The following is a 56619-nucleotide window of genomic DNA, read 5'->3' as shown; positions in this document are numbered from 1 at the left end:
CCTTGGTCGATGGCGTAATCGCCACTCCGGGCTTTAGCTTCTCGGACTTGCCCATCTCCAGGAGATAGGGCTGGCAGATATAGAGGGTCTTCCTGGCCATGGCGATGCTCCGCAACAGAACAAGATGTTCCCTTAATGTTCTACTGCGTCCAAACCGTCAAGAGGGCAGCGGCGGCGGCACAAAAAATGCCGTTAGAAGAGGGCTTCAAACCCCTGTTCTAACGGCTCCGAGAGAGTCCAAAATCAAGTGTCTGTCAGTCCAAAATTAGCCGCCGCGCTACAGGGCGATGGCCTTCTTCAGGCTTTCCTGGGTGGCCTCTTCCTCGACCCCGGCGCCGACCAGGACCACGCCGCGCGCGGCCTGCGAGGAGCCCGTGCCGATATAGACCTCGGGATTCTGGCTGACGATGTATTCGAGGCTGATCGGGCCCAGCGGCGCCTGAAGGACATCCGCGCCGATATTGTGGCCGCCGACGAAGTCGATGAACTCGCCCAGATTCCCCCGGCCGGGCGAACCGCAGCAATCCTCGCTGCCGGCGAACATTTCCATCAGCACCTTCGGGCGCTGCAGGTCGGGATGGGCCGCCAGACGGTCGGAAATCCGCTTCATGCGGTTTTCATAGAATTCGATGAAGGCCTGGCTTTCCGCCTCGCGGCCCAGGGCCTGGGCCATGATCTTCAGGCTGGGGATGGTGTTTTCCAGCGGCTTGTTGCGGAAGTCGACGAAGATCACCGGAATGCCGGCGGCTTCCAACTGGCGGATGGTTTCGGTGGAATCGGAAGAGGGGCCGTGGCCGCCGCTCAGGATGGCGATGTCGGGACGGACCGACAGGGCCTTCTCCACCGAGAAGGTTTCCTCGCTGGTCACGCCCACCTGCGGGACCTTGTCCAGGTTCGGGTATTTCTCGCGGTAAAGCTGATAGGAGGCGGGGTCCAGCCGTTGCAGGTCGCCCAGCCAGCCGACGATCTTGTTGCCGATATCCGGTTCGATGGGTGACAGGGCGATCAACTGCCGGCCTTCGCCCAGCAGGATGCGTTCAGCCGGTTTTTCCAAGGTGACGGTGCGGCCGACGATGTCGGTGATGGTGATGTCGGCGGCGGCGGGGAGGGGGTTGAGGCAGACGGCCGAAAGGGCAAAGGCTGCGAGAAAGGACTTTCTGAACGACATGGGTGCTCCACCGGGAAATTGGCTGGAAGGCCTCTCGGGACGGATAGTAAGATTAATTATCGTTAGCATGATGCGATGCGAGGGAGAACCCCTTAATCTCTCTTTTTCTGCAAATTGCCGCTTTGTGCGCAGGGGGAATTGCGGCCGGGCAGGGTATTCATCTTCTGGTGCGCAGGCCGGAAAGCCTGTATAGCTTGTAGCGTCGTGCATCGGTGAATATAGCGCTGGAGGGGACGATGTGGGGGAAGGCCCGGTCTTTGCTGCTGGCATTCCTGTGTTCGGTCGGGCTGTCGGCCCCGGCGGCGGCGCAACAGGCGCCGGTCGTGGCGGCGGCCTCGGACCTGCAATTCGCGCTGACGGAATTGTCCGAGGCTTTCCAGCGCGAAACCGGGCAGGCGGTGCGGCTCTCCTTCGGCTCGTCTGGAAACTTCCAGCGCCAGATCGCCCAGGGCGCGCCGTTCGAGATGTTCCTCTCGGCCGATGAAAGCTATGTGCTGGAACTGGCGCGCCAGGGCCTGACGCGGGACGAGGGCGTGCTTTACGCCATCGGCCGCCTAGTCCTGCTGCTGCCCCCGAATTCGCCTTTGGCGGCGGATGGCAGCCTGGAGGATCTGGCGGCGGCGCTGGAGGACGGGCGGCTGAAGCGCTTCGCCATCGCCAATCCTGATCATGCCCCCTACGGCAAGGCGGCCCGCGAGGCCTTGCAGGCCAAGGGTCTGTGGGAACGGATGGAACCCCTGCTGGTGCTGGGCGAGAATGTCTCCCAGGCCGGGCAATACGCCCTGTCCGGCTCGACCCAGGGCGGTATGGCGGCCTATTCCCTGGCCCTGGGGCCGCAACTGGCGGGCCGCAGCCAATACGCCCTGATTCCGGAAGAGCTTCATGAACCCCTGCGCCAGCGCATGGTGCTGACCAACAAGGCCGGGCCGGTGGCCGAAGCCTTCTACGCCTATGTCCAGTCGCCGACGGGGCGCGAGGTGCTGGACCGCTACGGCTTCACCTTGCCCGAGGCGGATTAGACGCCGATGGATTGGGTCGCCCTTCGCCTGTCGCTGGAACTGGCGGCCTGGACGGTCGCGATCCTGCTGCCCATCGGCATTTTCCTGGGCCGCTTCCTGGCCTGGAGGCAGTTCCGGGGCAAGGGCGTGGTCGAGGCCCTGCTGGCCCTGCCGCTGGTCCTGCCGCCCACGGTGATCGGCTATTACCTGCTGGTGGGCTTCGGCCAGCAATCCGCCTTGGGCCAGTTCTACCAGTCCCTGTTCGGCCATGGCCTGGTCTTCACCTTCCAGGGGCTGGTGCTGGCCTCGGTGCTGGTCAACCTGCCTTTCGCCGTCCAGCCCATGCAGCGGGCCTTCGAGGCCATTCCGCCGGAGGTGCGTGAAGCCGCCGCCTGCTGCGGCATGGCGCCCTGGCGGGTGCTGACGCGGATCGAACTGCCGCTGGCCTGGCCGGGCATCCTGACCGCCATGGTGCTGAGTTTCGCGCATACGCTGGGGGAATTCGGCGTCGTGCTGATGGTCGGCGGCAGCATCCCCGGAGAGACCAAGACGGTCGCCATTGCCATCTATGACCGGGTGCAGGCCTTCGACGACGAGGCGGCGGGGCGCATGTCGGCGCTGCTGCTGCTGATTTCCCTGGTGACCATCGGTATCAGCTACGTCCTGGGCAACCGGGCGGCGGCGAGGCGGCGTCATGGGTGAGCCCGGACCCGGCCTGTCCGTCCGCCTGCGCCAGCTTGGCCCGATCCCGCTGGACGTGGCGCTGGACTGCCCGGCGGGGCAGGTGCTGGCCCTGGTCGGGCCGTCGGGCAGCGGCAAGTCGACCACGCTCCGTTCCGTCGCCGGTCTCTATCGCCCGCAGGAAGGACGCATCGCGGTGGGCGGCGAGGTCTGGCTGGATAGCCGGGCCGGTCTGTGTCTGGCGCCGCGCCGCCGGGCCATCGGCATGGTCTTTCAGAATTACGCCCTGTTTCCGCATATGACCGCCCTGGCCAACATCATGGCGGCGATGGAGCATCGCCCGGCGGCGGAACGGGCCCAGCGCGCCCGCGAATTGCTGGCGGCGGTGCATCTGGAGGGGCTGGAGCAGCGCCGTCCCTGGCAATTGTCGGGCGGCCAGCAGCAGCGCGTGGCGGTGGCCCGTGCTTTGGCCCGCGATCCCAAGGTGCTGCTGCTCGACGAGCCGTTCTCGGCGGTGGACCGCGCCACGCGCGAGCGGCTGTATGTGGAACTGGCGGAACTTCGCCGCTCGCTGGGAATGCCGATCCTGCTGGTGACCCACGACCTGGACGAGGCCTCCGTCCTGGCCGACTATCTCTGCATTCTGCATCGTGGGCGGACCTTGCAATGCGCCTCGCCCCTGGAGGTCAAGACCCGCCCGGCCAGTCCCGAGGTCGCCCGCCTAACGGACATGCGGAACCTGTTCGAGGGCCGCCTGCTGGGCCACGAACCGGAGCGGGGACGGAGCATCCTGGACTGGTGCGGCCACAGGCTGGAAATCCCCTTGCGGACCGATATCGCGCCGGACACCCGGCTGCCCTGGTGCGTGCCGGTTTCGCATATCCTGCTGCATCGGCGGGACCGGCCGTCGCGGGGAGAGAAGGAGAATCCCGTGACGGGCCTCCTGTCGGACGTTCTGGTACTGGGCGAAGCGGTGCGCCTGACCGTTTCCGTGCCGGGGGAATCCCTGCCTCTGGTCTTCTCCGTGCCGCTGCATGTGGCGCAGCGCAACGGCCTTGCGCCGGGGGTGGACGTGACCGTTTCTCTGCTCTCCGAAGGTATCCATTTGATGCCGCCTTCTTCCTGAAGGAGGGGCTGCGGCTCCTCTTTTTTCCGCTGCTGATTCCCCGTGAAAAGAACCGCCGACTGTGCCACATTGCGGTCCTGGCTCATGGCTGACCGCGGAAGAGGCCCTTGCCCGACATTGCGATGATTACCCTGGTGATCGCTGGCTTGCTGGCGGTGGTCGCCTTCATCCAGCCTGTGGCCGCGGGTATGCGATTGCCGCCGAGCGTGCTGCTGGCCGCGGTCGGCGTGGCCATCGGTTTCGTGGCGGGTTTCCTCTATCACACGCCTCTCACCGACGCCTTCAACAGCCTTGTCGCGCCCTTCGTCGATCTGCCCTTGCGCTCGGCGACCTTCATCTACGTCTTCCTGCCGCTTCTGCTCTTCCAGGCCTCGCTGACCATCGATGTGCGGCGGATGATGGAAGATGCCGCCCCGATCCTGCTGCTGGCCGTCGTGGCCGTGATCGTCGCGACCGGGGTGATCGGCTTCGGACTGTGGTGGATGTTCGGCGTTTCGCTGATCGCCTGTCTGCTGCTGGGTTCCATCGTCGCCACCACCGATCCGGGCGCCGTGGTCGCCATTTTCCGCGATATCGGCGCCCCGGCCCGCCTGACCCGGCTGGTCGAGGGCGAAAGCCTGCTCAACGATGCCGCCGCCATCGCCCTGTTCACGCTGCTGCTGGGCATTCTGGTCTCGGGCGGCAGCCTGGATCCGATCGAGGGGGCGGTCAGCTTCTCGGTCAGCTTCCTGGGCGGCATCGCCCTGGGGGCGGTGGGGGGCAAGATTCTGCTGCTGGCCCTGCCGCGCCTGGGCGGCAGCAAGGCGGCCGAGGCGACGCTGACCCTGGCCGTGCCCTATCTGGTCTTCATCCTGGGGGATCAGGTCCTGGGGGTGTCGGGCGTGGTGGCGGTGGTGGTCGTCGGCCTGACCGTCAGCGCCTTCGGACGTTCCTGCGTCAGCCCGGACAATTGGAACCACCTGCACAATGTGTGGGAGCAGGTCGCCTTCTGGGCCGGGTCTCTGGTCTTCCTGCTGGCCTCGATCCTGGTGCCGCGTCTGCTGGGCGCGGTGAGCTGGCTCGATGTCTCGATGGTGCTGGCGGTGGTGGTCCTGGCCCTGCTGGCGCGGGCAGCGGTCATCTTCCTGCTGCTGCCCTTCCTCAGTCTGGCGCGTCTGTCGGAAAAGGTCAGTCATGCCTATAAGGGGGCCATCCTGTGGGGCGGGCTGCGGGGCGCGGTGACCCTGGCGCTGGCGCTGGCAGTGACCGAAAGCACCGTCCTGTCCCCCGACATCAAGCGTTTCGTCGCGGTGACGGCCACCGGCTTCGTGCTGTTCACCCTGTTCGTCAACGGCACCACCTTGCGCCTTGTGATCCGCAAGCTGGGGCTGGATCGCCTGTCGCCGGTGGACCAGGGCCTGCGGAACCAGGTCTTCGCCCTGGCGCTGGCCGATGTGCGTGACGGTGTGCAGGAGGTTGGGCGGCGCTTCGAGATCGAACCGACCACCGTTCGGGCGGTGCTCAAGCGCTATGACGAGCGCGTGTCCAAGGTCGCGGCCCAGGGATCGATCGAGGAAAATCTGTCCGAACGCGAGCGGCTGAATGTGGGCCTGCTGGCTCTTGCCAACCGCGAGAAGGAACTGATCCTGGACGGCCATGGCTATATCTCCCCGGCCGTGGGTACGCGCCTGCTGCGCCATGCCGAGCGGCTGGTGGAAGGAGCACGCGCCAACGGGCGTGTCGGCTATAACCGTGCCGCCCGCGTCGAACTGGAATTCCGCCGTCCCTTCAAGGTCGCCCACTTCCTGCACCGGCGGCTGCGCATCGACCGTCCCCTGACCCGTCAGGTGGCGGACCGTTTCGAAATCCTGCTGACGCTGCGTCTCGTCCTGTCCGAGCTGAAGCGCTACAACGAACAGCGCCTGCGCAGCCTGCTCGGCCAGCGCATGTCCGAGATCATCGGCGAAATCCTGGACGCCCGCGCCACCGCCACCGCCAAGGCGCTGGATGCTCTGCAACTGCAATATCCCGATTATGCCGAGGCGCTGGAGCGGCGTTTCCTGCGTCAGGTCGGGCTGCGCATGGAGATGACTCATTACGAGAGCCTGCGCCGCGAGGGGCTGCTGGGGCAGGAGTTGCATGAAAGCCTACGCCAGGGCGTGCAGCTTGCATCCCAGATACAGAGCGAACGGCCGCGTCTGGACCTACGCCTGAACACCGAGGAGATGCTGGATCAGGTGGTGCTGTTCCAGGGCCTGTCGTCCGAGCAGCGCAAGCGCCTGTCCAGGCTGCTGCGCCCCTTGTTCGTGGTGCCGGGCGAGGTGATCGTGCGCCATGGCGAGCGGGGCGACGGCGTATATTTCATCTCTTCGGGCGCGGTCGAGGTAGCCTTGCCCGAACACAAGGTGCGCCTGGGGCGCGGCGATTTCTTCGGCGAGATGGCGCTGATGGAAAGCCGACGCCGGGTGGCCGACGTGACGGCGCTGACCTATTGCCAGCTGCTCAAGCTGGACCAGGCCGATTTCGACCACTTTCTCCAGTCGGAACCGGCCATCCGGGAACAGATCATGCGCACCTTCGCCCATCGTGCGGCGCAAAATGTGTCGATGCCGGCCTGAGTTCTAATCCCTCCGCATAGGCCTTCTCTCATCCCCCTGCGCCTGCGAACAAGGCCGGGGGCACTCTTGTTGGAATGAAGCATTGTCCTTCCCTTGGGAGGTTCATTCATTCCGCGAAGTGGTCTATTGGGAGGTTTGGCATGAGCAGGAATCCATGGCTGGCCGTGCTGGTCACCGGCATGGCCGCAGGGCTGGCCGTCCCTGCAGCTGCCCAAGAGGGCGATCCGGCAGCAGGCGAGACGGTTTTCAGGCGCTGCATGGCCTGTCATACCCTGGAGGAAGGCCAGCATAGGGTCGGCCCCAGCCTGGCAGGCGTCTTCGGGCGTGAGGCCGGTGCCGTCGAAGGCTTCAATTATTCTCCGGCCATGCGGGATGCCGATATCGTCTGGGACGAAGAGACCATCGACGCATATCTTGCCGATCCCCGGGGCTATATTCCCGGCAACAGGATGGCCTTCGCGGCCATGAAGAATGAACAGCAGCGGCGGGATGTGATCGCCTATCTGCGCCAGGAAGCCGGGGGAGAGGGCGCGGAGGCACCGGCGGAACAGGAGACGGCCCCCGAAGTGGGCGAGTCGCCCGCCGGCGAGGGAGCCGCCGCCGAGCCCGGCCAGGAAGTGGCCCAGGCCCCGGCCGATGATCAGGAGGCTGCTGCTTCCGACCAGCCCGACATGATCGTTCCCATGCGCACTGGCGATGGTACGCCCTTGGGCAATGTCGCGCTGATCGACACCCCCTCGGGCCTGCTGCTACAGGTGCGGCTGATCGATTTGCAGCCGGGGGAATACGGCTTCCACATCCACGAGACCGGACGCTGCGACCCGCCCGATTTCCAGACTGCCGGGGCGCATTTCAATCCGACCGGCGCCGAGCACGGCTTCAAGCGCGAGCAGTATCACTTGGGCGACCTGCCCAACCTGATCGTCGCCGAAGGCGGCCACGCCTATGCCGACCTGTTTGCCTATGGCGTGAGTCTGGCGGGTGGTGAATACCCGCTGCGGGACGGGGACGGCGCCGCGCTGATGATCCATGCCGGGCCTGACGATTACTTCACCGATCCCTCGGGCCATTCGGGCGACCGTATCGCCTGCGGTGTCATAGAGCCAGGAACGCAATAGGACACGGAGACACGAAGGAGGCTTTGTCATGAAGACGCGTTACTTCGCTCTCGCCATCGGCGTCGTCTATCTCATCGTCGGCATCCTGGGTTTCGTTCCTGGCCTGACCACGGCGCCCATCGGGCATCCTCCGCTGGCCATCAACGCAGGCTACGGCCTGCTCTTCGGCCTGTTTCCCGTCAACGTGATCCACAACCTGATCCATCTGGCACTGGGTGTCTGGGGCATCCTGGCCTGGCGGAGCTGGAGCAACGCCCGCGCCTTCTCGCGCAGCCTGGCCGTGATCTTCGGCCTGTTCGTCATCATGGGGCTGATTCCCGGCCTGCGCACCGTTTTCGGCCTGGCGCCCTTGTTCGGCCATGACATCTGGCTGCATGCTGTCACCGCCATTGCCGCGGCCTATTTCGGCTGGGCCACCTCGGCCCGCGACCGTTCGGCGATCACGCCGCCGCGCTGAAACGGAAAAAGCGGGCCGGAGAGGTCCGGCCCGCTTTGTTCGAGGTCGAAGGAAATATCCTGTCAGAATTGCAGCTGATATTTGATGCCGCCCAGGAATTCCGGGGCGGCATCTTCGTCATGGCCCGGCTGGAACTGGGTCATCAGGTTCAGCGTCAGTTCTTCCTTGGGGCCTGCGCGCAGATGCCAGCTGATTTCCGCATCGGTCTGGGTGCCGCTGGGGCGCAGGCCGACGACATGGCTTTCTCGAAGGATATTGCCCTCGATGTCCCGGCCCACCGGCAGATGGGCGACGGCCGAGCCTGAGACGACCTTCAGCGGCTGGGACAGGGCGAATGCCAGGCGGTCGCGGGCGTCGATGAGGCCGGACTTGGCAAGACCGATCCCCATCGCTTGGCTGCGGATGCCCGAGAAGTTGCGCAGCAGGCCGTTTCCGGCCTGGGAGGCATCGGTCCAGCCGGTGGTCCAGTTGCCGAAGACTTCCACATCATCCCCCAGCGGCACCGAGGCGGTAACACCGGCGAATTGGGTGTCGGCGCGGCCGCCCATGGAGAAGGCGCCATCGCCGGCGGAATCGAGGATGCTGCCGTGCTCGACCAATCCGCCCATCTGGACGGAGATGGTTGTGCCCGAATCGAAGCGTTTGGAAATCTCGCCCATATGGGCCATGCGTCCCAGTTCGCCGCTGCTCAAGCCGTAGCGCAGGGCCACGCCGTTCCCGGCCGCCCGTTCCATGGACAGGGCCTGACCGTCGCTGCTGAGGGAGAGATAGGGCGAGGCGAAGGAATCGTGGCTGAGCAGGACTCCCGCCTGATGCTGGCCCATGGCGGCCAGTCCCATATGGGCATTCAGGCCGTAGCCGTGGCTGGCGGTAAATCCCATGCCGCCGGCCTCGCCGGCGACCATGGCGCGTTCGAATGCCGGTCCCTGCGTTCGTTTTCCAGGTTCGGTCAAGGCGGCATCCGGCAGCGGGTCGTCGCGGAAGGACAGACGCATCCCGCCCGAGGAGCCCAGGCTCATCCCGGGATGCATCACCGTCTCACCGGACAGCCAGCCGGACAGGTCCGTCTGCGGCGCGCGGCGTGCCGTGGCCCTGTTCAGGGCGAAGGCAAAGGGGCGGTCGTAGCCGTCGAGGAAGACGGCCTGCAATTGCCTTCCCGCCATGGCATCGCCGAAAGCCGCGCCCAGGCGGATGCCGCTCCGTTCCAGGAGTTCCCCGCCATCGGCGACGTTGTCGCCGGTCGGCACCGACAGGGTTCCCTGGGGCGACAGCGCGGCATTCAGGTCCAGCAAGCCCCGGCCATAGACGGGGTCGATGCCCGGGGTGCCCAGATCGGCGGCAGTGGTCAGCAGCAGGTCGACGACCTGGCGGGAAGACAGCCAGGGAGAGGCGGAATGCAGCGCCGCCGCCGCACCGGCCACATAGGGCGCGGCAAAGGAGGTGCCGCTGCCGTTGGACCAGCCGCCATCCTTGTTGGTGGTGCGCACCGATACGCCCGGTGCCACCAGGTAATATTCCATGGCTTCGCCAGCATGGTTGCTGAAGCTGGCCATGTTCAGGTTGGAATCCACCGCGCCGACGGCGATTCCCAGCCCCCGGGCCGCCGGATCGGTGACGAAGCTGGCGGGGGTGTCGATCTCGCTGTTGGCGGAATTCCCCGCCGCGAAGACCAGGATGCGGTCGGCGGCGGCGGCCTGCGACAGGGCCGTCTTCAGGTTGGTGCTGATATTGCCGCTGCCGCCCATGCTGTAGTTCAGGACCTGCGCGCCATTGGCGACGGCATGGCTGGTCGCCCGGGCGACGTCGGAATGGAGGAAGGAACAGCGCGTGTCGCAACTGCCCGGCGCATCCACCCGCAGGGCCATGATCTGGCTTTCAAAGGCTAGGCCATGCATGCCTTCGCTGTTCTTGCGGGCGCCGACGATGCCCGCCACCATGGTGCCGTGCCCGCCTGCGTCGTCAAGCGCGGGCGAGGGAGTGCGGTCGTTGCGCATGTCCCTGCTGGCGGCATGAATGGCACCGGCGAAATCCACGTGACCGGTGGCAATGCCGCTGTCGATCACCGCGACGGTGGTGTCGGCGCCGGTCGCCCCATAGCTGTAGGCGCCGGAGGCGCCGACGGTCGCCAGTCCCCAGTTGCGGCGGTATTCCGCTGTCTCGAAGCTGCTCGGTGGGGCACCGGCCTTGACCTGCCCCTGCGCCGGCGGAGACGGGGGCGTGGGATTGCTGACGACAGGGCCGCCGCCCGATCCGCCTCCTCCACCGCCGCCGCAACCGGCCAAGCCGACTCCCCCTAGCGCCAGGAGCAGACCCCATCTGCTCACGCCCTTTCTGTCCATGCCCGCTTGCCTAAGAAAAGGTTAACCAATAAAGGTATTTTAGACCTTTTTAGTTAACTTCTGCTTACGAAAGGGGCGTGTCCAAGCCATCGATCCGGCGGATCGGGCAATGCGCGAGGGCGGGACGGGGACCTGTCCTATCGGCTGCCATTCTAGCCTGCAATATATAACTAGCGGCTAAGACGGCCTTTAAAGAGCCTTTTTTTCTTTCCTTGATAGGGGGCAACTAAGACAATCATTCCCTGCGGGGAAGGAAATGTTTTGGGGAAAACGGCCGGGAGATTTCCTGGCCGTGTTATCGGCGCGCGGCAGGGGAAATCAATATTGCACAGCCGGGATTACCGTAAGAAAGGCGAGGGGACGGCCACTCCGACCTATTGGAGAAGCTTTGCCGGTTTCGGCGTCCGCACCCGCCTGATGCTGGCCTTGGCCGCGGCCGGCCTGTTCACGGTTTCGGCTTCCGGTGTTGCGGTCTATTCCTTCTCGAGTGCCCGTGTGGCGCTGGATGAGGTGGCGGCGCGCCATCTTCCGGCGGTGACCACCGCGCATTACCTGGCGCAGCAGAGCCGGGCGCTGACATCTTCCGGCCCGGCGCTCTTGGCGGCGCAGGACGACCATGAACGCGCCCAGGCCGCGCTCGACGTGGCAGGGCAGATATTCATGGTCGAGGAACTGCTCCGTTCCCTGCGCCGCTTCGGGACCGATGACGGCGTGGTCGATGCCCTGGAGATGCAGACCCGGGAATTGAAGGAAACATGGGGCGGCCTCGAGAACCGTGTCATGGCCTCCTTCGTCTTGAACAACGAGGTGGAAGCGAGCCTGCTGCGGGCGCAGCGGGCTCACGAGACCTGGCACAAGGCCTTCTCCCGCTGGCGCAGCCAGAATGCCATCGATCCCAGTTGGTCGGCTTTCGCCTGGACAGCCTTGGACCTGGGAGGGGAGGTCAGGCAGGGTGTGGCCTTGCTGCAAGGGGCGGGCGAGGCCGAGGATAAGGCCGAGCTGGCCAGGGCACGGGAGGATTTCGCGCTCAGGATGGGCCAGGCCCGCCTGATGCTGGCCCGCTTGCCCGATGACGGCACCCTGGCCGCTGCCTTGGAGGGTGTGGCGGAGCAAGGGACAAGGGAGGGCAATCTTTTCGACCTGCGTCACGAGCAATTGACCGAACTGGCCCAGGCCCAGACCCTGCTGGCGGTCTACAACCGCTATGCGAGCCGCCTAGTGCTCGAGGCCAACCGTCTCGTCGATGCGCGGCACAATGTGGTGGCCGAGGCCCGCCTCTCCCTGCATGAACGTCTTGCCGGTTCGACCAGCCTGCTTTCGGCCATCGTACTGGCCTGCATGGCCGGGCTGATTGCCATCGCCTTCCTGGTGGGGCGCAGCATCGCCGGACGGCTGGAGGCCTTGCAGACCAGCATGGAGGCACATGCGGCGGGCAAGAAGGCGGCGATCCCTTCGGGCGGGCGGGACGAGATCGCCCGCATGGCCGAGGCGCTGCGGGTCTTCATCGGCATCATCGCCGAGCGAGAGGAACAGTTGCGTGCCGCCCGTGACGAACTGGAGGCGCGGGTACAGGAAAGGACGCGCGAACTGGTGGCGCAGATGCAGCAGCGCGAAGTCTCGGAATTGCGTCTGCGCAGCATCATGGACAATGCCGCAGACGGCATCATCACCATGGATGCCCAAGGCACCATCCTGACCTTCAATCCCCGGGCCGAAAGCATTTTCGGTTGGAAGGCCGAGGAAGTGGTGGGCAGTTCGGTGGCGCGGCTGATGCCCGATCCCCATTCCAGCAATCACGGCAATTACATCGGCCATTACCTGACGACCGGCGAAAGGAAGATCCTGGGCCAGGAACGCGAGGTCGAGGGCGTGACCCGCGACGGCCGCTTGCTGCCGCTGGACCTCGCCGTCAGCGAGGTGCGGATCGGCGGCGTGCATACCTTCATCGCCCTGGTGCGCGACATCACGGCGCGCAAGGCCGTCGAGCGCCAGCTGCAGGACGCGAAGGAACATGCGGAACTGGCCAACCGGGCCAAGAGCGAGTTCCTGGCCATGGTCAGCCATGAATTGCGCACGCCGCTTAATGCCATCATCGGCTTTTCCGAGATCATGCGGGCGGAATTATTCGGGCCCTTGGGCTCGGTCCAATATACGGGCTATGCCCGCGACATCAACGAATCGGGCCAGCATCTGCTGAGCGTGATCAACGACATCCTGGATATCTCGCGGGTCGAAAGCGGCAAGTTCGAGCTTTACGAGGAAGAGGCCGAACTGTCGGAACTGGCCGAGGCGGCAGCCCGCCTGATCCGCGTCCGCTGCGAGGAAAAGGGCATCGCACTATTCCAGGACCTGCCGCCCGCGCCCGTCCTTTTGCGCTGCGACCCGCGCCGTATCAAGCAAGTTTTGTTGAATTTGCTGTCCAATGCGGTCAAGTTCACTGATGAAGGTGGGCATGTGATCCTGCGTCTCCGCAGCGAGACCCGGGCTGTCTGCCTGGAAGTGGAGGATAACGGCATCGGCATGGCCGAGGCCGATATCGCCATCGCTCTTTCCGCCTTCGGTCAGGTGGATAGCCGGCTCAGCCGCCGGTACGAAGGCACCGGCCTTGGTCTTCCCTTGGTCAAGCATCTGGTCGAGCGCCATGGCGGCGCCTTGTCGATCCGTTCCACCCTTGGCCATGGCACCACCGTGACCGTCAGCCTGCCGCTGGAAAGGCTGCTGCCGAGCCCGCGGGAAATGAGAGCCGTTTCCACGTAACGGACATCTCTCTTAAAGCACCTCTTTCCCATTTCTCTCGACAAGAGGAGGAAACCGCCCGTCATGGATACGGAACACCTCAAGACGAGGCTTGAAGAGCAATTGCAGGCATTGGACAGCCTGGCCGAATCCACTGCCGGGTCCGCCGATCCGGCGGAGCTGGAACAGGCGCAGGTAGACCGCCTGTCGCGCGTGGAAGCCATGCAGGACCAGGCCATGGCCGCCGAAACGATTCGCCGCCGTCAGGTCGAGCGCCAGCGCATCCTGGCGGCGCTGGCGCGGATCAAGGAAGGCGAATACGGCTATTGCGTCGCCTGCGGCGAGGACATCCAGCCCAAGCGCCTGGAACTGGATCCCGCCGTTCCCACCTGTATCGCCTGCGCCCAAAAGGCAGGCTGAGCTATCCCATCAGCGCCGCCGCACCATCCCAGATCAGTTTCAGCCCGGTCAGGAACAGGAAGCCGTAGGCGACCTGATAGAAGAGCGGCCCCGAAACCCTGTGGTGCAGCTTCCAGCCCAGCCAGACGCCCAGCGGCGCCAGGGGGGCGAGGATCAGGGCCGTCCACAGGACCTGCGGGCTGAACTGGCCCAGGGCGGTATAAGGGATCAGCTTGATGTAGTTGACGGCGATGAAGAAGATCACCGTGGTGGCCTGATAGACGGATTTGTCCAGGCGCTGGGGCAGCAGATAGACGGCTACCGGCGGGCCGCCCGCATGGGCGACGAAGCTGGTGAAACCGGCGATGCTGCCCCAGAAGCCGCCGCGCGCGAGGCTGGGCGGGCGGGGCGGAGCGTTCCCGTCGTCGCGCCTGAACCACCAGTTCAGGGCGAAGCCCACGGCGACCAGCCCGATGACCATCCGGATCATATCGGCATCCATCCAGCGGAAGGTCGCCGCCCCCAGGGCGATGCCCAGCATGGCCGCACCGATCAGGATGCGCATATTGGTTCTGTGCCACTTGCCCCGCCAAGCATAGACGCCGAACAGGTCCATGACGCAGAGGATGGGCAGCATGATGGCTGCGGCCATGTTGGGCGAGATCGCCAGCGACATCAGCGGCACGCCGACCATGCCGATCCCGCCGCCGAAGCCGCCCTTGGAAATGCCCACGATCAGCACGGCGGGCACGGCGACCAGCCAGAAGAAGGGGTCATGCATGTCGGGCGGCCTTCTTTCGCGTCAAAGGGGGAACAAGGGCGGTGCCGGGGCTGTTGATGAAGCGCACAAGATGGAAAATCACAGCGACATTCCCCAGGACCCATCCGCCGCGGCCGCCGAGGCCGGGCTGCATTACGTTCCGGATATCGGACCGGGCATCCGTCGCCGCCGCCGGGGCAAGGGCTTCGCCTATCTGCAACCGAATGGCCGTCCGGTCAAGGACGGCAAGGATTTGCAGCGCATTCGCGCCCTTGCCATTCCTCCCGCCTGGACGGATGTGTGGATCTGCCCCGATCCCAAGGGCCATCTGCAGGCCACCGGACGGGACAAGCGGGGACGCAAGCAATACCGCTACCATCCCCAGTGGCGCAGCATCCGCGACGAGACCAAGTTCAGCCGCATGGTGGCCTTCGGCGAGGCCTTGCCCGCGATCCGGGCGCGGATCGAAGCCGACATGGCCAAGGCCGGACTGCCGCGCGAGAAGGTGCTGGCCGCCGTGCTGCGCCTGCTGGAAACCGGCCATCTGCGGGTCGGCAATCCCGAATATGCCAAGGCCAATGACAGCTACGGCGCGACCACGCTGAAGGACGACCATGCCGAGATCAGCGGCGCGACCCTCAAGCTGGAATTCCGCGCCAAAAGCGGCAAGGTCCAGAAGATCACCTTGCGCGACCGCCGCCTGGCGCGGATCGTCAAGCGCTGCCAGGACCTGCCGGGCCAGGAATTGTTCCAGTATGTCGGCGAGGACGGAGAGCGCCACTCCATCGGCTCGGACCAGGTCAACGACTACCTGCGCGAGATTGCCGGAGAGGGCTTCACCGCCAAGGATTTCCGCACCTGGACGGCGACCGTGATGGCGGCTTGCGCGCTGGGGGCGCTGGATCAGGTGGAGACCAAGAAGGAGGCCAAGGCCCATTTGAAACGGGCCATCGAGGCCGCTGCCGACGAACTGGGTAACACCCCCACCGTCTGCCGCAAATCCTACATCCACCCCGCCGTGATTATGCATTACGAGGAAAGCCACTGCCTGAGCCTGCCCGAGGCCGAGCCGGTCGAGGGCCTGAGCCAGGAGGAGGCCCGGGTGCTGGCCTTCCTGCGCGGACTGGTCAGCGCAGATGGCGGGTGAAGGGGGTGGAGGTGATGCCGTGGGCCAGGATCGAGGCGAAGATGACCAGGCTGGCGACCTCCCAGACCTCGCCCAGGCCGGTGCGCTTGTCTACGATCATGGCGTAGAAGGTCGCCGCCACGCCGATGGGGCCGAACCAGCCGGTGAAAAGGACCTGCCCCTTCGTCTTCAACACGGGCATGCCGCGTTTGGTGAGCATCACCCAGGGCAGGCGGCGCAGTAGCAGGATCAGGATGCAGAGGGCGATGCCGTGCCAGCCCAAGGCCGCCCAGGCGCCCAGCGGCGCGGCGAGCCCGAACAGCACGAAGATGGGAAATTCGAAGGTCCGCTTGGCCGTTTCCTGGAACTTTTCTTCCTCCAACTCCTCGCTTGGGTCCAGGGTGCGGTTGAAGGCCAGACCGGCGATGAAGACGGCCAGGATGTCGTTGGCCCCCAACAGCGAAGCCAGCGCGGTGACCGTGAAGGCCAGGGAAATAGCCACGGTCAGCATGTCCGACTGACCGGTCAGCTTGTGCCTGCGAGCCCAGTCCAGGGCGCGGGCCGTGCCCCAGCCCATCGCCAGCCCCAGCACGACGGTCAGGCCCAGCCCGGCCACCCAGGCTTCCATCGCCCAACGCCCCCAGCCGCCCTCGCCGGGATGGGTGAACAGCAGGACCGGCAACAGCACGAAGGGCAGGGCCAGGCCGTCATTGGCAGCCGATTCCGCCGTGATCAGGTGGCGCAGGTCCTCAGGCACATGCTCGCGGGCAAGGTCGCCGGTAATGATGGAATTGGACAGCACCGGGTCCGTGGGCGTCACCACCGCGCCCACCATCAGCGCGACCAGCAGCGGCAGGTCCAATAGCCAGCCGGACAGCCCGCTGGATACCAGCCACATGGCCGGCATGACGATCAGCAGCATGACGGCGATACTGCGCCGCAAGGGTGGCGACAGCGGGCCGTGGGGCAGGCGCAGGGCGGCATTGGTCACCGCCACCGCCAGGGTCAGCCGGGCGGTATGTTCCAGCAGGACATGCTCGTCCATCAATCGGCCGAGATGGATCAGCCCCGTCACCGGCCCCAGGACCAGCCCCACCGCGACCGCCAGCATGGGCTCGGACAGCCACAGGCGGTCGCGGATCAACCCGGCGGTCATGCCCACTGCCAGCACTGTCCCCGCCAAGGCCAGCAGCAAGGCGCTCATACCTTACGTCCGGCCGGTTGCCGCCAGGAACTCCGTCCTGTCCCACCAGCAGGAGGGCTCGGCGGATTCGCAGAGATAGATTTCATGGCCTGGCTGGCCGGTGATGCGGAAGCCGGCGGCCCGCAGCATGCCTTCGATGGCGGCGGGATTGGGAATCCACCAATTGGTGATGTCCTTGGAGAAGCTGTGCTCGATGAAGGCCATGCGCGGCCAGCCCGGCTCGCGCAGCCGGTCCCGGCTTTGGAAATCCACGTCTTCCTGCACATTCGGGGCAACCTGGTCTTCCGGCAGGGTCAGGGTCTGGAAGACCATCAGGCGCGGTGCCAGGGTGCGCAGGATATCCAGCACCAGCAGCGGATAGCGCAAATGGTAGAAGACCCCCATGAACAGCACGAGGTCGTAACTTTCCCCTTCGCTGCCCAACTGATAGACCTGCCGGTTCTCGAAGCGCACCCGGTCTTCCACGTCGAATTGCTTGGCGGCCCAGCGGGCCTGGCGCAGGTAATGATCGTTGACGTCTATGCCCGTGACCTCGGCGCCGCGTGCGGCAAGCTGGAAGCTGTAGAAGCCCGCATTGCAGCCGATATCCAGGGCCCGCCAACCGCTCAGGTCGGCGGGGATGTGGTCGGCGATCTGCGCCCATTTGAAAGCCGGGAAGTCGCCGAAATGATGGTCGGGGGCCGTTTGCCTGCCATCGGGCAGATGCAGGTTATGGAACCATGGTCCCAGTTCCTGGATATCGTCCACGTCTTTCACGGCGTCTCCTGTGGCTCGGTGAGCTTGCTTATACGCTGGCCGTTTCTTCCGTGGCCTTGCGCCGTGCCAGGGCTTCGGCCACATGGGCTTCCAGTTCCAGGGCACGATGGGCGGCGGTATGGTTGGCCATGACCCGCTCGCGGGCCGCCTTGCCGATGCGGGCGAGCTGTTCGGGCGGGGTATCACGCAGGGCGCGCAGCACGTCTTCCGCCGTTTCCGCGATCAGGATTTCACGTTCGGGCTCGAAGAAGCGGTCCAGACCGTCCCACCAGTCGCTGATGATCGGCGTGGCGCAGGCGGCGGCTTCGAACAGGCGGACGCTGGGCGAGAAGCCGGCGGCGACCATGTCCTCGCGGGTGATGTTGATGGTGGCACGCTGCGAGCAATAGAAATCGCGATGGGCATAGGGCGGCAGATGCTCGATGCGCTCGACCCCAGCCCAGTCCACTTGCGGCGGATATTGCGGCCCGGCGACGACGATGCGGCCTTCGGGCCAGTCGCGGGACGGCTTGATCAGGAATTCCTCGACCTTGGGCTGCCGGTCCTTGCTCCAGGTACCCATATAGCCCAGGTCCCAGCGCGGGGCGACGGGTTCGGGATAGTAGAGGCGCGGGTCGACCGAGCAATAGAGCGGCCGGGCCATGGGCGAGCCGAAATCCTGTTCCAGCTTGTCCAGCGTCGGTCCGCCGGTGAAGGACAGATACAGGCCGTAGGCGGGGATCAGGTCGCGCGACAGATATTCCTGGTCGCCGCGCGCCAGCTTCGCCAGGGTGACCGGGGTGTCGATGTCGTAGAAGGCGGTCAGCCCTTGCGCGGTCTGGGTGACCCAGCGCCCCACCGCCACGCCTTCGGGCACGTAGGAACCGACGATGACCAGGTCGGAGTCGCGTACCGCGCCGGTGAAGCGCTCCAGCAGGTCGTCGAAATCCTTATAGAGCTTGGTGCGGCCCCAAGGCGGCTCGGGCATGTCGCGGTTGGCGGCATACCACGGCACGTCGCGTTCCAGGAACAGCACGTCATGGCCGCGCTTGGTCAGTTCGCGCACCAGGGCGCGATAGGTGGTGGCATGGCCGTTGCCCCAGGACGAGGTGATGGACAGGCCAAGGATGGTGATGGTCATGCTCATGGGGCGGCCTCCAGCAGGCGGGCGCGCTCGCCGGTCAGCAATTCGGCGACCTGGACGGCGCGGTGTTCATAGGTGTGATGGGCGAGAACGCGGCGACGTGCGGCCTCGCCGATGGTGCGGGCGCGGCGGCGGTCGAGGGCGCGCAGATGCTCGGCCACTTCGGTGCCATCGCGGGCGACCAGGACTTCCTTGCCGGGGTCGAGGAACATCTCGATCCCTTCCCAGGCATCGGTCATCAGGCAGGCCCCGGCGCCTGCGGCCTCGAAGACGCGGGTGGGCGGCGAGAAACCGGTCAGCGCCATGCTGTCGCGGGTGATGTTCAGCACTGCCAGGGCCGAGACGTTCACCGCGTTGTGCTGGTGGGTGTAGACATGGCCCAGGGCGCGCACATTGGCGGGCATGGGCTTGTCGTGCCAGCCGTTGCCGCCCAGCAGGAAACGGCGCTCCGGCAGCAGGGCGGCGGGCTTCAGGAAGAATTCCTCGACGCGCGCTTCGCGGTCGGGCAGGCGGTTGCCCAGGAAGGCGAGGTCGCAGCCGAAGGCCGGGTCGATGGGAACGGGATGATGACTGGCCGGGTCGAGGGCGTTGTAGATCGGAACGCATCGCTTCGCGCCCAGGGCTTCATAGGCCTGGATGACGGGTTCGCCGCCGCCATAGGTCAGCACCATGTCATAGCCGGGGATCAGGCGGCGCAGCGGATCGGCGGGATTGGCGGCCATGGAGGCCAGGGTGGCGGGCGCGTCCACATCCCAGAAGATGGCGAGGCCGCCGGGGCGGCGCAGGGCCAGGACGGCGTCTTCCAGTTCGGCATCGAAGACGCCGACGCCGCTGGCCTTGACCACCACATCAGCACCCCTGGCCTGATCCAGGGCATCCTGCATGCCTTCGGGCGTGGCGGGCCAGACGACGACCTTGGCCCAATCCGGCGGGTCGATGTCGCGGTGGGCCTGACGGTCATAGGCGTCGGGCTCGTAGAATTCGATCCTGAAACCGTGGCGGGACAGGGCGCTCAAGAGCCCCCGGTAATAGGTCGCGGCTCCGTTCCAATAGGCTGAAACGAGGCTGGAGCCGAAAAAGGCAAGACGCATGGCAGGTTTACTCCCCGGCGGCGACGGCGCGTGTCTGCCCGGCGCCGAGGGCGCGGCAGATGGCGAGAAGCTGTTCGACGCGATGGCCGCAGCTATGGCGATCGCGGATGGTTTCCAGGCCGTGGCGGACCAGATGATCGGCCAGGGCGCGGTCGTTGAGGACGTCGCGCAGATGGCGCTGCATCTGCAGGCCGGTCTTGGCGACCAGGTAATCCTCGCCCGGCGTGAACAGGTTTTCCGCATCCTCCCAGGGGGCCGAGATCAGCGGAATGCCGCAGGCCAGGGCCTCGAAGACGCGGATGGTGGGAATGCCGGGCAGGGTGGTGGCGTAATAGCGGCGCGGCACATGGACGGTGACGCGGTAATGGGCGAAGGTGGCGGGGACGCGGTGATTGGGCAGCCAGCCGGCATAATCGATCCCGGCCTCCGCCAGGGCCTTCAGCCCTTCCTCGGGATAGCGTACGCCATGGACGCGCGCCTTCAGGCCGAGATGGCTGACCGGGCGCAGCAGGAATTCCCCCAGTTCGGCGCTGCGTTCGCCATCGCCCCAATTGCCGATCCACACCAGATCGCCTGCCTTGTGGGTGGCGGCATGGGGGCGGAACAGGGTGGTGTCGGCGGCTTCATGCCAGGTCCAGGCGCGCTGGGTCCAGCCTTCGTGCAGATAGATGTCGCGGATCACATTGCCGAAGGCCAGCACGCCGTCGAAGCCCGACAGGTCGTAGCGGGCCATCGTCTCGCGCTCGCTGACGGCCCGGTGGTGGGTGTCGTGGAACAGCAGGCGGAAGCGGGCGCCGCCCTTGCGCATGGAAGACAGCCGGGCGACCAGGGCCGGGTCGTTCCATTCATGGACGATCACCACGTCGGCGCCGTCGGTGGCCTGGTCCAGGTCCAGGGTCTCCAGGTCGTATTCCAGGGAGGTCAGGTCGGGCAGGGCGCTGGCGATTTCGCGCAGCACGCCCATCCCCTGGTCGGCCAGCAGGTTGGCGCGGCTCCAGCCGCCCTTGGGTTCCAGTACCCGGACCTCGTGGCCGCGGGTCTTCATTTCCCGCACGACACCGCGCAGGAAATGGGCGTTGCCGTGATTCCAGTCGGATAGAAGCGAGTGATAGAACAGGACGAAGCGCATGATGCTCCTATTCGCACGGGAGGATTGATCGAGCGGGGCCATGCCCGGGGCTCGGGGATCAGGCATGCAGGGCGCCGACCGACATGCCCAGACCGGCATAGAGGGCGGCATAGGAATCGGCCATCCGAGCGGCGGAATAACGGGTGGCCCGCAGGCGGGCGGCCTGGCCCAGATCCTCGCGCCGGACAGGATCGGCGGTCAGCTCGGACAAGGCGGCCTGCAAGCCCTCATGGTCGTCGGGATCGACGAAGACGGCGCAGCCCTCCCACAGCTCGCGCAGGGTTGGAATGTTGCCCAGGACCAGGGCGCAGCCCGACAGGGCCGCTTCCAGCGCCGCGAGGCCGAAGGGCTCGTAGCGGGCTGGCAGGGCGAAGATGGCGGCCCGTGCCATGGCTTCGCACAGGCCTTCGCAATCCAGGACCCCCAAGCCGCGCGCGGCGCCGAATCCTTCCGACCGGCCGTCGGGGGCGGTGGTGTCTCCGGCGATCAGCACCGGCCAGGGCAGGCGGGCGGCCACCGCGTCGAGGGCCGAGACATTCTTGGCCTCGTCCCAGATGCGCCCGGCGCTGAAGATGATCGGGTCCTTCGGGCCGGGGATGAAGGCCGTGGGCTCGCGGCCGTTATGGATGACCCGCCCGCCCTTGGGCAGGCCGTGGACGGCCTCGATCTCGTCGAGGAAGGCCTGGGTCGGGGCGACGACGCGGGTGGCGGCGGCCAAACCGGCGCTCAGGCGGTCGGCATAGGCCTGCCAGTCGGCGGGGGCGTCGCAGCCCTTGACGGCGCGCCACCAGGACAGGACGCAGGAATGGGCGACCAGCACCACCGGGGCCTGGAAGGGCTCGGCGGCATGGGCCCAGCCGTTGATCTGTACCACGTCGGGACGGTAGCGGCGCTCCAGCGCCAGCAGCCAGTCGCCCGAGGCGCGCAGGCTGTCCCGCCCCACTTCGGGCATCCATTCCAGCGGAAAGGGCGCGCATTCCAGCACCAGGCCGGGCACGGCGGCGGCCTGGGCGCGCTGGGCGGAGCTGGGCGAGGGCCCCATCACCGCCAGCACCGTCCGCACACCGCGCGGATGCAGGGAGCGGGCCAGTTGCAGGCAGTAATGCCAGACGCCGCCCACCGCATCGGCGGTCATCAGCAGCGTGGAATGCCGGGCCGGCATGGTCATTGCGCACCCCGCGCCAATTCGAGCTCGGTCAAGGGCAAGGGCCGGGCTTCCTGGATGTCGCTGAAGTCGACATAGCGTTCCAGATACCAGTCCAGCGCCCGCTCCCAGGCCTGATCGTCGGGCAGCCCCCAGCGCAGGCGGTAGTCGGGCGAGCCGGGATAGGGGAAGAGCGGGACCGGGTCGTTGGCCCAGACCCCGGCCGCGCGCATGGCGTCGCGCCAGCGGATCACCTCTTCCTCCTCGTCGTCGGGGGTCTCGATCAGATTGGCCTGGACGAAGGGGACGTGGCGCTTGGCCAGGACCAGGCGCTCGGTCAGCTCGTCGGTGCTCATGCGGCAGTTCTTGTCGAGCGCGGAGCGGCCCTCTGGCGTGATGCTTTCCACCCCGGCCTCGATGGAGACGCAGCCTGCGCGGCCCAGAAGCTCGATCATCTCGGGCTTCCACAGATCGATGCGGGTCTGGATGCCGAAATGCAGGCCGCGCCCGACCAGCGCTTCCAGCAGCTTGCGGTCGGGCAGGAAGATCTCGTCGATGAAATACAGATAGGTCACGCCCTGGGCCTTCAGCCCGTCGATCTCCTCCAGCAGGAGGGCGAGGTCGCGGCGGCGGTATCTGTCGCGGTAATTCTCCTTGGCGCAGAAGGTGCAGCGATAGGGGCAGCCGCGCGAGGCCTCGACCTCGGCCCCCGGTCCCTGCGGGGTGGTGTCGAAGCGGTGATGATGGTGGCTGTGGCGCCGAACCCATTCCTCAGGCCAGGAGAGGGCGGGCAGGTCGGTGAAGGCGGCGGCATGGGGGCCGCCCTTGACCACCGGCTCGCCGTTCTTCCAATAGCAGACGGAGGTCAGATTATCCGGCGCCTCCTCGGCCAGGCGGGCGAGGATTTCCTCGCATTCGCCCATCACCACCACATCGACGCCCAGCTTGCGCAGGGCGGCGCGCGGCGTGGTCGAGCCATGGGGGCCGACGGCGACCGTCATGCTGCCGGTGACGCCGCGCAAGGCCTCCAGCAGCATCTGGGGCACGCGGAGTTCCGGCGGGGCGCAGCGCCAGAACAGATAGGTGGGCGCGGTGGTGACGACGGTGACGTCGGGGCCGAAAGCCTGGACGCGGGCGCGAATCTGTTCCTGGTCCAGGCCCTCGATATGACCGTCGATGATCACCGCTTCGTGGCCGCCGCGTTCCAGCAGGGCCTTGCTGTAGCCCAGCTCCAGCGGCAGATGGGGTTCGCGGCAGCCGAAATAGATGCTGCCGTCGAAGGTCCAGTTGGGGTTCACCAGGGCGAAGCGCACATCTCCTCCTTATTGAGCGACGGCGTGGGCATGGACGGCTTGCCTTTCGGCCAGCCATTGGTTCAGGCGCGCCACGCCGGTGGCGGCATCGACCTTCGGGGTCCAGCCGGTCAGGCTGGAGAAGCGGCGGGTGTCGGAGACGTAGTAGAGCTGATCGCCCGGCCGCCAGTCGCCGAAACTCAGTTCGGGGCGACGGCCGTTCATCCGCCCGATCATGGCGATCAGTTCCAGCAGCGACAGGGCATTGGCCGGGCCGCCGCCGATGTTGAAGGCCTGGCCCGCCAGCTTGGGCATCTTGGCCTGGGCGGTCAGGAAGGCCTCGACCACGTCCTCGACGAACAGCACGTCGCGCACCTGCTTGCCGTCGCCGAAGATGGTGATCGGCTTGCCGTCGCGGGCCGAGATCAGGAAATGGGCGACCCAGCCCTGGTCCTCGGTGCCGAACTGGCGCGGGCCGTAGAGGCAGCTCATGCGGAAGACGCAGGCTTGCAGGCCGTAGATGCGGGCATAATCCAGCACATATTGGTCGGCCCCGCCCTTCGAGCAGCCATAGGGGCTGTAGAGGTCGAGGGGCTGGCTTTCGTCCACGCCATGAGCGAGCGCCGGGTCCACCGGCTCGTAGCGGGTTTTTCTTTCTTTCAGTTGCAAGTCGCCCAGCTTGCCGTAGACCTTGTTGGTCGAGGCGAAGACCAGCGGCGGCGGCGCGGGCTGGGCGCGGATGGCCTCCAGCAGGTTCAGCGTGCCGCGCAGGTTGATCTCGAAATCGGTCACCGGATCGGTGACGCTGGTGGTCACCGCGACCTGGGCGGCGAAGTGATAGACCTGGGCGCAGCAGGACACGGCATCGCGCAAGGCATGGGCGTCGCGGGTGTCGCCCAGCATGGCGGTGATGCGCTCGCCATGGCGATGGCGCAGCCAGGCTAGGTTCTCTTCCACTCCGGCGCGGCTGAGATTGTCGAAGATCAGCACCTTGCGCCCCTCGGCGGCGATGCGGTCGGCAAGATTGCTGCCGACGAAGCCCGCACCGCCGGTGATCAGCACCGGGCGCTTGTCGGGGCTGGCGGCGATGGCCGGTGCGCTGAGGCCGATGACGTCGCGCGCCCGCTCGATGCCGCCTTCTTCGAGCAGGCGGCAGAGCAGCTTGGGCGAGCCGTCGGAGCGCACCAGGCCGAGATGGTAGTGACGCTCGTCGAAATGAAAGCCCTCCTGGCTGGCGATGGAGGGGTCCAGGTCCTGCCAGCCATACCAGTAGACGCGCTCGGCCGGGGCCTCGGCGGCGGTCAGGAAATGTTCGACCTGCTTGGCTTCGTCGCAGCGCCAAGTGGAATAGCCGACCTCGGTGATCCAGATTTCCGGATCATGGCCGTGCCCGTTCAACACCTCCCGGGCCTGGGCGATCACGTTCGGCCAGCCGGGCCAGACCGCCTGCCAAGTACCGGGGAAACCGTGCAGGGCGACGGCGTCGATATATTCCAGCACGCCATGGCTGCACATGGTGTCCAGCCAGTTGGGATCGGGCGGGCACATGCCGGCCAGCACGGTCTTCTTGCCGCGCTGCTGGACCCAATAGGCGGCGCCACCGACCATCTCGGCGAAGAGATGCCAGCCGGGGTCCATCATCCAGTCCCAATCGTTCAGGTTGTTGGGCTCGTTCCACAGCTGGATGTATTCGAAATGCTGGCCGTGGCGGGTGATGAGGGTGTCGATGAAATCGGCGTAATCCTTCAGCACGCGCGGCGGCGAGGGCGATTTCGGTTCGATCCCCAGCGATGGCGGCGTGTAGGTGACGCAGGGCAGCAGGTCGAATTCGCGCGATAGCTTGGGCAGCAGCCAGTCGTACCAGAGCTGTCCGTTCTCGGCGTGATATTCCGCCCAGGAGATGGCGGTGCGCAGGCGTTGCACGCCCATGCGCTTCATCTGTTCGATGACCCGTTCTGTGCGCTCGAACTCGCCGGGACGCAGCCATTCGACGATGCCCATGCCGGCGGGCAGGCCCGAGGAAGAGGAAGGGGAGGAGGGAGAAAGGGGGGAGAACTTCTGGATGCGATCGGTCATCAGGCCACCAATCCTCGGCTCGTCAGTTCCCGCGTCGCGGCGTCCACCCGGTCGATGGCAGGCTGCTCGGACAGCCATTCCACCAGTTCGGCAAGGCCGTCCTCGATGGCGATTTCCGCCTCGAAGCCCAGCACTTCGCGGGCCAGGGTCATGTCGGCGAAGCAATGGCGGATGTCGCCGACGCGGTAGCGGCTGTTGACCTGGGGCTGGATGTCGTTCTTGCCCATGGAACGGGCGAGCAAGGCGGCCACCTCGGTGACGCTGCGGCTCTGTCCGCTGCCGACATTGAAGACCCGGCCGATGGCTTCGGGTTTGTCCAGGACCATGCGGCAGGCGCGGGCCACATCCGAAACATGAACGAAATCACGGCGCTGGTGGCCGTCTTCGAAGATCATGGGCGGATTGCCGTTCAGCAGCCGGGCGGCAAAGATCGCCAGCACGCCGGTATAGGGATTGGACAGCGCTTGACGGGTGCCATAGGCGTTGAAGAAACGCAGGGCGGTGGTGCCGATGCCGTAGGCCTGGCCGACCATCAGGCACATGCGTTCCTGCACGTATTTCGACAGGGCATAGACCGAGGCCAGCGCGGGGCGCTTGCTCTCGGGCGTGGGAACGGGCATCAGCATCCGGCCCTGGGCGTCGAGCAATTCCCATTCGCCGCGCTTGACGGCGTCGACGTCGCGCTCGGCCGTCTCGACCATGCGGCCGTCGGCGTCGCGATACAGGCCTTCGCCGTAGATGCTCATGGAGGAAGCGACGACCAGACGCTCCACCGGGCGTTCGATCAAGGCCTGAAGCAGGGTCGCCGTGCCGAGGTCGTTGACGGAGACATAATCGTTGACCCGGTACATGCTTTGGCCGACCCCGACCATGGCGGCGAAATGATAGACGGCGTCTACTCCCTCCAGCGCCTTGCGCACCACTTCGGGATCGCGGACATCCCCATGGACGAGTTCGGCATCGGGCGACAGGTATTCGGGCCGCGCCCCATCTGTGCCATGGACTTGGGCGGACAGGCTGTCGAGAATGCGGACACGGTTCCCGGCGCCGAGCAACTGGTCGCAAAGATGGGAACCGATGAAGCCGGCTCCGCCGGTTATGAGGATCTGCCGGGGCATGAGAGGCTCCTGGTAGTTCTGCTGCTTCAACAGCGGGCTTCCCCTTTAGGTTCGAGCACCGATTGGAGATTTCCATTGTGCAGAGGGGGAGTTGCGGCGCAGGAGGAGGGGGGCACGCGAGTGCGCGCTAATCCTTTCGATTTCGCCCCTTCTCAAAGGGGCGAAAGCGGCGCGTCTTCCGGGCGGGATTGAGATGAAGGGAGCGGGGGGCTATGGTGGCGCCCCTTTTGTCCGGGTGGATTGTGAAAAGATGCGTCTGTCTCGTTTGGCCCTGCCGCTTCTCCTGGCGGCCCTGATTCCCGCCTGTCAGCCCAGCAAGGCCGATCTGATCAGCAAGTCGGACGCCGTGACGACCAAGGCGCAATTGCGCCAGAGCCTGGGCGAGCCCGACGGCATCGACAAGTTCGGGCCCCTGGAACGCTGGATCTACGACGCCCGCGACGGCCGCCTGGTCTTCGTCATCGCCGGTGACACCATCACCCTGCAACACACCGAATGATTCCGCCGCGCGCGAAGGGGCTTTCCCCTGCCGCGCCATAACGCTAGAGTGCCCCTAGTCTTCCTACGGGAATAGGCGCCGACGGCATGAGTGGGGGGGCCGAGGCCCTGGAACTGGCCCTGGCTGGTGAACGCCGTAGCCAGGAATTCTATGCCGGTCTGATCGGCCATCCGGAGCCGGAAATCACCGTCATGGCGCGCGCATTCGCCGCCGAGGAAGCCGCGCAGATGGCCGGGCTGGAGATGTGGCGGGAAGGCTACGCCGCCTGGCCCGTTCCAGGCGGCCGCTCCCTCCGCTTTGTTCTGTCGTCCGGGCGGCGGGAATGTCAAAATGCCTCATGGATCCGCAGTCCGGGGCGGAAGGGGGAAGGGGATGGTCGCGCTGAAGGACAAGCTGGAGGGAATGGCGGAATGGACGAATCTGTTCTGGGGCCGGCATCAATCCGTCGGCACCATCGCCCGCCGCGACCTGCTGACCTGTTCCCCGTCGCTTCCTCTGGCCGAAGCCGCCGCCCGGATGGTCGAGGCTGCCTGTTCCTCCATTATCGTGATGGAGGACGGGCAGCCTTTGGGCATCTGGACCGAACGCGACGCACTCAGAGCCGACTTCGATAACGGCAAGGGCTTCGAGCGGCCCATCAGCGAGGTGATGAGCCGCCCCCTGGACTCCGTCGATGCCGGGCGCACCGTCGAGGAGGTGGCCGAGCTTTTCCGCAAGTCCGGTCGGCGCCATCTGCTGGTGACGGCGCCGGACGGGGCCATCCTGGGCATGGTCACGCGCAATGATGTCGCCATGCGCCTGGGCGTGGAGGCCTATTTCGCCCTGCGCGAAGTCGGCGACGTGGCGACGATGGTGCCGCTGAAGGTCGAGGCCGGGACCAATGTCGGAAAGCTGGCCGAAGCCCTGGCCGAGGCCAAATGCGAGGCCGCCATCATCATCAGGGAGGGCGAGCCGGTCGGCATCGTCACCGAGCGGGACATGGTCCGTCTGGTGGCCCAGCGCCGCAACGACGCATTGGCGGGCGAAGTCGTCAGCCGCCCCCTGCTGTGTATCGCCGCGTCCGCTCCCCTGGTACAGGCGCGCGAGATGATGGAGGCCCGCGGCCTGCGTCATCTGGCGGTGACGGACGAGGCCGGGGCGCTGACCCATGTCCTTTCGCTGGCCGATATCCTGACCGATGTGGAACAGGGCTATGTGCGCCTGCTGGAACATGCCCTGCAGGAGCGCACCCGCAGCCTCGGAGAGGCCGAGGACCGCCTGACCATCCTGCACCGGGCGATCGACCAGGGCGCGGCCATGGTGCTGATCACGGATCGGCAGGGCTGCCTGAAATTCGTCAATGCCGCCTTCGAACAGGTCACCGGCTGGCGCCGGGACGAGGTGCTGGGCCGGAATCCCCGTCTGCTGAAATCCGGTGCCACGCCCGAGGAGACCTATGCCTCCCTGTGGCGCGAACTGGCCGCCGACGGCGTCTGGCGCGGCGAGTTGTGCAACCGGCGCAAGGATGGCTCCCTGTTCTGGGTGCGGGCCACCATCTCTCCGGTCAGGGACGAGTCCGGCGAGGTCACCGAATATGTGGCGGTGGAAGAGGACATCACCGAAACCAAGCGCATCGGCGACGCCTTGCGCCAGAGCGAAAGCCTGTTCCGCGACGTCATTGATTCGACGCTGGAAGGCTATTGCGCCCTCGACCCGAAAACCGGGGAAATCCTGGACTGCAATGGTGCCATATGCCGGATGATCGGGCGGGAGCGTGAGGACATCCTGGGCAAGCGCGCCCATGACTTCATCCTGCCCGAATGCCTGCCCCATTTTCAGGAACAGCTGGAGAAGGTCCCCAGGACCAATCACCGCTCCTATGAGTTGCTGCTGCTTCACACCGACGGCCATACGGTGCCTGTCTCCGTCAACGCCACCACGCGCTGGAGCGAGACGGGAGAGGTGTTGTTCTCCTTCGCCTTCGTCACTGATATCACCGAGCGTCGGCAGGCCGAGGCGGCGGCCAGCGAGCGCGCCGCCCTGTACCGCCAGATGTTCGAGACCAACAAGGCGGTCAAGCTGCTGGTCGATCCCGCGGACGGGCTGATCGTCGACGCCAATGACGCGGCCCTGGATTTCTATGGCTATACGCGCGAGCAGTTCGGGCAGATGAAGATCAGCGACATCACCGTCCTGAGCCCCGAGCAGGTCTACAGTGAGATGGACAAGGCGCGGCGCGAGGAGAGGCAGAAATTCCAGTTCATCCATCGTCTGGCCGACGGAGGCTTGCGCGATGTGGAAGTCTTCTCCGGACCCATCCATGTGGCCGGGCGGACCTATCTCTATTCCATCATCTTCGACGTGACGGAGCGTCACCGCCTGGCGCGGGAGCTGGAAGGCAAGAACAAGGCGCTGGAACGGTCCAACGACGACCTAGAGCAATTCGCCTATGCCATTTCGCATGACCTGAAGGAGCCGCTGCGCACGGTCAACATGTATCTCCAGCTCATCGAGCGCCGCTACAAGGGGAAGCTGGACGGGGACGGGGAGATCTTCATCGGCTTCGCCACCGACGGCGCCAAGCGCATGACCCGGATGATCGAGGACCTGCTGCAATATTCCCGCGTCAACACCCGGGGGCGCGAATTGGTGCCGGTGGATTCGGGCGAGGCCCTGGGCGCGGCGCTGGAAAATCTGGCGGTGTCCATCGACGATTGCCAGGCCCAGGTGGTGGTGGCCGGGGACATGCCGCCGGTCATGGCCGATGCCGCGCAATTGGTGCGGCTGTTCCAGAATCTTCTGGGCAATGCGGTGAAGTACCGCCATGCCGACCGTACGCCCCTCATCGAGGTCAGCGTCCGGCGCGAGGAGGACGGCAATCAATGGATTTTCGCCGTGGCCGATAACGGCATCGGCATCGACCCGGCGCAGAACGACCGCATCTTCCAGGTCTTTCAACGCCTGCACCCGCCGGGCCAATATCCCGGCAGCGGCATCGGGCTGGCCGTGGCCAAGCGCATCGTCGAACGCCATGGCGGCCGGATCTGGGTGAACTCGGCCCCCGGGGAAGGGGCCACCTTCTTCTTCACCCTGCCTGGGGCGTAAGTCCGGGCCCTTTAGCCGGAGGTCTTGGCCGAAGCGCTTTGATGGTCCTTGCGCAGGCGATTGACGCAGCTCTCGGCGGCGGCCTTGTCGTTGTCGAGGGCGTTGCGGTATTCCAGCGCGTAGAAATCGCCCCGCGCCACGTCGAAGAACAGGTGGACATCCAGGCTGCAGGCGCGGCTTTGATAGCGCCAGACCTTCCCCGGCGCGGCCTCGATCTCCTCGCTGGGCATGCCGAGGATCTGCGACAGCTCGGCGGCGCTCTTCCCGACCAGGATGGGTTTCTCGATGCCGGGTTCGGCCACGGCCGCCGCGGACGGCTTGGGCTTGGGCGGCGGGGGCGCCTTGGGCAGCGCGGCCGGCTGCACCGCCTGCTGCACGGGTGCAGGCGCAGGCGCAGGGGCCGCGACTTGCGGCGGGGCCGGGGCCAGGGCTGTCTCCAGGAAGGCGCATCCGGTCAGGGAAAGAAGGACCAGGGACACCAGCGGAAGACGGCGAAGCGAGACAGGGGCAGGCATCATTCGCGAGACTCTAAAGCGCGGAAATCGGCGCGCAGGGGGCTCCATACTCCCGAATGAGCCGCCGGACGCAAGACCGATTCCTATCATGACGGTGTTAAGATTGTGTCAAAAGGTGAAATCCGCGATGGGGTGGTGACAAGTTTTGGTCATCTCTTTCGAGTTATTGCCTTTGGGTGGGGGATTGCCAAGAGTCCTATCTTCAAATCGCCCCTCCCTGATGTGACATACCCCTCGAGGTGTGACATGCAACCCCTGATCCCAATTTCTTTTGCGGCTTTCGTCCTCATGGCCGCGCCGGGCTTGGCCGGAGCCGAATGGAGCGGCGCCCCGCCGATGCCGGAAAAGCCGCTGAATGGGACGGTCGTGGAGCGGACGGATGCGCGTCTGGCCTCGGCGAGATCTTCCGTCCGGTCCCTGCCGGAGCCGTCCCTGCGCCAGGTGCCCTTCGGTCTGGCCGATGGGGTGTGCGATCGGGGGGCAGTGGTTACCCTGGCTGCCCTGCCTGCACCGGGTCTAGCCGGGGGCGCCATCGGCCGTGCCATGGATGCCGCGGATCAGGCCTGCATCGCCCAGGTGTTGGATCAGGCGCCGGATCGGCACCAGATAGGCTGGCGGAACGGGAATGCCCTCTACGCCGTGCGGCCGGTGGACAGCTTCCGCTCGGATGAAGGACGGGAATGTCGGGAGTACCAAACTCGTGCCATAATCTCGGGCGCAGCTTATGTGCTCAATGGAATAGCCTGCCGTAGCCCGGATGGTCTGTGGCGAATGATGGATTAAGCCTTTGTTTGCGACTTCTTACGAAAATGTCACCATGGAATCCGGACTGTCTACTAAGGATGGCGTGGCGATGATGGCGACTGACGTCGTGCTCGTGGATGATGACGACCTGTTCCGCGAGTCACTGGCGCGCAACCTGGCGGATGAAGGGTTCAACGTGGTCGATTTCGGCGACGGCCCTTCCGCCCTGGATTATCTTCTCGGCGGGGGACAGGCGTCGCTTGTGATCCTCGATTGGAAGATGCCCGCGATGAACGGCATCGAAGTGCTGCGCCGCATGCGTGACGCCAAGCGCGACGTGCCGGTGATCTTCCTGACCGCGCTGACGGACCAGATCTATGAAGAAGCGGCGCTGGCGACCGGGGCCGTGGACTTCGTCGAGAAATCGCGCAGCTTCTCCATCGTCAAGCGCCGGATCGAACTGATCATGAGCGGCCTGAAGACCGGCGGCGCGGGCGAGGACGGCAAGGCGGGCGGCGATGACAATTGCCTGGAACTCGGCTCCCTGACCTTGCGGCTGGATACCCATCGGGCGTATTGGAAGGGGCAGGAACTGGAACTGACCCTGACCGAGTTCAAGATCGTCCATCATCTCGCGGCCCGCCAGGGAGCGGATGTGTCCTATCGCGAGATCTATGACGTGGTCCATGGCTCGGGCTTCATCGCCGGTTCCGGGGAAGAGGGCTACCGCGCCAATGTCCGAACCTTTATCAAGCGTATCCGGCAGAAGTTCCGCAACGTGGACGACGGCTTCGAGCAGATCGGCAACTATGCCGGATTCGGCTATCGCTGGAATGCCTGACCAGGAGCGGGAGGTGCCGCATCGGGATGATGGCGGCACCTTCGCACGCATCAGACGGGCCGCCAATTCCCTGACGGCCAAGCTGCTTCTTCTCGTGGCGATCTTCGTGGCCGTGCCGGTCATCCTGCACGGCCAGTTCCGCCAGGCCGAGATGGAGCGCCGCACCGTCCTGCTCCAGACCCTGCAGGAGCAGGGGCATCTGATCGCTCAGAGCCTGCGCCGCGTGATCGACCAGCCCGGCTCGCCGCCCATCACCGAGGCCCGCCGCGTCATCGAGGACATGCATTCCGACCGCTTGCGGGTGAAGCTGCTGTTCCGCCCCCTCGACGCGCCGGAGGCTTCCTTCTTCCTGGTCGCCACGCTGCCCTCCCTGGCCAATGAGGGGCTGGAGCGCGAGCGAGCGGAATTGTTCGGCACCGGTATCCTGGACCGTTTGCGCGGCACCTGCGCGGGCGAGGGCGCGGTGGCCCTGCGCTACAACAATCTGGCCGGGGAAGAGGAGATCCTCAGCTCCATCACGCCGGTCCAGGTGGAATCGGGCTGCTGGGCCGTCATCACCTCCCATTCCATGGCCGATGTCATCGGCTCGTATATCGGCAAGCCCTATTACGAGCGGCCGGAAGTGCAGCTCGCCTTCGCCATCTACATCATCATGGCGGTGCTGGTCCTGGCGATCTTCGGCGATGTCCTACGTGGGCTCAGCCGTTTCCGCCGCCTGGCCAGCCGCATCGATGCCGGTGGCCGGAACGAAGTCTCCTTCGCCGCGCAGAACCGCTTGCCGGAATTGGCCGGCGTGGCCGAGGCCTTCGACCGCATGGTCGAGAATCTGCGCGCGTCCGCCCGTAGTATCCGTTACGCGGCGGAAGAGAATGCCCATGCCTTCAAGACGCCGATCGCCACCATTTCCCAGGCCATCGAGCCGATCCGCCGCGCCCTGCCCAAGGATGCGGCCAATGCCCAGCGCTCGCTGGAAGTGATCGAGAAATCCATGCTGCGGCTGGATTCCCTGGTGGGGGCGGTGCGGATCATGGATCAGGCCGTGGCCGAACTGGTCTCGCCCCCGCGCGAGAAGGTCGATTTGTCGGCCCTGACCAACACCATGATCGAGTCCTATGGCGAATCCCTGGCCGGCAGCGATGTCAGGATCTCGGGCAGCATCGATGCCAATGCGGTGGTGCGGGGCGGCGAGGAGATGCTGGAGACGGTGCTGGAGAACATTCTCGACAATGCCGTCAGCTTCAGCCCGCCGGGCAGCACCATCGACGTCACCCTGCGCCGGGCCAGCGGCGTGGCCGTGCTGTCGGTGGAGGACGAGGGGCCGGGGGTCGAGCCGGGTATGCTCAACAAGATCTTCCAGCGCTATTTCTCCTACCGTCCGGCCGAGCAGGAACGCAACGAACCCCAGGACGCCACCCATTTCGGCATCGGCCTATGGGTGGTGAAGCGCAACCTGGAAGCCATCGGCGGCTCCATCCGTGCCGAGAACCGCGTCAATGGCGGCCTGCGGATGGTGATCACCCTGCCGCTGGCGAAATAGAGAGGCCCTGAGGAGCCGCGAAGCGGCGTCTCGAAGGGGGCAAAAACAATAAGGGCCGCTTCCGGGAAGCGGCCCTTATCTGTCTGACGCTGAAGGGAAGGCCTTAGGCGGCCTGAACGCCCTTTTCGGCCAGCAGGCTCTTCAGTTCACCCGAAGCGGCCATTTCGCGCACGATGTCGCAGCCGCCGATGAACTCGCCCTTGACGTAGAGCTGGGGGATGGTCGGCCAGTTGGTGAACTGCTTGATGCCATCACGCAGGCTGGGATCCATCAGCACGTCGATGCCCTTGAACTTCACCCCGGCATCGGTCAGCACCTGCACGACGGCGGCGGAGAAGCCGCATTGGGGGAACATGGGGCTGCCCTTCATGTACAGGACCACGTCGTTTTCGGAAATGTCCTGCTGGATGCGTTCAAAAACCGGATTGCTCATCTCAATTGTCCCTTGATCCTGGTAGGTCGGCGTGGCCCGATCCCATTTTTATGGCAAATACCATATAAAATGAGTCGGGTGTTTGTCAAACCGGCTGGCCCCCTTCGCCACGCGAGTTGGTCCGGTCATGCGCCCAGCCGGAATCGGCGCACCAGGGCCGGCACGTCCACGGAATATATCAGCAATCCGGCCCAGATGCACAGGAAGGTGATCAGGTGGGTTTCGGTGAAATGCTCGCCGAAGACGAAGACCGCGATCAGCATCTGAACCGTGGGATTGATGTACATCATCAGGCCGACGGTCGAAAGCCTCAGCCGCCGCGCCCCGAAGGCGAACAGCAACAGCGGCACCCCGGTGACCGGCCCGGCCAGCATCAGCATCAGGATGGTGGAGAGATCGCCTTCCAGGAAGGCACCGCCGCCGATCCATGCCAGATAGGCCAGGGCCAGGGGGGCCAAAATCACCGTTTCCAGGAACAATCCACTCAGGCTTTCCACCGGCGCCGTCTTGCGCATCAGGCCATAGAAGGCGAAGGTGACCGCCAGGGTCAGGGCGACCCAGGGCAGGCGGCCGTGCATCGCCATCATATAGGTCACCCCGACCATCACGACCGCCAGGGCGACCATCTGCCGCGGATTCATCTTCTCGCCCAGGAACAGGCGCGCCAGCACCACGACGGCTAAAGGATAGAGGAAATAGCCCATGCTGGCTTCGAGGGCATGGCCGCTGATGATCGACCAGATGAACAGGACCCAGTTGATGCCGATCAGGGCCGAGGACAGGACCAGCAACCCCAGCAGGCGGCGGCTGCCGCTCATGGCCTTCAAGGCGGCGGCCAATTCTCCCCGTGCGGCCAGGGCCAGCCCGGTCAGGACCAGCGTCCAGAGCGTGCGGTGGCACAGCACTTCCAGCGGCGAGATATGGGACAGGGCTTTGAAATAGAGGCCCGAGACGCCCCAGATCAGATAGGCGCAGCCAGCGGCCAGAACGCCGATGGCGACAGGATTGGACAGGGCGGAGGATTGGCGGAACATTGGTCTGACCACGAGAGGGGTGGCCAGCATAGCCGAACAACAGGGGCAGACAATGAATTTGTGCGGAAGCGGCCTGTCCCCGTCCGGGTTGCGGGAAGGGGACAGGCCCTTGGGCCTCAGCCCAGCTTCGGCGCCGTTTCCGGTGTGGCCGTCTGCAAGGCCAGGGCGTGCAATTCGCCGCCCATTTTTCCTTTCAGCGCAGCATAGACCATCTGGTGCTGCTGGACGCGGCTCTTGCCGCGGAAGGCTTCCGAGACGACCAGGGCGGCATAATGGTCGCCGTCGCCCCGCAGGTCCTCGATGGTGACCTTGGCGTCGGGGATGCTTTCCTGGATCATTGCCTGGATGACGTGGGCTTCCATGGCCATGGCTTGTTTCTCCTCTAGCCTGCTCGGACCGAAGGCGAAGGTAGCGGCAGATGAAAGCCTTGTCACCCGCCTGTTTGTAACCGCGCGTCCCGCTTATTTCTCCAAGGGCGGGAGCTTCTCGGGGAGCGGGAAAAGGGTGATGAAGGTTTCGGCAATCTTGCGGTCCCCGGTAAGGGTCAGGGCGCCGTCCTTCTCCAGGGCCCCGATGGCCTGGCCCCCATAGATGGCACCGGCGATGGCCGCTGGGCTGCCCGTGAAGACCGCATCCGCTTCATCGACGGGCCCGGCGGCGACCTCCAGTCCTTCGGGCGAAACCTTGGCGAGAAACGTCTCCTCGCCCAGGCGGAAGCCGATGCGGGCGTTCAGGCCTGCGGCGCGTTCGCGGGAGAACATCGTCCGCAGGGACAGGATCAGCGAGGCCGTGCTGAAGGGAAGGCGGGGATCGTGCAGGGGGGAACGCACCGCCCAGCGGCCCAGGGCCTGGAAGATCGGTTCGCTTTCATACCCCCAGGGGGTGAGCTCATAGACCCGCGCATTGGCCGGGGGCGGCAAGCTGCGCCGGATCAGCACGCCGATGGCTTCCAGACCTTCCAGGCGCTGCGTCAGGACATTGGCGCTGATGCCCGGCAGCCCGGCGCGCAGGTCGCTGAACCGCTTGGGACCCGTCATCAATTCCCGCATGACCAGCAGCGCCCATCTTTCCCCCACCAGATCAAGGGCATGGGCCGCTGCGCAGGCATCCTCGTAGCGGCGCCGGAAGACCGGCTCTCCAGAGTTAGTTATTTTTTCTGACTTCATAGTTGTTTTTTGTAACTCACCGTGACAGGCTCTCTCAATCAAATCGTGAGGGAGTGCGTTATGTCGAGGATGATCTTCATCAATCTGCCTGTTGCCGACCTTCACCGGTCGATCGCCTTCTACGAGGCGCTGGGGGCCGTCAAGAACAAGGATTTCTGCGACGACACGACGGCCGCCTGCATGGTGCTGTCCGACAGCATCCATGTGATGCTGCTGACCCATGCCAAGTTCCAGACCTTCACACCGAAGAAGATCGCCGACGCGAAGGTGGTCAGCGAGGTGCTGCTGTGTCTTTCCGCCGACAGCCGGACCACCGTGGACGAGATGGTGGAAAAGGCCGCCGCTGCCGGCGGGATCAAGGATCCGGTGCCGAAGGAAGAGCATGGTTTCATGTATGGCCGCAGCTTCGAGGACTTGGATGGCCATATCTGGGAAAGCATGTGGCTGGATATGGACGCCGTCAGGGCGATGCGTGCCGAAGGCGTGGGCGCCTGACGGGTATCGAACAGAAGGAGGAAGCGATGACCTATGTGGATGGATTTGTGGCTGCGGTGCCGACCGAGAACCGTGAAGCCTACAAGAAGCATGCCGAAATGGCGGCCGTGGTCTTCAAGGAACACGGGGCGCTGCAACTGGTGGAATGCTGGGGCGACGACGTGCCCGACGGCAAGGTGACGTCCTTTCCCATGGCGGTCAAGAAGAAGCCGGACGAGACGGTGGTCTTTTCCTGGATCACTTGGCCGTCGCGCGAGGCACGGAACGAGGGCATGAAGAAGGTGATGGAAGACCCCCGCCTGCAGCCGGATGTAAATCCGATGCCCTTCGACGGCAAACGCCTGATCTATGGCGGCTTCGAGATGATCGTGGGGGAATGACCTGTTTCTGGACCGGTCAGGGCTTCGGGGCCATCCATGCCGCCACGAAGCCCAGCATGGTCTTGACCATGTCCGGATCGTCGGCGGCCTCGGCGAGTTCCGTAAGCCTGTGGACGGTGGTGAGCACTTCCAGGCGTCGGCGATCCAGCATGCGGCCGCTCAGGGTTTCGTATTCCGCAGCGATCCGCTCCGTCAGGTCGTGGGAAATCAGGTTCGAATAGATGAAGTCTTGCTGGAGCGGCCCGAAGCCGGAATCGGCGAAATCATAGATGCCGTTGAGCCGGTTGGTGCCATGATCGAAGGCCATGTTCCAGCCATGGCCGTCGAAGAAGCCGTAAACGATTCCATACGGGTCCGGCGGCATGTCCTGCCAGGCCGCGATGGCTTGCTCGGCTTGCGGGCGAAAAGCCTCGGGCAGAAGCGGCCAAGCCCGTCGCAGAATGACCTCCGGCGCCAGCCAGGGGCGGATCGGGCGGGCGCCGGCCGCTTCCATCTTCTTTGCCTCCAATCCGTGAAGCTGGGCATAGAAGAGGGCCAGCTCGGCGGCCAGCCTTTGCCTTGCCGCTTCCGGCAGGCGTTCATATTCGGCAGCGAGCAGGTGCTCGCCCTTGAGCTTGGCATGGCGGGAGAAAAGGGGAGGGCCGGGGCAGAGGATCAGATCCGGCACCGGCATGGCAACGGCGGGGCGAATGACGGCCAACAGGCTGGCCTCGGTCCTCAAGGCCTGCTCGGCGGCGTCATGGCGGGGAAACTTGAAGATCAGCCGGTCATCGACATCGACGGCGATGCTGTCCCATCCGGCCGTGAGCATGGAGAAATCCGATCCGGAGAGTTCCGGAAATGAGGTGAGTATGATGGCCCGAAATGTTTGAAGCTTCGGTTCCAACGTCATCTTCCCTCTCTTTTTGGCCGCCAGGAGGCAGGAGCCTCCTGGCGGGTTTGGGCGGAACTCAAGAAAAAGGATATTACGATACCGGCTTGCCCATGGTTCGGTGTTCCATGAAGAAGCGCAGCATTTCGCGGGTGGCATCCGGTCCTTTGGGATCGGTATAGGACCCGGCTGTCTTGCCTCCGGACCAGGCATGGCCGGCACCGTGGATGGTCCATTGCTCGCAGATGACTTGCCCTGAGGGGGCGGTGTGGAGGATGCGGCTATAGGCATGGCCGCCGCTCACCTGCCCGCGCAACATAGTTGTTTCAGCCTGAGGGTTTGCGGTTTTGGCTTGGGCGACGATGTGTTCGCCGTTGCGCAGGTGAACGGTATTGTCCTGGTCGCCATGGAAGACGATGGTGGGCACGGTTTTCCCGCTGCCGCTCAAGGCCGGGGCTCCGCCCATGCGCATGGCGGTGAAGGCGGAGGGGATGTCGCGGGCGGCGCCGCAGGCGAGGCCGGAATGAACGCCGATCGCGGCATAGAGGTCCGGATAGGTCGCGCCCATGATGGCGGCCGCTGCGCCGCCGGCCGACAGGCCCGCGATATAGATGCGGCTGGGATCGACCGCGTGGTCTTTCATGATCTGGCGAGTCAGTCCGGCAATCAGCGCGGCCTCGCCTTTGTCGCGTCCCTGGTTCTGGGGATCGAACCAGTTCCAGCATTTCGAGGGATTGGCCGATGGGGGCTGGGCCGGATAGGCGACGAAGAAGCCTTGTTCCTCGGCCAGTTCGTTCATGCCCGTCCCTGCGGCGAAGTCATCAGGGGATTGGGTGCAGCCATGCAGCATCACCACCAGCGGGAGCCTCTGTCCGGCGCGACCGGCGGGGGTATAGAGCTTGTATTCGCGCGTTCCCGCCGCAGAGCTATAGGTCTTGGTGACGAAAGAGGCGCCATCGGGCGGGGGTGGGGCATGGATTGGCTTGGGCTGGGAAAATCTCTCGGCCCACTGTCCTGCGCCCTTCGGCGCGAAACGGGCCTTGAGGCCGTGCAGGGCCTCTTTCATGCTGGACCGGGAAAAAGGCGCTTCCTCTGTTCCGGACTCCTCGACCCGGCGGGCTTCGCCCTCGATTACAGTATAGGAACCTGCGGGCTCATGATCCGGCGCGGCATCGGGCTTGTGGCCGCTCAGCAGGCGCTGGATCAGGGCCGTTGCTTCGGCGAGGCGGCCTGCGCGGGTGAGGCGGGTTGCCTCCTCCATGTCATGGTGGTTCATGTCGCTGGTTTCCTGTGCTCGGAAACAGGCCAAGAGAAGGCGCGGCCCTGTCTCATCAAAAAAGGTGTCTCATCAAAAAAATGGCGGCAAGGTGCCGTCAGTGCATGCGGTCTGCAAGAGCTGCCTTGACCTCGGCGCTGGCATGCAGCGCGCCCAGCACGGTCACCGAGGCAATGGTGGCGCGGGCGAGGTCGGGCGTGACGTCCCGTGCGATGGTGGCAAGTCCCAGGACGCGGATCTGGAGCATTTCTCCCGCATCCCGTGCCGCTTCCAGATCGGCGCGGCTGTAATGGCGCAGGCCGAGGTCGACGCTTTTGCGCGTCACGGCCTGGCGCACCACGTCGGCATGGCGTTCGACCTGATTGCGGATGGCGGTGCGGATGAAGTCCGTGCGGTTGGAGTAGAAGCCTTCCTGCACGATCAGATCGATATGGCCAAGATCGACATAGCCGAGATTGATGGTGATCTTCTCGCTGTCGGCTTGTTTGGGTTTGGGGTCGCTTGGGGGTTTCGCCATCTATCTGCCATCCTTACACCATCCATGTGGATGGTAAATAGGGTGCTGCAGGCAGGCGTCAAGGACTGGACCCAATCGGGTCCAGCGAAAAAAATATCAGTGCGCGGATTTTTTCTCAGCCGCCGCTATTTCCTGGGCGGCTTATCGGGTGTCGAGAGATACAGCTCCTCCAGCTTCTGGCGGGCCCAAGGCGTCTGCCTCAGGAATTTCAGGCTCGACTTGATGCTGGGATCGTTGCGGAAGCACTGGATCGGGATCATCCGGCCCAATTGGCTCCAGCCATAGCGCTCGACCATCCTGGTCAGGACCATTTCCAGGGTGATGCCGTGCAAAGGATTGTTCGGTTGGTGCTGAGACATGGGGGCAGCATACAGGGCTCGGGTTCGTGGCTCAAAGCAAAGAAAAAGCCGCCGATGCCACAGGCACCGGCGGCGAAATTTCCGGGCTCCGCCCAGACCTGCAAAGAGGCTTGGCCCTTTTGATCCTGTGTCTTCGTTCGTCGCTCCCGCGGAAGCGGGAGCCCATGTCAGGACCGGAAGAGATCGTGGCGGCATGGATTCCCGCTTGCGCGGGAATGACGAATAAGAACAACGGGTTCCAAGGGCCGAGGCCCTTGGCGGGTGCAGGGCGGAGCCCTGCGAAGAAGTAAGCTGAACAGCCTTTGGCCGGTCCACCCTTCGAGACGGCCCTGCGGGCCTCCTCAGGGTGAGGCTATTTCGAAACCTTAATAACCCTCATGCTGAGGAGCTGCGAAGCAGCGTCTCGAAGCATGGACCGGCGCTCAGGCAACGTCCAACTTTTTTACGCGACGATCTCGGTGGCGCCCATATACTGGGGCATCCAGCCTTCGTTGATCTTGCGCAGTTCCGAGACGGCAACGCCGACACCGTCCAGTTCGACGCTATCGCCGCCGGTGGTGCCGATGATGCGGACGCTCAGGTCGTATTCCTGGGCGGCTTCCATCAGGGCGGCGGCGTCGGATTCCTCTACCGTCAGGATGTAGCGGCCCTGGTCCTCGCCGAAGGCCCAGGCATGGGCGGGAAGGGTGGCCGGGGCGTGCAGCTTGGCGCCGATGCCCGAAGCCATGGCCATTTCCGCGACGGCGACCAGGATGCCGCCATCCGAGACGTCATGGCAGGCGGTCACGATGCCGGCCTGGATCTGCTCGCGGACGAATTCGCCGGCGCGGCGTTCGCGGTGCAGGGCGACCGGCGGCGGGGCGCCTTCCTCGCGGCCGCAGACTTCGCGCAGATAGAGCGACGCGCCCAGCCATCCCTTGGTCTCGCCGATCTTGATGATGACCTGGCCGGCCTTTTTGAAGGGCAGAGAGGTGGACTTGGAGATGTCCTCGATCAGGCCCAGGGCGCCGATCTGGGGAGTCGGGTCGATGGGCTGGCCGTTGGTCTCGTTATAAAGCGAGACGTTGCCCGAGACGACGGGGAAGTCCAGGTCCTCGCAGGCCTGGCCCATGCCGCGGATGGCCTCGACGATCTGGCCCATGATTTCCGGCTTTTCGGGATTGCCGAAATTCAGGTTGTCGGTGACGGCCAGCGGGCGGGCACCGACGGCGCAAAGATTGCGGTAGGCCTCGGCCACGGCCTGGCGGCCGCCTTCCTGCGGATCGGCCAGGACATAGCGCGGGGTGCAATCGGTGGTGACGGCCAGGGCCTTGCGGGTGCCGTGCACGCGGACCACACCGGCATCGCCGCCGGGGCGATGGGTGGTGTCGCCCATGACCATGTGGTCGTATTGTTCCCAGATCCAGCGCTTCGAGGCGAGGTCGGGGCAGCCGATCAGGGTCTTCAGGGCTTCGTCCACCGGCTTGGCGGGCACGTCCTCGGTCTTGACCACAGGGCGCTTCGTCGACGGCACCCAGGGGCGGTCATATTCCGGCGCGGCCTTGGCCAGCGGGTCGATGGGCAGGTCGGCCACGATCTCGCCGTGGCGGCGCAGCACCATGCGGCCGGTCTCGGTCAGGCGACCGACGATGGCGAAGTCCAGTTCCCACTTTTCCATGATGCGCCGGGCGATTTCCTCGCGGCCGGGCTTCAGGACCATGAGCATGCGCTCCTGGGACTCGGACAGCATGATCTCGTAGGCGCTCATGCCTTCCTCGCGCATCGGCACCTTGTCCAGGTCCATCTCGATGCCCAGGCCGCCCTTCGAGGCCATCTCGAAGGAGGACGAGGTCAGGCCGGCGGCGCCCATGTCCTGGATGGCGACGATGGCGTCGGTCGCCATCAATTCCAGGCAGGCTTCGATCAGCAGCTTTTCGGTGAAGGGGTCGCCGACCTGGACGGTCGGGCGCTTCTCTTCCGCATCCTCGGAGAATTCCGCCGAGGCCATGGTCGCGCCATGGATGCCGTCGCGGCCGGTCTTCGAGCCGAAATAGACCACCGCGTTGCCGACACCGGCGGCGGCGGAATAGAAGATGTTGTCCTTCTCGGCCAGGCCCACGGTCATGGCGTTGACCAGGATGTTGCCGTTATAGGAGCTGTGGAACGAGGTCTGGCCGGCGATGGTGGGCACGCCCACGCAATTGCCGTAGCCGCCGATCCCGGCCACCACGCCCGCCACCAGATGGCGCGTCTTGGGATGCGAGGGCTCGCCGAAGCGCAGGGCGTTCACATTGGCGACCGGACGGGCGCCCATGGTGAAGACGTCGCGCAGGATGCCGCCGACACCCGTGGCCGCGCCCTGATAGGGCTCGATATAGCTGGGGTGGTTGTGGCTTTCCATCTTGAAGATGGCGGCCTGGCCGTCGCCGATATCGACCACGCCGGCATTCTCGCCGGGGCCGCAGATGACCCAGGGGGCCTCGGTCGGCAGGGTCTTCAGCCACTTCTTCGAGGATTTATACGAGCAATGCTCGGACCACATGACCGAGAAGATGCCAAGCTCGGTCAAATTGGGCTCGCGGCCCATGATCTGGAGGACCAGCTCGTATTCCTCGGGCTTGAGGCCGTGCTGGGCGACGATTTCAGGGGTGATCTGGGTCACGACAGGGCCTCCACCAGCGCATCGAACATCGGCTTGCCGTCGGTGCCGCCCAGTTCCGGATCGGCCAGACGCTCGGGATGGGGCATCATGCCCAGGACATTGCGCTTTTCGTTGTAGACGCCGGCGATGTTGCGCGCCGAGCCGTTGATGTTTTCCGCATAGCGGAAGGCCACTTGGCCGTTGCCCTCGATCCGGTTCAACGTCTCTTCATCGGCGAAGTAATTGCCGTCGTGATGGGCCACCGGAATGCGCAGGGACTGGCCGGCTTCGTATTTCGCGGTGAAGATGCTGTCCGAATGCTCGACCGTCAGGCCGACATCCCGGCAGATGAATTTCAGCCCGGCATTGCGCATCAGGGCGCCCGGCAGCAGACCGGCCTCGGTCAGGATCTGGAAGCCGTTGCAGATGCCCAGCACCGGCACGCCCTGCTCGGCGCGGGTCTTGACCTCGCGCATGATCGGCGAATGGGCGGCCATGGCGCCCGAGCGCAGGTAATCGCCATAAGAGAAACCGCCCGGCACGACGATGAGGTCGAGCAGCGGCAGTTCGGTGTCGCGATGCCAGACCATGAGCGGCATATGCCCCATGCTGGCCTTCAGCGCCACGGCAACGTCGCGGTCGCAATTGGACCCGGGAAAAACGATGACGGCGGCTTTCAAAGTCGGACCCTTCCCTGGAGAAGCAAGAGAGGGGGCGGCACCCCCTCTGGACGGCAAAGGGACGCGCTTGGCGTCCCCGGTTTCCGTCAATCGGCCAGTTCGACCGTGTAGTTCTCGATGACCGTGTTGGCCAGCAGGGTGCGGCACATGGCCTCGACCTGTTCCTTGGCCTTGGCGCGGTCGGTCTCGTTGATGTCCAGCTCAATGAACTTGCCCTGGCGGACGTCGTTCACGCCCTCGAAACCCAGCGAGGCCAGCGCATGCTGCACGGCCTTGCCCTGAGGGTCGAGGACGCCGTTCTTGAGGGTGATATGGACCTTGGCTTTCACTTCTTGCGTTCCTTCGTCAGTCCTCATCCTCTTGCGGAGGAGGAGGGGCGCTACCCGCGCCGCCCACTGGCCCGCCTCACCCTTCGAGACGCCCCTGCGGGGCTCCTCAGGGTGAGGCTACTCAATTATCTGTCCTATTCCTCATCCTGAGGAGGCCCAAGGGGCCGTCTCGAAGGGTGAGGGGCGCTGCGGCTGGAAAGCGACTTCAATGCCTCGAAATCGTTCCGGATCAGCGCCTCTTTCTTTTCCCGGCGCCAGCCCTTGACCTGCCGTTCCGCCGCAATGGCGTCCTCGATACGGTCGAAGGGCTGCTGAAAGACCAACTCGACCGGAAGGCGGCTGGCGGTATAGCCGCCATAATGCCTGTTTCGGTGCTCGGCCAGCCTCTGCTCCAGTGTCGTGCGGGTGGTGCCGACATAGTAACTGCCGTCGCGGCAGCGGAGCATGTAAAGCCAAGCCTTCAAGCGGTCTTTCCTTGGCCCGCCTCGCCTTTCGAGATGCCCCTGGCGGGGCTCCTCAGGGTGAGGCTATTCAATCATTTCATTCCTCATCCTGAGGAGGAGCCGGAGGCCCCGTCTCGAAGGATGAGGAAGGCCTCACTGCATGACGGCGGGGCCCTTCATGTCGCGGGGGCCGCCTTCGGGCATGATGCCCAGGCGGCGGGCGACTTCCTGATAGGCCTCTTCGACGCCGCCCAGGTCGCGGCGGAAGCGGTCCTTGTCCATCTTTTCGTTGGTGACCATGTCCCACAGGCGGCAGGAATCGGGGCTGATCTCGTCGGCCAGCACGATCTGCATTTCGTCGCCGTTGTAAAGGCGGCCGAATTCGATCTTGAAGTCCACCAGGCGGATGCCGATGCCCAGGAACAGGCCGGTCAGGAAATCGTTGATGCGCAGGGCCAGGGACATGATCTCGTCCAGGTCCTGGATGGTCGCCCAGCCGAAGGCGGTGATGTGTTCTTCCGACACCATCGGGTCGTCCAGCGCGTCGGACTTGAAATAGTACTCGACGATGGAGCGGGGCAGGGCGGTGCCTTCCGACAGGCCGAAGCGCTTGGACAGCGAGCCGGCGGCGACATTGCGGATGACCACTTCCAGCGGAATGATCTCGACTTCGCGCACGAGCTGCTCGCGCATGTTCAGGCGGCGCACGAAATGCGTCGGAATGCCGATCTCACCCAGCCGGGTCATCAGGTATTCGCTGATACGGTTGTTCAGCACGCCCTTGCCGGTGATGGTGCCCTTCTTCTTGTTGTTGAAGGCGGTGGCATCATCCTTGAAATACTGGACGAGGGTACCCGGCTCGGGGCCTTCGAACAGGACCTTGGCCTTGCCTTCGTAGATTTGTCTGCGTCTTGCCATAGCTGGTACTTCCGATGAGGAGAAGGGGCGTCGCTGGCAGCTAGCGATTCCGGTCAGGGACGCGCGAGAATATATCCAACTGAAAAATCGAGAATCGGGCCTCCTATAGCAGGCTTGTCCTTGAAGTACAATGCTTCCGGGACCATTCCGCCTGCATCCATGGTCATAGAGGGACGGGCTCGAAAGCCGCCTCGCCGGGCCTGCCGGGGGCGAACAGCCACACCGGATGCAGATCGGGCCTGTCCATGGCCGGCAGCGCGATCAGGCTGCTCGAACTCGTGCCGTATCCGTCTTCTCTTTGGATGCATAACGCATCAGCCCCATGGGATGTTTCCGACCCTTTTTGCGAGAGCAGGTGCTGCCATGCCGTCCAGTCGCCGCCTTCGGGATCGGGAATCTGGGCCTGTTGGAAAAGCGGCAGGAACTTTCGGATACGGGGGCAGGCGGTATCGTTCAGTTCGCCGGCGGTGAGGATGGAAAAGCCTTCGGGAATTTCCGCCACGGTGATGCGGTCCCCGTCCGAACGCAGCCAATAGGCGTCGCGGTTGTCGGCGATCACCATGTTGAACGGGCGATAGGCCTGGGGGGCGAGGTGGAGGAAGGCCTCGGCGGCATCCACGGCGTCGTTGTGGTCCAGGGCTTCCAGCGGCAATTCCCCGCGCGAACGCTTGCCCGGCGCCGGACCCAGCGTACCGGTACGGTTGAGAATGGCGGCGACCAGGCCGTGATCATTCATTCCCAGCCAGGTGCCGCCCGCCAGTTCGTCGAGGCCTGCGACCAGATCGCGGTCGGGCCAATGGCGGGCCGGGGGCAACCAGGGGCGGCCGGACATTTCGTCCCGATTCGCGGCCAGGAGCAGCGGCCAGGTATTGCCCGAGCGGCGAAAAATCACCATTGTACACATAGGTAGAATCCTGTCTGACGAGGTTCGGCTAGGGCTTTTCCCGTCCCTTATTCTTTTCAGGCTCGGCCGGGCTGCAAGCAAGAAAGGAGGTAGGCGCCATGACCACCTTCGACGAACGCGAAAAAGCCTTTGAAGCGAAATATCGGCTGGATATGGAAACCGCCTTCCGTATCAATGCCCGTCGCGACAAATTGCTGGGGTACTGGCTCGCCGACAAGTTCGGCTTGAGCGGTGCGGACGCCGATGCCTATGCCCGCTCGGTCGTGGAGGCCGACTTCGAGGAGCCCGGCGACAATGACGTGATCCGCAAGGTGATGAAGGATTGCCAGGAACGCAATCTCGACATCAGCGAAAGCGCTCTGCGCCAGGAGATGGACCGCCTGATGGCGGTGGCCCATCAGCAGATCCTGGGGGAGGAAAACTCGGCCAGTTGACGAAGCAGGCGGATTGAAACGCAAACGGCGGCAGGGGAACCTGCCGCCGTTTTTGTTTTCGCCGGTCTCAGGCGCGGCCGAAGACGCGCTTGAAGATCGTGTCCACGTTCTTGGTGTGGTAGCCCATGTCGAAGATCTCTTCGAGCTGGCTGTCGCTCATCAGCGCGGTCACGTCCTTGTCGGCCTTCAGAAGGTCGAGGAAGCGGCCGTTGCCGTTCCACACTTCCATGGCGTTGCGCTGCACGGCCTTGTAGGCGTCCTCGCGGCTCATCCCGGCCTGGGTCAGGGCCAGCAGGACGCGCTGCGAGAAGATCAGGCCGCCCAGCTGGTTGAGGTTGCGCTCGATGGCGTCGGGATAGATCACCAGCTTGTCCATCACATTGGTCAGACGCTTCAGCGCGAAGTCCAGGGTGACGGTGGAATCGGGGGCGATCATGCGCTCGACCGAGGAATGCGAGATATCGCGCTCGTGCCACAGGGCGACATTCTCCATGGCCGGGACCACGGCGCTGCGCACGATGCGGGCCAGGCCGGTCAGGTTCTCGGTCAGCACCGGGTTGCGCTTGTGCGGCATGGCCGAGCTGCCCTTCTGCCCGGGCGAGAAATATTCCTCGGCCTCGCGCACTTCGGTACGCTGGAGATGGCGGATTTCGGTGGCGGCGCGTTCGATCGAGCTGGCGATCACGCCCAGCGTGGCGAAGAACATGGCATGGCGGTCGCGCGGAATGACCTGGGTCGAGATCGGCTCGGGCTCCAGGCCCATCTTCTTCGCCACCCATTCCTCGACGAAGGGATTGATGTTGGCGAAGGTGCCCACCGCGCCCGAGATAGCGCAGGTTGCGATTTCCTTGCGCGCGGCCAGCAGGCGTTCGCGGTTGCGCTGGAATTCGGCGTGGAAGCCGGCGAATTTCAGCCCCATCGTCACCGGCTCGGCGTGGATGCCGTGGCTGCGGCCCATGCAGACCAGATCCTTGGTTTCGAAGGCGCGGCGTTCGATGACGGCCAGCAATTCGTCAAGATCGGCCAGCAGCAGGTCGGCGGCCTGGACGAGCTGCACGTTTAGGCAGGTGTCCAGCACGTCCGAGCTGGTCATGCCCTGGTGGACGAAGCGGGCTTCCGGCCCCACCAGTTCGGCCAGTTCGGTCAGGAAGGCGATGACGTCATGCTTGGTGACGGCCTCGATCTCGTCGATGCGGCGCGAGCGTTCGGGCGTATAGGGCACTTCCCCGCCGCGCTGCCATACCGCCTGGGCGGCTTCCTTCGGGATCACTCCCAGTTCGGCCTGGGCGTCGCAGGCATGGGCCTCGATCTCGAACCAGATGCGGAACTTGTTCTCCGGTTCCCAGATGCGGACCATTTCGGGGCGTGAATAGCGGGGTATCATCGGCTTCCTCGCGCTGTGCAAAGGGCAAATCGGGCAAGGCGGCGTTATGGCAAAATTCCACCCCCTTGACTAGACGCATAACGGCGGTGAATTAAGCAAAATTTGCCGTATATACCAAAGTTGCTCTCCCGGCGCGGGATGGCGTCGGCCTCGGCCCGGGCGGCGGAGTTGGGAGATTGTGGCATGGTCCTGAAACTCCAGATTGATGCCTTCCATGCCACCGAACCGGTCGCGCGGGTGCTGGAAGAGGCAGCCTGCGACCGGCTGTTCGCCAAGTCGCGCCTCATCTTGCGCCCGGGCGGTCTGGCGGCGGCGCTATCCTACTATGGCGAAAACCCGGCGCCGCCCCTGGTCATCCTCGAGGAGGCCGGGGAGGACGACCAGGTCATGCTCGGCCATCTCGCGGCCTTGGCCGGAACCTGCGCGCCGGGCACCAAGCTCATGGTCATCGGCAGGGGAAACGACATCGCCACCTACCGCCAGTTGGTGGCTCTGGGGATCAGCGATTATCTGGTGGCGCCGGTAACGGCGCAGGAGATCGTCCAGGCCGTCCTGGTCGTCACCAGCGATCCGGCGGCGGCGGTGCGGGGGCGGAGCATCGCCGTCTTCGGTGCGCGCGGCGGCACCGGGGCCAGCACCCTGGCCCAGAAGCTGGCCCGGTTCCTGGGGCAAGCGGTCGAGGAGGATGTCATCCTGATCGACCTGGATTTGACCTTCGGCACCTCCGCCTTGTCCTTCGCCCTCGAAGCGCGCGACTCCCTGGCCCAGGTCCTGGCGGCCCCCGAACCCCTGGACGAGGCAATGATGGAACGCCTGCTGATCCGGCAGGATAAGCATCTGCATGTCCTCTGCGCGCCGCCCAGCCTTGCCCGTTCCCACGGCATCGACGCCGAGGCGCTGGAGCAGGTGATCGATCTGGCCCGCCAGATGGTGGCCTATGTGGTGCTGGACATTCCCCATCTCTGGCAGGGCTGGACGCGGGAATGTCTTTGCAGCGCCGACGAGACGGTGGTGGTGGCGCTGCCCGATATGCCGAATTTGCAGGCCTGCGCCGCCCTGTTCGAGACGTTGAGGCCCTGTCGCGGGGAGGATCGTCCGCCGCGTCTCGTCCTGAACCGGGTCGATGCTTGGCGCAGGGGCCAGCTTGCGCCGCAGGATTTCACCGAAGCCCTGGGGGTGGCGCCGATGGCGAGCCTCGGCCGCCTTGCCGGGGGCGGCAGGCAGACGGAGGCCCTCCGTCAACTGGCCCTGCAGCTTTCCGGCCGGCCGCTCACGCACAAGAAGCAGCCGAGCCTGATGGCTTGGCTGCGCGGGATGAGGAAACGGGGCGGGGAGTGAAGAGGGGCATCCCTTCGGGATGTCGGCAGGGATGCCCGCTTTTTCTTAATCGCGGAAATTGATGTATTGCAGGGGCTGGGCGATCTCCAGCCGCTTGATCAGGGCGATAGCTTCCTGCAGGTCGTCGCGCTTCTTGCCGGTGACGCGCACTTCGTCGCCCTGGATCGAGGCCTGGACCTTCATCTTGCTGTCCTTGAGCTCCTTGACCAGGCGCTTGGCGAGATCCTTGTCGATGCCCTGCTTGACCTTGACGACCTGGCGGATGGTATTGCCCGCGGCCTTTTCCTCGGTCCCGAAATCCAGCGCGCCCACGTCGAGCTTGCGGCGGGTGAGGTAGACCTTCAGCAGTTCATGCATCTGCGCCAGCTTCATGTCGTCGTCGGCGAGGATGGTGATTTCCTCCTCCTTGCGCTCAATGCTGCATTTCGATCCCTTGAAGTCGAAACGCTGGGCGATTTCGCGGCTGACGCCGTTGATGGCGTTGTCGACTTCGGCCATGTCGGTCTTGGACACGATGTCGAAGGAAGGCATGGAATTCTCCGGCTATCTTGGTTGCGTCGCCCGTTCTAGCCTTATTTAGGAAGGATTCCTAGCAGGCTGCGGAAAAAGACGGCTCTGTTTGCATCGAATCGTCACCCCCGCGAAGGCGGGGGTCCATGTAAGGCTTGTGGCGATGCGAACCGCTCAATGCTGATGCTGCGGCAGCATGGATTCCCGCTTTCGCGGGAATGACGATGAAAACAGGAGTTTTCCGTAGCCTCCTAGATCGGGAATCAGGCCCGCAGCCGCTCTTCCGTGCCGACGATCTCGATCATGATCTCGCGCAGCCGCTCGGGATCCACCGGTTTGTGCAGCAATCTGTGGCCCTGGGCGTGGGCCTGGTCCTGGTCCAGACGTTCGGGGGCGGTGTCGCCGGTCAGGATGACGGCGGGCAGGTTGCGACCTACCGCCGCGCAGACCCGGCGGATGGCGGCGCTGCCGTCCTCGTTCTCGCCCAGGCGGAAGTCTGAGATGACCAGGGCGGGCGGAGGGCCGATGCGGTTGCGCAGCCTTTCCGCCGCTTCGATGCCGCTGGCGGCGACGATGACCTCGCACCCCCATTCGCCCAGCAGCATGTCCAGGCCGTCGCGCTGAGCCGCTTCGTCCTCGACCACCACCACCGTACAGGGACGGACGGGTTGGATGCCGGGCGCGGGAGAGGCGGCGGCCTTGGCCGCCGGGGTGGAGACCTCGGACAGCGGCACCTCCACGGCGAAGACCGAGCCTTGTCCCGGGCGGGAGCGCAGGTCGATGCGGTGGTCCAGCAGCTTCGCCATGCGTTCGACGATGGCGAGGCCCAGGCCCAGCCCCTTGCTGCGGTCCCGTTCGGGGTTGCCGATCTGGTAGAATTCCTGGAACACCGCCTTCAGATGGTCGGGCGGAATGCCCTCGCCGGTGTCCCAGACCTCGATCCGCAGCATGTTTCCGCGCCGCCGGGCGCCCAGCAGGATGCCGCCGCTTTCGGTATAGCGGATGGCATTGCTGAGCAGGTTGCCCAGGATGCGGCCCAGCAGTACGGGGTCGCTGTGGACCGACAGGGAACAGGGCAGGGCCTTCAGGCGCAGGCCCTTGCTTTCGGCCTGAAGGACAAATTCGTTGCCCAGCTTGGTCAGCAATTCACCGATGGGGAAGTCGCGGCATTCCGCCTGCACCGTGCCGGCTTCCAGCTTGGCCACCTGCAACAGGGAATCGAGCAGGCCATCGGCGGTCTTCATGGCCTCGAACAGCTTCTCGGCCACGTCCTTGTCCTTGGGATCGTGCAGGCGCTGGCGCAGGATGTGCAGGAACAGATGCATCGCCTGCAAGGGCTGGCGCAGGTCATGACTGGCCGAGGCGAAGAAGCGCGACTTGGACATGGCGGCATGTTCGGCCTCGGCCTTGGCTTCCAGCACCGCTTCCTGGGCGTGCAGGCGCTCCATGTACTTGCCCAGCCTTTCGCAGGCCGCATCCAGCAGGTTGCCGTCCTCGACCACGAAATCCCCGCCCTTCTGGTGCAGTTCCATCCAGCCGATGATCGTCTCCGCTGCCATGACGGGGCGGCGCAGGACGGAATCGCCGGGGCGGAAGCCGGGGCTCTCGAAGACGGCGCCGTCCTGGCAGGACAGGCGGACGCCGACATCGGGATCGGGCGAGGATTGGGCCAGCAGGGTGACGGCGCGCTGGCAGACGTCTTCCCAGGTGGCACCCTTTTCGGCCGAAAGGCTGGCCAGAGCGTACAGGGCGTCGATCTCGCGCAGGTGACGGCTGAGATGGCGCGAATGTTCGCGCAGATTCTCTTCCACGCGCATGCGCACCGCCACTTCATGCTGCAACAGGCGGTTGGCGCGGGTGATTTCGGAGGTCAAGGCCATCTGCTGGCGCTGGCGGCGCTGGGTCTCGTTGAGATAGACCACCAGCAGCAGGGTGATCAGCAGGCCAATGCCAAGGACGGCCATGCGCACGCCCTGATGGGGTTCGTAGTAATTGGGCAGGGGCTTGAGCACGATGGCCCATTCCCGTCCGGCCACCGGCAGGGTGGTGCTCCAATGCAGGCCGCGCCGCACCTCCGATTCAGGCAGCGGCGTAGCGGGGCCGTCATGGTGGGGGGACGGGTGGTAATAGAGGAAGCGGTCTTCGGACGGCCCCGCGCGGTCGTAGATGTAAAGGTCCAGGGGCAGCGGGGGCATCATGGCGAAGGCCGCTTCGACCAGGGATTCGATGCGGAACACGCCGACGGCATAGCCCAGCAGGGCGTCATAGCGCTTGGCGACCGTGTCGATCTCGGCATATTGGCGATAGACGGGGCTGAAGACGGCAAAGCCGTGGGAGCCCTTTTCCTGGAGCAGCTCGATCCGTCCCGTGGCCAGGGTCGTGTCCTGTTCGCCGGCCTGGATCAGGGCCATGCGCCGCGTCAGTTCCGATCCCAGGTCGAAGCCCACCACGCCTTCATTGCCTTCATAGGGCGCCAGGTGGAAGACGGGGAAATAGACCGGCCGTTCCCCGGCGGGAATCCGGTTGCCCTGGGCGTCGAGTTCGGTGATCCGGTAATCGAGATAGCCTTCGAAATTGGCGCGGTTCTCGAAGGTCTCGCGCTGTTCCGCCGGGACGCGCGGCACCCATTCCAGAGCCTTCACGGCCTTGGATCTTTCGCTGATGCTGAGCGAGAAACGCTCGAAGCGGTCGCGGCCGATATCCAGCGATACCGTCAGATGGCTGTCCAGGGCCTGGACGACGGCGACATTGTCCTCGATCTCGTCCAGCAAGGCTGCGGCCACCGTGCCGGCATCGCGCGCCAGGCGGGTGTCCATCTCGCGCTCGGTGAGGCTGGTGAAGGTGACCAGCCCTGCGACCGACAGGCTTATCCCCAGCACCGCCGCCAGGACTGCCGGGACATGACGGCCAAGACCTTTTTCGCTGGAATGCAGCATGGGCGGTAAATGGGGTTTGCTTTGGAGGCGAGACATCCGGCTAATGTCGTTCGTTCCCGAATTTATCAGGCTCAAATTCACAAAGGCTCAAATCCGCACCGGCCGTAAGGCTCTCGATAGGCGGTGCAAAGGGGAATGGCGTGTGCCCGGACCACGGCGTGGGTCTCTCCCGTGGAGTAGGCGTCGCGAGCATCCTGTCTTTCCGGGCTGTGGTCAATAGTAAACGACCAGGAAAAGGCTACGACCAAGTGGATATAACTCAGGTAGTAACGCTTCTTTCGTAGTAGTTTTTCCTGACTTAATTCGACGGGAACTTTGATTTTCCTGTCTCGTTCTTCTGCTCACAATGGGTGGCCTTACCTCTTTTGATGCGGCCCCTGCCTAGGATGAAGCGCCCCGCCGCCGGGGCTTGCCCCCTTCCTGAGTGGGTTCGCCCCAGCGTTTCAGCGTACCCACGTCCAGGCCGAACAGGTCGAGGACGCGGCCGATGGAATGGTTGACCATTTCATCCAGGCTTGCGGGACAGGAATAAAAGGCAGGTACCGGCGGCGCGATAACCGCGCCCATTTCCGACAGGGTCAGCATGGTCCGCAGATGGCCGGTATGAAGCGGCGTCTCGCGTACCATCAGCACCAGGCGGCGGCGTTCCTTCAGGGTGACGTCGGCGGCGCGGGTGAGCAGGCTGGAGGTCACGCCCGTGGCGATTTCCGACATGCTGCGCACCGAACAGGGGGCGACCACCATGCCGAGGCTGCGGAACGATCCGGAAGAAGGACCGGCGGCGATGTCTTCGGCATTGTGGCAGACATCGGCCAGGGCCTTGACCTCGGCGACCTTCATGTCGGTCTCGCAGGCCAGGGTGACCTCGGCCGAACGGCTCATGACCAGGTGGGTTTCCACGTCCAGGCGGCGCAGGGTCTCCAGCATGCGGATGCCGTAGATCACGCCGGAGGCGCCGCTGATGCCGACGATCAGGCGCGGACGGTTGCTCATATGGCGCTTCCTCTAATTAAGTAATACTCCCTCATTTTTCCGCCCGTCGAAGGTAATTTTCCTACTGACAGGACGGCGTGACGAGGCATATCCTTTTCCATACGGGCGTCCCCATGCTGATGGAGGGTTGTAATGAGCCTTGCGGATCGTATCGAGTCCCTTAAAGCTAAGCACGCCGCTCTTGAAGATGCCATTCGAAGGGAAGGGAAGCGACCATATCCCAATGAAACCCTTCTCGCGGACCTGAAGCGCAAGAAGCTCAAGATCAAAGACGAAATCACGCAGAGTAGCATGACGCACTAGCCGTTCGCTGACCAAGGCGGCCCGGTTGCTCGGATAAGCCCGGCCGAGGAGCCGGCCCGCCTACGGCTTTAGTCGCCTGCCTGCGTGGTGGCAAGCCCGGACAAAAGAACAGCAGCATTCCCACCGGCCGCAGGGCCGGTTTTTTCATGCCCGCTTCCCGGACGGGAAGGCTCGCGGCAGGAAAGGGACGAGAGGCGGCGGCGATGCTTTGTGGACGGAAAATTTCCGCTTGCCGCCATTGCGCGTCATGTTTCTACTAAATTCCTATCCTTTTACGTACATTTATGACTTGGCAAGGGAGTCTGTTCTGTCGCACACTCCGACCCCATAACGGATAGGGTGATTCCTGTCTGGGGATTGACCACTTGAAGAAGGGGAAACCCGGGATGAGTAACGCTTACGATCTGGCGTATGAGAGGTCCCTCAAGGATCCCGAGGGCTTTTGGGGGGAAGCGGCCCAGGATCTTGTCTGGGAAAAGCCCTGGAGCAAGGTGCTGGATGACAGCAACAAGCCCTTTTATCGCTGGTTCACGGGCGGGATGGTCAATACCTGCTACAACGCGGTGGACCGCCATGTCGAGGAAGGCCGGGGCGATCAGGCGGCCATCATCTACGACAGTCCGGTCACCGGTATCATCCGCCGCATCAGCTATGCCGAGTTGCGCGACCAGGTGGCGCGCTTCGCCGGGCTGCTGGCGGCCCAAGGGGTAGCCAAGGGCGACCGCGTCATCATCTACATGCCGATGGTTCCCGAGGCGCTGGTTGCGATGCTGGCCAGCGCCCGCCTGGGCGCGGTGCATTCGGTGGTGTTCGGCGGCTTCGCCGCCAACGAATTGGCGACCCGCATCGCCGATGCCAAGCCCAAGGTGGTGGTCTCGGCCTCCTGCGGCATCGAGGGCAGCAAGGTCATCGCCTACAAGCCGCTGCTGGACGAGGCGATCCGTCTGTCGAGCCACAAGCCCGAGCGCTGCATCATCTATCAGCGTCCCCAGGCCCTGGCGGAATTGCAGCCGGGCCGCGACCTGGATTGGAAGACCGAGGCCGCCAAGGCGCCGCCGCATGCCTGCGTTCCCGTCGCCGCCACCGATCCGCTCTACATCCTCTATACCTCGGGCACGACGGGCCAGCCCAAGGGCGTGGTGCGCGACAATGGCGGCCATATGGTGGCGCTGAAATGGACGATGAAGCACATCTACAACGTCAAGCCCGGCGAGGTGTACTGGGCGGCGTCCGATGTGGGCTGGGTGGTCGGCCATTCCTATATCGTCTACGCGCCGCTGCTGCACGGCTGCACAACCGTGGTCTATGAGGGCAAGCCGGTCGGCACGCCCGATGCCGGTGCCTTCTGGCGGGTGATCGCGCAGCATCGCGTGCGCACGCTGTTCACCGCGCCGACGGCCTTCCGCGCCATCAAGCGCGAGGACCCCAAGGCCGAGATGCTGGCCCGCTACGACCTGTCCAGCTTCGAGCAATTGTTCCTGGCCGGTGAACGCTCCGACCCCGATACCCTGGCCTGGGCCGAACAGCATCTGAAGGTGCCGGTGATCGACCATTGGTGGCAGACCGAGACCGGATGGGCCATCGCCGCCAATTGCATGGGCCTGCATCCCTTCCCAGTCAAGCATGGTTCGCCGACCAAGGTGGTGCCGGGCTGGGACGTCCAGGTGCTGGACGACGCCCATCAACCGGCCAAGCCGGGTCAGGTGGGCAGCCTGGTGGTCAAGCTGCCGCTGCCTCCCGGTACGCTGGCGACCCTGTGGAATGCCGACCAGCGCTTCCTCGACAGCTACCTCGCCGAATTCCCCGGTTATTACAAGACGGGCGATGCCGGCTATCTCGACGAGGACGGCTATGTCTATGTCATGGCGCGCACCGACGACATCATCAATGTCGCCGGCCACCGCCTGTCGACCGGGGCTATGGAAGAGGTGCTGGCCAGCCATCCGGACGTCGCCGAATGCGCCGTCATCGGCGTTGCCGACCAATTGAAGGGACAGCTGCCGCTGGGCTTCCTGGTGCTGAAGGCCGGTGTGGACAAACCCCATGACCAGGTGGTCAAGGAAGCCGTCCAGCTGGTGCGTGAACGCATCGGGCCGGTGGCCGCCTTCAAGACCTGCACGGTGGTCAACCGCCTGCCCAAGACCCGCTCGGGCAAGATCCTGCGCGGCACCATGCAGAAGATCGCCGATCACCAAGACTTCAAGATGCCCGCCACCATCGACGATCCCACCATCCTGCCGGAGATCGAAGAGGCCCTGAGCCAGATCGGCTATGCCAAGGCCAGGGAAAACAGCCCGGTTTAAAAGAGGCTGAAGGAAAGGGCGGAACGGCGGCTCGGAGGGGAGCCGCCGTTTTTCTATAATCGCTTGCCGTGGCTCACAATCTGCAAAGCTCCATGCTTCGAGACGGCCCTGCGGGCCTCTTCAACATGAGGCCCAACATGTTGATTTATTTGTGGAATTTCCCTCATGCTGAGGAGCCGCCTTGGCGGCGTCTCGAAGCATGGGGAGGGGGCGGCGAGGTATAGGAGCCTAACGCCCTTGGTGCCTTGGTGGTTTCTCCCTGCCGCTGGAGGCCACCAAGACACAAAGGCACTAAGAAGATGGTTTCGGGCCTCTGGCCCGTCTTTTATCCCCGC

General features: G+C 64.9%; 51 protein-coding genes. 20 read left to right on the top strand and 31 right to left on the bottom strand.

Going from position 1 to position 56619, the window contains the following annotated elements; translation table 11 throughout:
* Positions 1–277 precede the first annotated feature (277 nt).
* A complete protein-coding gene (locus EPD66_RS17980) occupies positions 278–1168 on the bottom strand; it encodes an ABC transporter substrate-binding protein (protein WP_185961486.1) in 891 nt (296 codons plus the stop codon).
* Between the two features lie 236 nt (positions 1169–1404).
* Between EPD66_RS17980 and modA the strand changes: the two genes are divergently transcribed.
* The 6 genes from modA (at position 1405) to EPD66_RS17950 (ending at position 8145) form a co-directional block, all read left to right on the top strand.
* Positions 1405–2187 (top strand): molybdate ABC transporter substrate-binding protein, encoded by a 783-nt coding sequence (modA, locus tag EPD66_RS17975; RefSeq protein WP_142849888.1) that lies wholly within the window; start codon positions 1405–1407, stop codon positions 2185–2187.
* A gap of 6 nt (positions 2188–2193) precedes the next feature.
* A complete protein-coding gene (gene modB / locus EPD66_RS17970; RefSeq protein WP_142849887.1) occupies positions 2194–2868 on the top strand; it encodes a molybdate ABC transporter permease subunit in 675 nt (224 codons plus the stop codon).
* Entirely contained in the window at positions 2861–3973 is a 1113-nt protein-coding gene (locus tag EPD66_RS17965) for an ABC transporter ATP-binding protein (RefSeq protein WP_142849886.1), read from the top strand. The genes modB and EPD66_RS17965 overlap by 8 nt, the downstream gene beginning before the upstream one ends.
* 107 nt (positions 3974–4080) lie before the next feature.
* Positions 4081–6570: a cation:proton antiporter gene (locus tag EPD66_RS17960; protein ID WP_142849885.1), complete on the top strand. Its 2490-nt coding sequence runs from the start codon at positions 4081–4083 to the stop codon at positions 6568–6570.
* Between the two features lie 140 nt (positions 6571–6710).
* Positions 6711–7688, top strand: a complete 978-nt coding sequence (locus EPD66_RS17955) for a superoxide dismutase family protein (RefSeq protein ID WP_142849884.1) — start codon at positions 6711–6713, stop codon at positions 7686–7688.
* A gap of 28 nt (positions 7689–7716) precedes the next feature.
* Positions 7717–8145 carry a DUF4383 domain-containing protein gene (locus EPD66_RS17950; protein WP_142849883.1) on the top strand — a complete coding sequence of 143 codons (429 nt, stop codon included), beginning with the start codon at positions 7717–7719 and terminating at the stop codon, positions 8143–8145.
* Positions 8146–8207: 62 nt separating this feature from the next.
* Here the strand turns inward: EPD66_RS17950 and EPD66_RS17945 are convergent, their stop codons facing one another.
* Positions 8208–10469, bottom strand: coding sequence for a S8 family peptidase (locus tag EPD66_RS17945; protein WP_142849882.1), 2262 nt, complete (start codon positions 10467–10469; stop codon positions 8208–8210).
* A 339-nt stretch (positions 10470–10808) separates the two neighbouring features.
* Between EPD66_RS17945 and EPD66_RS17940 the strand changes: the two genes are divergently transcribed.
* Both EPD66_RS17940 and EPD66_RS17935 read left to right on the top strand, forming a co-directional pair.
* Positions 10809–13241, top strand: a complete 2433-nt coding sequence (locus EPD66_RS17940) for a PAS domain S-box protein (protein WP_142849881.1) — start codon at positions 10809–10811, stop codon at positions 13239–13241.
* Between the two features lie 63 nt (positions 13242–13304).
* The gene (locus tag EPD66_RS17935) at positions 13305–13640 is read left to right on the top strand and encodes a TraR/DksA family transcriptional regulator (RefSeq protein ID WP_142849880.1); all 336 of its coding nucleotides are present in this window, start codon (positions 13305–13307) and stop codon (positions 13638–13640) included.
* A gap of 1 nt (position 13641) precedes the next feature.
* On the opposite strand, the gene EPD66_RS17930 is transcribed toward EPD66_RS17935, so the two are convergent.
* Positions 13642–14400 (bottom strand): sulfite exporter TauE/SafE family protein, encoded by a 759-nt coding sequence (locus tag EPD66_RS17930; protein WP_142849879.1) that lies wholly within the window; start codon positions 14398–14400, stop codon positions 13642–13644.
* A gap of 70 nt (positions 14401–14470) precedes the next feature.
* Here EPD66_RS17930 and EPD66_RS17925 point away from each other — a divergent pair, with 70 nt between their 5' ends.
* The gene (locus EPD66_RS17925; protein ID WP_221931022.1) at positions 14471–15526 is read left to right on the top strand and encodes a DNA topoisomerase IB; all 1056 of its coding nucleotides are present in this window, start codon (positions 14471–14473) and stop codon (positions 15524–15526) included.
* Here EPD66_RS17925 and EPD66_RS17920 read toward each other — a convergent pair.
* Genes EPD66_RS17920 through EPD66_RS17880 form a run of 9 tightly spaced genes read right to left on the bottom strand, consistent with a single transcriptional unit; the run spans position 15507 to position 26438 of the window.
* Positions 15507–16709 carry a cation:proton antiporter gene (locus tag EPD66_RS17920; RefSeq protein WP_142849877.1) on the bottom strand — a complete coding sequence of 401 codons (1203 nt, stop codon included), beginning with the start codon at positions 16707–16709 and terminating at the stop codon, positions 15507–15509. The genes EPD66_RS17925 and EPD66_RS17920 overlap by 20 nt on opposite strands.
* 3 nt (positions 16710–16712) lie before the next feature.
* The gene (locus EPD66_RS17915; RefSeq protein ID WP_255448561.1) at positions 16713–17465 is read right to left on the bottom strand and encodes a TIGR04290 family methyltransferase; all 753 of its coding nucleotides are present in this window, start codon (positions 17463–17465) and stop codon (positions 16713–16715) included.
* Between the two features lie 28 nt (positions 17466–17493).
* Positions 17494–18591 (bottom strand): glycosyltransferase, encoded by a 1098-nt coding sequence (locus EPD66_RS17910; protein ID WP_255448560.1) that lies wholly within the window; start codon positions 18589–18591, stop codon positions 17494–17496.
* Positions 18588–19679 (bottom strand): glycosyltransferase, encoded by a 1092-nt coding sequence (locus EPD66_RS17905; RefSeq protein WP_142849875.1) that lies wholly within the window; start codon positions 19677–19679, stop codon positions 18588–18590. The genes EPD66_RS17910 and EPD66_RS17905 overlap by 4 nt, the downstream gene beginning before the upstream one ends.
* A gap of 7 nt (positions 19680–19686) precedes the next feature.
* The gene (locus EPD66_RS17900; protein ID WP_142849898.1) at positions 19687–20808 is read right to left on the bottom strand and encodes a glycosyltransferase; all 1122 of its coding nucleotides are present in this window, start codon (positions 20806–20808) and stop codon (positions 19687–19689) included.
* 58 nt (positions 20809–20866) lie between these two features.
* Positions 20867–21976 carry a glycosyltransferase family 4 protein gene (locus EPD66_RS17895; RefSeq protein ID WP_221931021.1) on the bottom strand — a complete coding sequence of 370 codons (1110 nt, stop codon included), beginning with the start codon at positions 21974–21976 and terminating at the stop codon, positions 20867–20869.
* A complete protein-coding gene (locus EPD66_RS17890) occupies positions 21973–23265 on the bottom strand; it encodes a TIGR04295 family B12-binding domain-containing radical SAM protein (protein WP_142849874.1) in 1293 nt (430 codons plus the stop codon). The genes EPD66_RS17895 and EPD66_RS17890 overlap by 4 nt, the downstream gene beginning before the upstream one ends.
* Before the next feature lie 9 nt (positions 23266–23274).
* Entirely contained in the window at positions 23275–25320 is a 2046-nt protein-coding gene (locus EPD66_RS17885) for an NAD-dependent epimerase/dehydratase family protein (RefSeq protein WP_142849873.1), read from the bottom strand.
* Positions 25320–26438 carry an NAD-dependent epimerase/dehydratase family protein gene (locus tag EPD66_RS17880; RefSeq protein ID WP_142849872.1) on the bottom strand — a complete coding sequence of 373 codons (1119 nt, stop codon included), beginning with the start codon at positions 26436–26438 and terminating at the stop codon, positions 25320–25322. The genes EPD66_RS17885 and EPD66_RS17880 overlap by 1 nt, the downstream gene beginning before the upstream one ends.
* 250 nt (positions 26439–26688) lie before the next feature.
* On the opposite strand from EPD66_RS17880, the gene EPD66_RS17875 reads away from it, so the two are divergent.
* Together EPD66_RS17875 and EPD66_RS17870 are read left to right on the top strand one after the other, a co-directional pair.
* Positions 26689–26937 carry a hypothetical protein gene (locus tag EPD66_RS17875; protein ID WP_142849871.1) on the top strand — a complete coding sequence of 83 codons (249 nt, stop codon included), beginning with the start codon at positions 26689–26691 and terminating at the stop codon, positions 26935–26937.
* Positions 26938–27309: 372 nt separating this feature from the next.
* A complete protein-coding gene (locus EPD66_RS17870) occupies positions 27310–30021 on the top strand; it encodes a PAS domain S-box protein (protein WP_185961485.1) in 2712 nt (903 codons plus the stop codon).
* Between the two features lie 11 nt (positions 30022–30032).
* Here EPD66_RS17870 and EPD66_RS17865 read toward each other — a convergent pair whose 3' ends face one another.
* Positions 30033–30539, bottom strand: a complete 507-nt coding sequence (locus EPD66_RS17865; RefSeq protein ID WP_142849869.1) for a hypothetical protein — start codon at positions 30537–30539, stop codon at positions 30033–30035.
* 243 nt (positions 30540–30782) lie between these two features.
* Here EPD66_RS17865 and EPD66_RS17860 point away from each other — a divergent pair, with 243 nt between their 5' ends.
* From EPD66_RS17860 to EPD66_RS17850, 3 genes are all read left to right on the top strand, one after another.
* Positions 30783–31319: a hypothetical protein gene (locus tag EPD66_RS17860; protein WP_142849868.1), complete on the top strand. Its 537-nt coding sequence runs from the start codon at positions 30783–30785 to the stop codon at positions 31317–31319.
* Between the two features lie 70 nt (positions 31320–31389).
* The gene (locus tag EPD66_RS17855) at positions 31390–32121 is read left to right on the top strand and encodes a response regulator transcription factor (protein WP_370511896.1); all 732 of its coding nucleotides are present in this window, start codon (positions 31390–31392) and stop codon (positions 32119–32121) included.
* Between the two features lie 13 nt (positions 32122–32134).
* Positions 32135–33658 carry a HAMP domain-containing sensor histidine kinase gene (locus EPD66_RS17850; protein ID WP_255448559.1) on the top strand — a complete coding sequence of 508 codons (1524 nt, stop codon included), beginning with the start codon at positions 32135–32137 and terminating at the stop codon, positions 33656–33658.
* A gap of 103 nt (positions 33659–33761) precedes the next feature.
* Here EPD66_RS17850 and grxD read toward each other — a convergent pair whose 3' ends face one another.
* The 4 genes from grxD to EPD66_RS17830 form a co-directional block, all read right to left on the bottom strand.
* Positions 33762–34091 carry a Grx4 family monothiol glutaredoxin gene (grxD, locus tag EPD66_RS17845; protein WP_142849866.1) on the bottom strand — a complete coding sequence of 110 codons (330 nt, stop codon included), beginning with the start codon at positions 34089–34091 and terminating at the stop codon, positions 33762–33764.
* A 125-nt stretch (positions 34092–34216) separates the two neighbouring features.
* Positions 34217–35125, bottom strand: a complete 909-nt coding sequence (gene rarD / locus EPD66_RS17840) for an EamA family transporter RarD (protein WP_142849865.1) — start codon at positions 35123–35125, stop codon at positions 34217–34219.
* 116 nt (positions 35126–35241) lie between these two features.
* Positions 35242–35493 (bottom strand): BolA family protein, encoded by a 252-nt coding sequence (locus EPD66_RS17835; RefSeq protein WP_142849864.1) that lies wholly within the window; start codon positions 35491–35493, stop codon positions 35242–35244.
* Between the two features lie 93 nt (positions 35494–35586).
* Positions 35587–36291 (bottom strand): helix-turn-helix domain-containing protein, encoded by a 705-nt coding sequence (locus EPD66_RS17830; RefSeq protein ID WP_142849863.1) that lies wholly within the window; start codon positions 36289–36291, stop codon positions 35587–35589.
* A gap of 60 nt (positions 36292–36351) precedes the next feature.
* Here EPD66_RS17830 and EPD66_RS17820 point away from each other — a divergent pair, with 60 nt between their 5' ends.
* On the top strand, positions 36352–36786 hold the full coding sequence (locus tag EPD66_RS17820) for a VOC family protein (RefSeq protein ID WP_142849862.1): 435 nt from the start codon (positions 36352–36354) through the stop codon (positions 36784–36786).
* Between the two features lie 26 nt (positions 36787–36812).
* Entirely contained in the window at positions 36813–37166 is a 354-nt protein-coding gene (locus tag EPD66_RS17815; RefSeq protein ID WP_142849861.1) for a DUF1428 domain-containing protein, read from the top strand.
* 16 nt (positions 37167–37182) lie between these two features.
* Here the strand turns inward: EPD66_RS17815 and EPD66_RS17810 are convergent, their stop codons facing one another.
* The 10 genes from EPD66_RS17810 to EPD66_RS17765 form a co-directional block, all read right to left on the bottom strand.
* On the bottom strand, positions 37183–37977 hold the full coding sequence (locus EPD66_RS17810) for an aminoglycoside phosphotransferase family protein (RefSeq protein ID WP_221931020.1): 795 nt from the start codon (positions 37975–37977) through the stop codon (positions 37183–37185).
* A 154-nt stretch (positions 37978–38131) separates the two neighbouring features.
* Positions 38132–39313, bottom strand: a complete 1182-nt coding sequence (locus tag EPD66_RS17805) for a PHB depolymerase family esterase (protein WP_142849859.1) — start codon at positions 39311–39313, stop codon at positions 38132–38134.
* Between the two features lie 97 nt (positions 39314–39410).
* Entirely contained in the window at positions 39411–39830 is a 420-nt protein-coding gene (locus EPD66_RS17800) for a CopG family transcriptional regulator (RefSeq protein WP_142849858.1), read from the bottom strand.
* Between the two features lie 125 nt (positions 39831–39955).
* Entirely contained in the window at positions 39956–40189 is a 234-nt protein-coding gene (locus EPD66_RS17795; RefSeq protein WP_142849857.1) for a VF530 family DNA-binding protein, read from the bottom strand.
* Positions 40190–40631: 442 nt separating this feature from the next.
* Positions 40632–42830 carry a phosphoribosylformylglycinamidine synthase subunit PurL gene (gene purL, locus EPD66_RS17790; RefSeq protein WP_142849856.1) on the bottom strand — a complete coding sequence of 733 codons (2199 nt, stop codon included), beginning with the start codon at positions 42828–42830 and terminating at the stop codon, positions 40632–40634.
* Positions 42827–43489, bottom strand: a complete 663-nt coding sequence (gene purQ / locus EPD66_RS17785; protein ID WP_142849855.1) for a phosphoribosylformylglycinamidine synthase subunit PurQ — start codon at positions 43487–43489, stop codon at positions 42827–42829. Before purQ ends, purL begins: the two co-directional genes overlap by 4 nt.
* A gap of 86 nt (positions 43490–43575) precedes the next feature.
* Positions 43576–43818, bottom strand: a complete 243-nt coding sequence (purS, locus tag EPD66_RS17780; RefSeq protein ID WP_142849854.1) for a phosphoribosylformylglycinamidine synthase subunit PurS — start codon at positions 43816–43818, stop codon at positions 43576–43578.
* Positions 43819–43952: 134 nt separating this feature from the next.
* Entirely contained in the window at positions 43953–44282 is a 330-nt protein-coding gene (locus tag EPD66_RS17775; protein ID WP_142849853.1) for a GIY-YIG nuclease family protein, read from the bottom strand.
* Between the two features lie 132 nt (positions 44283–44414).
* Entirely contained in the window at positions 44415–45179 is a 765-nt protein-coding gene (gene purC / locus EPD66_RS17770) for a phosphoribosylaminoimidazolesuccinocarboxamide synthase (RefSeq protein WP_142849852.1), read from the bottom strand.
* Between the two features lie 163 nt (positions 45180–45342).
* Positions 45343–46074: an NRDE family protein gene (locus EPD66_RS17765; RefSeq protein ID WP_370511895.1), complete on the bottom strand. Its 732-nt coding sequence runs from the start codon at positions 46072–46074 to the stop codon at positions 45343–45345.
* Positions 46075–46181: 107 nt separating this feature from the next.
* On the opposite strand from EPD66_RS17765, the gene EPD66_RS17760 reads away from it, so the two are divergent.
* Positions 46182–46517, top strand: a complete 336-nt coding sequence (locus EPD66_RS17760) for a DUF1476 domain-containing protein (RefSeq protein ID WP_142849850.1) — start codon at positions 46182–46184, stop codon at positions 46515–46517.
* Between the two features lie 67 nt (positions 46518–46584).
* On the opposite strand, the gene purB is transcribed toward EPD66_RS17760, so the two are convergent.
* Entirely contained in the window at positions 46585–47901 is a 1317-nt protein-coding gene (gene purB / locus EPD66_RS17755; protein WP_142849849.1) for an adenylosuccinate lyase, read from the bottom strand.
* Between the two features lie 183 nt (positions 47902–48084).
* On the opposite strand from purB, the gene EPD66_RS17750 reads away from it, so the two are divergent.
* Positions 48085–49239, top strand: coding sequence for an AAA family ATPase (locus tag EPD66_RS17750; protein WP_185961484.1), 1155 nt, complete (start codon positions 48085–48087; stop codon positions 49237–49239).
* 45 nt (positions 49240–49284) lie between these two features.
* On the opposite strand, the gene EPD66_RS17745 is transcribed toward EPD66_RS17750, so the two are convergent.
* The 3 genes from EPD66_RS17745 to EPD66_RS17735 form a co-directional block, all read right to left on the bottom strand.
* A complete protein-coding gene (locus EPD66_RS17745) occupies positions 49285–49770 on the bottom strand; it encodes a YajQ family cyclic di-GMP-binding protein (RefSeq protein WP_142849847.1) in 486 nt (161 codons plus the stop codon).
* 242 nt (positions 49771–50012) lie between these two features.
* Entirely contained in the window at positions 50013–52721 is a 2709-nt protein-coding gene (locus EPD66_RS17740) for a CHASE domain-containing protein (RefSeq protein ID WP_142849846.1), read from the bottom strand.
* A gap of 345 nt (positions 52722–53066) precedes the next feature.
* Positions 53067–53678, bottom strand: coding sequence for a UbiX family flavin prenyltransferase (locus EPD66_RS17735; protein ID WP_142849845.1), 612 nt, complete (start codon positions 53676–53678; stop codon positions 53067–53069).
* A 132-nt stretch (positions 53679–53810) separates the two neighbouring features.
* Between EPD66_RS17735 and EPD66_RS17730 the strand changes: the two genes are divergently transcribed.
* Together EPD66_RS17730 and EPD66_RS17725 are read left to right on the top strand one after the other, a co-directional pair.
* Positions 53811–53981 carry a YdcH family protein gene (locus tag EPD66_RS17730; protein WP_142849844.1) on the top strand — a complete coding sequence of 57 codons (171 nt, stop codon included), beginning with the start codon at positions 53811–53813 and terminating at the stop codon, positions 53979–53981.
* Between the two features lie 386 nt (positions 53982–54367).
* Entirely contained in the window at positions 54368–56284 is a 1917-nt protein-coding gene (locus EPD66_RS17725) for a propionyl-CoA synthetase (protein WP_142849843.1), read from the top strand.
* Positions 56285–56619: the final 335 nt, after the last annotated feature.

Origin of the sequence: Telmatospirillum sp. J64-1 (assembly GCF_006980715.1) — a bacterium.
GTDB lineage: Bacteria > Pseudomonadota > Alphaproteobacteria > Rhodospirillales > Magnetospirillaceae > Oleiliquidispirillum > Oleiliquidispirillum nitrogeniifigens.
This window is presented reverse-complemented; position numbering and strand designations above follow the sequence as displayed.

Excerpts from the sequence above, each read along its gene's own strand:
- EPD66_RS17805 (WP_142849859.1), bottom strand. The coding sequence starts at position 39,313 with ATGAACCACCATGACATGGAGGAGGCAACCCGCCTCACCCGCGCAGGC.
- EPD66_RS17935 (WP_142849880.1), top strand. The coding sequence starts at position 13,305 with ATGGATACGGAACACCTCAAGACGAGGCTTGAAGAGCAATTGCAGGCA.
- EPD66_RS17930 (WP_142849879.1), bottom strand. The coding sequence starts at position 14,400 with ATGCATGACCCCTTCTTCTGGCTGGTCGCCGTGCCCGCCGTGCTGATC.
- purC (WP_142849852.1), bottom strand. The coding sequence starts at position 45,179 with ATGGCAAGACGCAGACAAATCTACGAAGGCAAGGCCAAGGTCCTGTTC.
- EPD66_RS17795 (WP_142849857.1), bottom strand. The coding sequence starts at position 40,189 with ATGTCTCAGCACCAACCGAACAATCCTTTGCACGGCATCACCCTGGAA.
- EPD66_RS17835 (WP_142849864.1), bottom strand. The coding sequence starts at position 35,493 with ATGGCCATGGAAGCCCACGTCATCCAGGCAATGATCCAGGAAAGCATC.
- rarD (WP_142849865.1), bottom strand. The coding sequence starts at position 35,125 with ATGTTCCGCCAATCCTCCGCCCTGTCCAATCCTGTCGCCATCGGCGTT.
- EPD66_RS17910 (WP_255448560.1), bottom strand. The coding sequence starts at position 18,591 with ATGAGCATGACCATCACCATCCTTGGCCTGTCCATCACCTCGTCCTGG.
- EPD66_RS17830 (WP_142849863.1), bottom strand. The coding sequence starts at position 36,291 with ATGAAGTCAGAAAAAATAACTAACTCTGGAGAGCCGGTCTTCCGGCGC.
- EPD66_RS17875 (WP_142849871.1), top strand. The coding sequence starts at position 26,689 with ATGCGTCTGTCTCGTTTGGCCCTGCCGCTTCTCCTGGCGGCCCTGATT.
- EPD66_RS17800 (WP_142849858.1), bottom strand. The coding sequence starts at position 39,830 with ATGGCGAAACCCCCAAGCGACCCCAAACCCAAACAAGCCGACAGCGAG.
- EPD66_RS17745 (WP_142849847.1), bottom strand. The coding sequence starts at position 49,770 with ATGCCTTCCTTCGACATCGTGTCCAAGACCGACATGGCCGAAGTCGAC.
- EPD66_RS17760 (WP_142849850.1), top strand. The coding sequence starts at position 46,182 with ATGACCACCTTCGACGAACGCGAAAAAGCCTTTGAAGCGAAATATCGG.
- EPD66_RS17955 (WP_142849884.1), top strand. The coding sequence starts at position 6,711 with ATGAGCAGGAATCCATGGCTGGCCGTGCTGGTCACCGGCATGGCCGCA.
- modB (WP_142849887.1), top strand. The coding sequence starts at position 2,194 with ATGGATTGGGTCGCCCTTCGCCTGTCGCTGGAACTGGCGGCCTGGACG.
- modA (WP_142849888.1), top strand. The coding sequence starts at position 1,405 with ATGTGGGGGAAGGCCCGGTCTTTGCTGCTGGCATTCCTGTGTTCGGTC.
- EPD66_RS17855 (WP_370511896.1), top strand. The coding sequence starts at position 31,390 with ATGATGGCGACTGACGTCGTGCTCGTGGATGATGACGACCTGTTCCGC.
- EPD66_RS17965 (WP_142849886.1), top strand. The coding sequence starts at position 2,861 with ATGGGTGAGCCCGGACCCGGCCTGTCCGTCCGCCTGCGCCAGCTTGGC.
- EPD66_RS17725 (WP_142849843.1), top strand. The coding sequence starts at position 54,368 with ATGAGTAACGCTTACGATCTGGCGTATGAGAGGTCCCTCAAGGATCCC.
- EPD66_RS17895 (WP_221931021.1), bottom strand. The coding sequence starts at position 21,976 with ATGACCATGCCGGCCCGGCATTCCACGCTGCTGATGACCGCCGATGCG.
- EPD66_RS17730 (WP_142849844.1), top strand. The coding sequence starts at position 53,811 with ATGAGCCTTGCGGATCGTATCGAGTCCCTTAAAGCTAAGCACGCCGCT.
- EPD66_RS17900 (WP_142849898.1), bottom strand. The coding sequence starts at position 20,808 with ATGCGCTTCGTCCTGTTCTATCACTCGCTTCTATCCGACTGGAATCAC.
- EPD66_RS17750 (WP_185961484.1), top strand. The coding sequence starts at position 48,085 with ATGGTCCTGAAACTCCAGATTGATGCCTTCCATGCCACCGAACCGGTC.
- purB (WP_142849849.1), bottom strand. The coding sequence starts at position 47,901 with ATGATACCCCGCTATTCACGCCCCGAAATGGTCCGCATCTGGGAACCG.
- EPD66_RS17885 (WP_142849873.1), bottom strand. The coding sequence starts at position 25,320 with ATGACCGATCGCATCCAGAAGTTCTCCCCCCTTTCTCCCTCCTCCCCT.
- EPD66_RS17735 (WP_142849845.1), bottom strand. The coding sequence starts at position 53,678 with ATGAGCAACCGTCCGCGCCTGATCGTCGGCATCAGCGGCGCCTCCGGC.
- EPD66_RS17740 (WP_142849846.1), bottom strand. The coding sequence starts at position 52,721 with ATGTCTCGCCTCCAAAGCAAACCCCATTTACCGCCCATGCTGCATTCC.
- grxD (WP_142849866.1), bottom strand. The coding sequence starts at position 34,091 with ATGAGCAATCCGGTTTTTGAACGCATCCAGCAGGACATTTCCGAAAAC.
- EPD66_RS17860 (WP_142849868.1), top strand. The coding sequence starts at position 30,783 with ATGCAACCCCTGATCCCAATTTCTTTTGCGGCTTTCGTCCTCATGGCC.
- EPD66_RS17810 (WP_221931020.1), bottom strand. The coding sequence starts at position 37,977 with ATGCTCACGGCCGGATGGGACAGCATCGCCGTCGATGTCGATGACCGG.
- EPD66_RS17870 (WP_185961485.1), top strand. The coding sequence starts at position 27,310 with ATGGTCGCGCTGAAGGACAAGCTGGAGGGAATGGCGGAATGGACGAAT.
- EPD66_RS17865 (WP_142849869.1), bottom strand. The coding sequence starts at position 30,539 with ATGATGCCTGCCCCTGTCTCGCTTCGCCGTCTTCCGCTGGTGTCCCTG.
- EPD66_RS17925 (WP_221931022.1), top strand. The coding sequence starts at position 14,471 with ATGGAAAATCACAGCGACATTCCCCAGGACCCATCCGCCGCGGCCGCC.
- EPD66_RS17765 (WP_370511895.1), bottom strand. The coding sequence starts at position 46,074 with ATGGTGATTTTTCGCCGCTCGGGCAATACCTGGCCGCTGCTCCTGGCC.
- EPD66_RS17815 (WP_142849861.1), top strand. The coding sequence starts at position 36,813 with ATGACCTATGTGGATGGATTTGTGGCTGCGGTGCCGACCGAGAACCGT.
- EPD66_RS17880 (WP_142849872.1), bottom strand. The coding sequence starts at position 26,438 with ATGCCCCGGCAGATCCTCATAACCGGCGGAGCCGGCTTCATCGGTTCC.
- EPD66_RS17820 (WP_142849862.1), top strand. The coding sequence starts at position 36,352 with ATGTCGAGGATGATCTTCATCAATCTGCCTGTTGCCGACCTTCACCGG.
- EPD66_RS17905 (WP_142849875.1), bottom strand. The coding sequence starts at position 19,679 with ATGCGTCTTGCCTTTTTCGGCTCCAGCCTCGTTTCAGCCTATTGGAAC.
- EPD66_RS17920 (WP_142849877.1), bottom strand. The coding sequence starts at position 16,709 with ATGAGCGCCTTGCTGCTGGCCTTGGCGGGGACAGTGCTGGCAGTGGGC.
- EPD66_RS17980 (WP_185961486.1), bottom strand. The coding sequence starts at position 1,168 with ATGTCGTTCAGAAAGTCCTTTCTCGCAGCCTTTGCCCTTTCGGCCGTC.
- EPD66_RS17950 (WP_142849883.1), top strand. The coding sequence starts at position 7,717 with ATGAAGACGCGTTACTTCGCTCTCGCCATCGGCGTCGTCTATCTCATC.